The sequence below is a fragment of the Aedoeadaptatus urinae genome, from assembly GCF_900155585.1.
Taxonomy (GTDB): Bacteria; Bacillota; Clostridia; order Tissierellales; family Peptoniphilaceae; genus Aedoeadaptatus; species Aedoeadaptatus urinae.
Window position 1 is genome coordinate 228,051 of sequence record NZ_LT707418.1, and the last position, 56,433, is coordinate 284,483.

Sequence of the window (56,433 nt, forward strand, 5' to 3'; positions counted from 1 at the left end):
CGGAGAATATAGCCTAAAATGCCGTTAACAAAGCGCGCACTGTCGGAGGAGCTGTACATTTTTGCCAAATCCACGGCCTCGTTAATGGAAACCGCAGGCGCAATATCGTCGTGATAGATGATTTCGGCCACGGCCACGCGCAAAATCGACAGATCCACTGTGGCAATGCGATGAATGGAGCCGTCTTTTAGGTGATCGGCAATAATTTTGTCGATGGCCTCTTTGTTGTCGACAATGATTTCCACGCTCTTCGTAATATATTCCTTCTCACCGGCGGTGAAGGGAATATTCGATTCGTCTTTTACGCGATCGGCTAAAATCTTTTCGTTAAAGACGTGGCGATACATCGTCTCGACCTCGTCCTTTTCCCAGACGCTTTCGAAATACGACTCCGCCACATCCATGGTAAATTCGCCTCTATGTTCCATGGCAAATAAAATTTGCATGGTTGCAATTCTAGACAGTTTTCTGCTCAAAGAAATTCCTTCCCTGTTACATGGATTGTTGTTCGTGGGCGCGCACGCCGTTAATATGAACGTTGACGGCGGAAATGTCCAGGTCGGTCATATTGCCCAGGCTTTCCTTAACGGCATCTTGCACTTCCTCCGCCACTTCGACGATGTTTCGTCCGTATTCCACGACGATGGAAATGTCCACGACGCTCGTTGTTTCGTCGGCCGTCACTTTCGTCTTGGACGGGGTTCGACCGGCAAGGAAATCGCCGATTTCTCTTTTCGTGGTATAGCTGTTATATACGCCGTCGACACGCAGCGCCGCTTCCTGAGCGATTCGCGTAATGACGTCGTCGGCTATTTTTACATTGGAATTCCCCGAAGGGTCAACAAAATATTTTTCAACCATTTCTGCCTCCTATTTTCCCCATTATACCATAAACAAGGGGCCCGAAAAAACTGCCGCCGAAGAGTTTGCCTGCTCTATGGCTTTAGAATCTTCCCGAGAAAGCTCCTCCGGTGCCCCGGCGTCGGACCCAGTGCGAGAATGGCCTCCCGATGCTGTTTCGTGCCGTAGCCCTTGTGCTTTTCGATGCCGTAGCCGGGATAGACCTCGGCCCACTCGATGCAGAGGCGGTCCCTGAATTCCTTCGCCAAAATAGATGCACAGGCGATGGTATAGGACAGGTCGTCTCCGTGAATAATCGGCTCTTGAATACAGTCCAGGTCCACGGTTTCCGCATCGATTAAAAACAAAATCTTCTTGTCGGGAAATTTATTGAGTGCCTCCTGTGCCGCCTCCTTCATGGCAAGGCGCGTGGCCTGCTTAATATTTACGGCATCGATAACCTCGGGGCTCTTTCTTGCAAAGGAATAAAAAATTGCACGCTCCTTAATGCTCACTTCCAAGACGGCTCTTTTTCTAGGAGATAATTTTTTCGAATCCGTGACGCCGGCGATGGTCTCATCCAAGGGCATCATAACGCAGGCGGCCACCACGTCGCCGAAGAGACAGCCGCGGCCCACCTCGTCGATGCCGGCGATGTAATCGTAGCCCTCTTTCAGCTTTTCCGAATCAAAACGAAGATCGGTCATGAACATCTTCCAAGCTGATTCGTCCCCATTTGCCGCCGCGAAACTCGTCTAAAATCAAGTGAGAGACCTTGGTATAGTCGATTTCGCCGCCGCGAATCAAGCATCCCCGCCGCTTGCCAATGGCATCCATCACCGCCACCGGATCGTCGAAGGTGTCGGTGAGATCGTAGCGCTTCGCCATGGCATCCATAAATTTTTCCATGGCTTCTTTTACCAATTCGTAAGCCAAGGTCTCCACGTCCATAATCTCATCTTTAATGGAGCCCGTAAAAGCCAAGTGGCGGCCCCGAATAGGCGGATCCAGCTTAGGCCAGAGAACGCCCGGCGTGTCTAAGAGATCAAAGGCCTTGTGATGGCGAATCCATTGATTTGTCTTTGTAATGCCCGGTCGATTGCCGATGGCGGCGGATTTTCTGCCCGCCACCTGATTGATGAAGGTGGACTTGCCCACATTGGGAATCCCCGCCACCATGACCCGGAGCTTCCGCTTCTCCATGCCCTTTTGCGCCTCTTTTTCCCGAAGACCCGTCACGGAATCCTCCAAGGCCTCCGTCAAACGCTTCTCGTTGATCTTCGACGTGGCGGACCAGGCAATGGCCGAGGTGTCGTCTTGCCCGTTAAAGTAGTCGATCCAACGCTCCGTCTCCTTCGGATCGGCCAAATCCGATTTATTTAATAGCATGAGCACGGGAATGGATGTGAGCACCTCGTCCAAGAGCGGATTGTAACTGCTGATGGGAATGCGGGCGTCCAGCAAAACCACCGCCACATCGCACTGCGCCTTCATGCTCTTCAAAGACTCGATGGTCTTTTTCATATGCCCCGGGTACCAGTTAATGTTCATCGTCCACCTCTTTTCTTATCATGGCATCGACTAATTTAAACGCGCCGTATTCCTCCGGCGGTTCGTCGCAAATTATATCCGCCGACGCCTTCACGTCCTCCGGCGCCGACGCCATGGCGATGCCGATGCCCGCGTGGGCGATCATGGCCTCGTCGTTTCGGTCGTCGCCGACAACGATCATCTCCTCGGGCACAATGTTTTTCAGCTCTCCGTAGGTGCGAAGGCCGCGCCACTTATTGCTGCCCTTGCCGATGATTTCAAAAAGAGATAGCTTGGGATCACGGCTCTTTAATAAGTGGGCCGTGAGCCCTTCCTCTTTGATCACGGGCTCGCGAATTAAATCCTCAAAGACCTCCGGCGTGGCATAGCCTGCCACGGCGAGGACGTCTTCTTTTAAAAGCTCGTCCAAGGTCATTTTTTTATACATGTTTTCGTAAAAGACCACGTAAGACGATTCTCGCTCCGTCTGCTCGAAAAGTGTGACCAAATCATAGCCCTTGTCGTAGCTGTCCACGTGAAAAATCGGGTGAAGGCCACGGGCTTCAATGGCCTGGGTTAATGGCCGGATCACCCCTCGGTCGAAGGCGTGTTTGTTCAGGGTCTCTTCGGAATTTTTATAGCGAATTAAATTCCCGTTATTTGAAATCAGTGCGAGCTCGTCATTATAGGGGGCCATTTCGCTTTTCAAGGAGCGATAGGGCCGTCCGCTGGCGATCACCGTTTCGATACCCAAATCCTTCCACCGACGAATAAAATTCACCATGGTTTTGTCCACGGGTTGTTTTCTCGCGGCAATGGTCCCGTCGTAGTCCAATGCAATCAATCGAATCATAATCCTCCAGGAATAAAAGAGCGACTCATTGAGCCGCTCCCGTAGTTATTAAAATTTTAATTCTTTGCCTTTGTAAATAATACAGCCGATGCCCCAGAACAGAAGGCCGAGGACAATGTTGGCGATCATGCCGATCCACTGAAAATCGCCGCCGCCCATGCTTAACGGGTTCAATGCCGTGAAGGGGAAGAACGCGGCAATGGCTTGCGTCGCACTTCCCATCAAGACCAGAGCCGCCCAGATGATGACGAAAAGGATAAACAGAAGCAAGCTTCCTCCTTCCGCATGAGATGAGCGGGACGAGATGGACGAGTAGAAAAAGCCGATGCACAAAAATTCAAAGCCCAATAAGAGCAGGCAGATGAAAATTTGCAGCATGACCAAGGCTAAATTTCGAATGTCGTGTACGCCGAAGGCATAGGCCGAAACAAAAGCCACGACGAGGACAAAGAGCAATACGAGGCCGTAGTGCACCATATCGGCACTGAACTTGCCGCTGTAAATTTCCGTCCGCGTAATGGGATTGGCGTAAAGGTACTCGATGGTTCCGGCGCTTTGTTCGCGAGACAAACTTTTGGCGCCCAATTGAATGGCGAAAATCGCAAAGAGAACGCCCAAATATTGGAAAATAAAGGGAATGTAATCCGTGAACTTGTCAAAGGCGACTTCGCGACCGAAGCCTAAAACCGGCTGCATGTTTTCGGAAAAACCGTCGCGAAAACCGTTGGCCAGAGACAAGAGATTGTTGTCTTGTAAAAGCGGAAAGAAAGCCATTAACAAGCCGGTTAAAATCCCGAGAACCACAAACCATCCAAAGGCCTTGCCCCGGTTATTTTTCATTTCGAGATTAAAAACCATCACTCTTCCCCCTTTTCCGGATTAAAGTTGTATTTTTCCTCGACAAATTCGTCGGCATCCACCGGCTCGATGGGCTGCGTCTTGCGACTGTCTAAAATCAGCTCGTCGGAAACAATGACGTTCCCTTCTTCAGAGGATGCATCGTCTTTGGGCTCTTGAGGGGCATAAGCTTCGATAGGTTCTTCCGCAGCGCCAGCCCCTTCCGCTACGGGCTCGTTTAAAACAACGGTCGCATCATCATCGACGGCCGCAGCTTCGTCGGAGGCCGCCGTATCGTCGTCGACCTTTTCATTTATTTCGTCCGCATGGTAGGCTAGAATCGTATCTTCCCCGGCGGAGTCGTCGGCTTCGTCCTCAGCGGGGCCTGCCGATCGGTTGGCGTTTAAATCCTTACCGGATTTGAAAATTTCAACCTTGTCTTCCAGCTCGGCATCTTCCAAAACATAATTTTTAACCTTTTGTTGATGTAAAACCGTGGTCAGGGTCGGCAAATAGCCATCGTAGAAAAATTCCACATCGCCGGATTCATCTTTTAATAAGCTTGCCCCTACCTCTTCAAAGGCATTGACATTGATCAGCTCGTCGAAAATCCGAAGAATCTTGTCGTTGTTTTTCTTGTCCTTCAAATACTCGATGCCCGTCAAGCGGCCGCCGGCCAAATAGGCGCCGCGATCGCCGTAACGTTGCCCAATGGACATGTCGTCGGTGAGGAGCAAAACAGTTAAGCCTTCCGAGCTTTGAAGGCGCTTAATATGCGTAAACAATTTATCCAGCATGGCATGAGACAAATTCTTGGACGGATTGTCCAAAACCAGTAGCTTCGGTTTCGTGATCAATGCATTGATGATTGCCACACGTTTGCGTTCCGAATCCGTTAAATCGGAAAACTTATGCCGATTATCCAATTCGAAATATTCCATTAACGATTGAATGTCGTCCGTATTTTTTAAACCATGGAATGCCAATGTATTTTTAAAAATAGCCATGGGCTTCAAATTATCGTAAATCCAAACATCTTCAGGTACATAGCCGGTAAATTCCTTGACAGATTTGGATTCCTTTTGCCCGTCCATATCGAAAATACGAACGTTGCCCCTATTCGGCTTCAAAAAATGGAATAAGATGCGAGCTAGGGTCGTCTTGCCCGAGCCTTCCATTCCCATGATCGAAAAAATTTCTCCGTCGAACACTTCCAAATTAAAATCGTTGAAAACTAAATCCCGACGAAATTTTTTGGTTAGTCCGCTTACAACTATAGCACTCATGTGTCACCTCGCTTTTCCTTAACATTATACATGAACGGCTCATAAAATGAAATCGAATCCCATAAAATAGCGGTAAAAACTATGATATAATGAGCAGGATTAGGATTAGGGGGAAGATAATATGAAATTAGGAATTATCGGACTGCCAAACGTGGGCAAGTCCACTTTATTTAACGCCATTACCCAAGCAGGCGCCGAAGCGGCCAACTATCCCTTTGCCACCATCGAGCCCAATGTGGGCATGGTGGAAGTGAAAGACCGCCGACTCGACGTGTTGAGCGAAATGAGCCATTCGAAGCAAATTGTTTACGCCACCATCGAATTCGCCGACATCGCCGGCTTGGTAAAGGGCGCCAGCAAAGGCGAGGGCTTGGGCAATCAATTTTTGTCCCACATCCGCGAGGTCGACGCCTTGGTTCACGTGGTCCGCTGCTTCGACGACGGCAACATCATTCACGTTGAAGGCAGCGTCGATCCCGTAAGAGACATCGACACCATCAATCTGGAGCTGATCTTTTCCGACCTGGAGCTCCTCGAAAAGCGCCTGGATCGGGTGAAGAAACAAATGAAAGGCGACAAAAGCCTGCAGCCGGAAAAAGAATTGATCGAAAAAATTATCGCCGCCCTGGAAGCGGAAAAGCCGGCGCGGTCCCTGGAGTACACGGAAGAGGACTTGAAGCTCCTCTCCTCCTTCAGCCTTTTGACCATGAAGCCTGTCATCTACGCCGCCAATGTCAGCGAAGACGATGTGGTCACGGGAAATGATTACGTGGACAAGGTAAAGGCCTTTGCCGATCAAAGCGGCGACCAAACCATCATTATCTCTGCCGCCATCGAAGAAGAAATTTCTTCCCTCGACGACGAAAGCAAAGCGGAGTTTCTCGACGCCATGGGCCTTTCCGATTCCGGCTTGGATCGACTGGTCAAGGCTTCCTACACCCTTTTGGGCTTAATCAGCTTCCTCACCACCGGCGAAATGGAATCCCGTGCCTGGACCGTGAAAAAAGGTGCCAAGGCACCGGAAGCCGCCGGCAAAATTCATACCGACATCGAACGCGGTTTTATTAAAGCCGACACCATCGCCTACGATAAATTAGTGGAAGCCGGCTCCTTAGCAGCGGCCCGGGAAAAGGGCTGGATACGAAGCGAAGGCAAGGAATATGTCATGGAAGACGGCGATGTCGTCAACTTTAAATTTAACGTGTAAATCAAAAGGCTTAATCATGTCAAACCATGGTCAAGCCTTTTTGCATTAGAAAACCCCCGGTTAGACCGGGGGTTCCGTTTAGCTTTAGCGATAATTACCCGTTATTTCCAGCGTGATATGATGAGAGAGGTCTGCCAACCAATCACAATCAGAAGGAAATAATGACATCACTAAATCACACCCATAGTTTATCATACACAAAATGGAATTGTAAGTATCACGTAGTGTTTGCTCCGAAATATAGGCGAAAAGTATTTTATGGATCGAAGCGCTTAGAAATAGGCGCGATTTTACGCGAGTTATGTAGCTGGAAAGGCGTAAACATAATCGAGGCGGAAGTATGTCCGGATCACGTTCATATGTTACTAGAGATCCCACCCAAACTATCTGTATCTTCATTTATGGGCTTTCTAAAAGGGAAGAGCAGTATCATGATCTATGAACGATGGGGAGACATGAAATTTAAATATAGGGGAAGGCAGTTTTGGTGCCGAGGCTATTACGTTGATACAGCGGGAAAAAACGCTAAAAAGATTCAAGAGTATATACAGAACCAGTTGAACGAGGATCAAATAAGCGAGCAACTTACCTTCGACACGACAAACCCCTTCAAGGGGTAGCCGAGTAACGTCAGCACGGGCAGACCACCGACGCCCTTCAGACGCAGCTAGTAATACAGGCCCTTTGGGCCGAAAAAGAAAACCCCCGGCTATGCCGGAGGATGTTTATTCATGCTAAAGCGCACAAAAAAGACGAGGTGAGTATTTGTCCCACCCCATCTTTTGGCATAGCCTATTTTGCTTTTTACCAACCATTTGAACTTTCATCACCACCATAACAACAAGACCTATAGCCACAAGTTGATGATTGTTCAGCTCCCATACTTATAGGTTCTACATTAAGTTCTATTTCTTCAATCCTAGGTTCTACGTAATTAATCTTGTTTTCCATTTTATCACCTCCTTTCATTATTCTCAGCATAGCTATCTTTAGAAAATTCTTCAAATTTCCTTTTAGCTAAATCGCACCTGATTTTTCCAGGTTGGTCGATATTGCCTGTTTCTAGAATATTTTGAGCTGTACATGGATTGCATATAGGCAAATACTTGCATTCAACGCATTTATAGCCTTTCTTAGCTTTTATGAACTTTATATTCTGTATATCAGACCAGGCAGATGAAAAAGTTTGTTTTTTTAGGTTGTATTTCTCCAACCTATACCTACTACAAGGATTCAAAAACCCCCTATCATCAATTAAAAACCCCGTTGTACATATATCGCACATAAATAATGGAGGTGACTTTTGTTTACTATACTTGTTCTCTAATTTCGTAACATGATGTAATGTTCTAGTAAGATCCTTATTGTATTTAGCTAAATCTACAATTTCCTCATTCGTTATCCTGTAATTATAAACACACCTATCTCCAGTCAATGTAGGAAATAACTCTGCACTATACCTCATATCTAAACCAAAATCTTCACATAAACTAATAAAATCTTCAAATTGATGCATATTCTGCTTTAAAACAATAAATTTCAATTCAAGATTGATTCCTAATTCTTTAATTCGTTTACAATTTTTCATGAATTTATCGAAATTACCCCTTGTTTGAGTTACTTTGTCATATACCAAGGAACTTGTCCCATATACGGACGTGCTAAAGATTTGGGGTGGATATTTTTCAAACACATTGAACATGGTTTCCGGTATTATAGTCGCATTTGACAACAAAGAAATGATAAACCCTTTTCTTTTTGCGTATATATAAATTTCTGTAAAATCAAGTCTAGTAAAAATTTCACCTCCTGTAAAATAAATAAATAACACACTTGCTTCTGCTAATTGATCCAATATTTGTTTTATGTCATTAGTAGATAAATTGGGCTTTCTTTCAATGTCTTGTTGGTAACAATGTAAACAATTCATATTACAAAAGGAAGTTAACTCTATCCCACCATGTAACGGTATTCCTCGATCCCCTAGGCTTATATTCCATTCTTCCCAATCAAAGCTAGCCTTATTGAGTGTTCCTTCTTGCTTTAAACCATAGTCATCACTATTTAAAGTCTCTCCAACTCTAGCTTCATCTAATAAAATATAACCTAATTTCTTAAATTTATGTATAAATTTATTAATATCTTTTCTAATAGTTTCTTTTGAGTATGTTTCTGGAATCTGGAAATTCTCATATACAAAATCCTCTATATCCTGGAAATCAACAACTTTTTCCTCCTGTATGTATTTGAAAATATAATATGAGCTAATGTTCATTGATATAATGTTTTCTTTATATGCATAATCTTTATTATATAAGTCAATAATAAAGAACTTATCATCAATTTTTCTCAAAACTAAATCTTCTCTAGCCTTTAATCTCATATTTCCTGCCTCCTCAAGAAATATAAATTCAAATCTTTACCTGATTTTTTATTGACAATACCAATCCCTTCTAATAATAGATTTGAAAACTCTAACTCCTCTAAAATCTCATTAAAAGAATCTTCCTGAATCTTTGTTAGCCGAGTTATGCAGCTTAAAAAATTATCCCAACTGTTTCCCTCAACATAGAGTTTATAAATTGCATCTGTATTCTTGTAAAAATCAATTCCTAGTAACCTTAACCTAACAGATTCATTAGACAATGTGGGTTCTAACTCTCCCAATGTTTCATTGATTGATTGAATTTTTAAGCCATATAAAGCATCAGAAAAATATTTATTATCATATATATAATTTCCATTACTACAAAAAGAATGTTTTCTTAATTTAAAATGAAAAGTAGTTTTAATTATGCCGCCATTATTAAGTGTAATAGCTGCCGAAGACAGAGCAGATCGTTCATAATCTCTATTATTACTTATTCGAATTTTAGAAACTGCCTCAATATTCTTTATTTCTTCACTTTTTAATTCCCCAATCTTAGCTATTGATTCAATAAACATTTTTATATTTCCATTAGAGTAATTATGTGGTACTACTGTTAATTTCTCATATTTGCATGTTTTAGTGTATTCAACGTTTGGTGAAACAACCCCATAATCAAGTGATTTCAAATAATTCTTACACAAATCAGAAAGACTTTTTCTCTCTAAAAGCTCAACTACTGTTAATTGTTCATATACTTTCGATACATCAATTCCTTGGGGCGTGATATTTATTCCTAAATAAGTATTAGGTGAAACCCTTACATTTTCTAGTTTTTCAAGCATAAAATCATCCCTTCTGTCTTCATTATATATATATATATATATCGTCAATAAGAGGGATGCAAAAAAACCATGTGCACTAACTCCCAAAGGTTGGATTATTGCTTCAACTTTATGGGGTCACTCTAGTTTCTTTTCATGGTTAAGTCTTTTTTCGCCTATTTTTTTAAAATCGAATCGATCAGTTCTTTATTTTTTAACCCTTCGATCCAAGCGCCGGGAATGCTGTCGTAGCCGTAGACGATGCCTGCCAGGCCGCCGACCACGGCTGCGGTGGTATCCGTATCCTCGCCGAGATTCACTGCCGTAAGCACCGCTGCTTCATAGGAGCTCGTATTCATCAAACACCAAATAGCGGCTTCCAGGGTATGCAAGACGAAGCCGGAAGATTTAATTTCATCCATGCTTTTATTTTTTATCTCGTCGCGGTTAATCGTCTGTCCGTCAATTAGCATCCGCGCCAAATGCACGTATTCGACGCAGGCATCCGTGGAAATTTTATGAGCGTGGGTGATGGCCGACACCGCTCTGATTTCATCGTCCGTGGCATCGGTAAATGCCAGGGGCAATATGCGCATCAGCGATCCGTTTCCGTTGGAATAATAGTCGTCCAAGCCACTGCCTCGCTCCAAGGCCAGCCGCGTCGTCGTCCCCACATCAAAGGCGTCGCCGTCTGCCGTATACATTCCACGGTACAGCCAATCGCAAAAGTGCTTCGTCATATCGACAGAGTCGATACATTTCTTCTCTTTTATGGAATCCACTGTGGCAAGGGTCATGCTCGTATCGTCGGACCAGGTTCCCGGCGCCCGGTTCCACGTGCCGTAGCCCGTCATGCCCTCGCAACGAAAGGTCCCCCGCTCCCTGAATTCGAAGGGCACGCCCAACGCGTCGCCGACGGCCAGTCCATAGATGGCTGATTTTAGTTTACTCATGGTATAGATCTCCTATATTCTCACGATGATTATGTCATGCACCAATTGATTTTTGCAGCACAAAAAAACCGCCCATCGGCGGTTTTTTTAATTATTCAACGTCGTCTGCTTCTTCTTCAACATCCTCGAAGCCTTCGTCGTTGGCTTCATGATATTCGTCAAAGAAATCATAATCGTCCAGATCGAAGTCATCGTAATCGTCGAAATCATCTTCTTCGTAGACGTAGTCTTCCAATTCGGCCAGGTCTTCTTCTACGACATCGACGTAGCTTTCCAAATCTTCAAATTTTTCGTCGACGACTTCAGCCAATTCCGCTACGACATCGACGAGTTCCAATAAAATTTGGCCCTCTTTTGATGTGTCTTCAAGTCCTAATCCATCTGCTAACCCTTGGACATAGGCGATTCGTTGCAAAATGTTTTTCATAGTTGCCTCCTTGGCTACACTCTGGACATGTATTCGCCGGAACGCGTGTCAATGCGAATAATATCTCCCCGATCGACAAACAAGGGTACAAGTAAAGTGAAACCTGTCTCAACCGTTGCCGCCTTCGTCGCGCCGGAAGTGGTGTCGCCCTTGACGCCGGGTTCCGTTTCCGTGACCTCTAATTCGACAAAGTTTTCAGGTGTGACGTTAAAAGGCTTGTTTTGATAGATTTGGATGGTCGCCATGTCGTTTTCGCGCATAAAGTTCAGCGCATCTTCAACGAAATCTTTTTCGATGGGCATTTGTTCGTAGGTGTCATTGTCCATAAAGTAATAAAGCTCGCCGTCGGAATACAAATATTGCATTTGCTTCGTTTCTATAACGGCATTTTCAAACTTTTCCGAGGGGTTGAAGGTGGTTTCCTTCGCACCGCCGTTTAGAACCGAACGAATTTTTGCGCGCACAAAGGCCGCGCCTTTACCCGGTTTAACGTGTTGAAAATCCACGACTTGGTAGACGTCTCCGTCCATAACAAAAGTTACACCTTTTCTAAAATCACCAGCTGAGATCATAATTTCCTCCTTAATTGTACTGCGTGTTTATTATATCAAATTGAAAAATAACCCACAAGATGCGTAGCATCTGTTAGTAAAGCTTTTTTAAGCGAAAGCTGTTCGATTGGATGAAGTCGTCGAAAAAGCAAAAGACCTCTTCTACATTGCGAGGCTGGAAGTTGACGTGGATGGCATCGTCTTTTTCCCCGATCAACAGACCGTCGACGATCATTTGTCCCTCCACCGACGCCCCTTCTTCCCGTATGACGACGCCGCGCACGTGAATATCGCCTTTTATGCTCGCGCCTTTTTTCAGCCACAGGACGCCCTTAATGTCCATGGGCACGTCGAGGACCACGGGAGAGGCCACTTCCCAACGCAACTGAAGGGCGACGGGCGCAAGAGTCGCCCGGGACCCGTCTTCCAATACTTGGATAAAGTTATTGCCTTCCTTCTTCAGAGTCGACGGCTTGTCCGTCTTCCACCGGCTTGCCCAGTTTTTCGTTTCTTTTAAAAAGCTGTCGGCCAATGTTTTTTGCCACGTATCGTAGACGCCCCGCTCTTTCATTTCTTTCGTGCTGATGACGCCGTCCGGCTGCTCGAAAATCGGATTCACACCTTTAAACCGAAGGATGGCCTTACTGGGGATGCTCTTGTAGCTTGACTGCACTTCCAGCTGCACCCGGGTATAGCTCCCCTTTTCGACAAAGGGAGACATTTCCGCTTTTTTCACCGTGCTGGAGTTAAAGGCCGGGGCGGGTAGATCCAATTTCACCCGATGTTCCACCACATTTACAATCTGTTCTTTTTTTAGTTCTTCCTTGGCTAAGTAGACCAATGACTCGGAGTTGTAGGAGGATTGCTTTTCGTCCAATTCCGTGCGGAGCAAGAGAAAATTGTCTTCCAGTCGGGAAAAAATGACCAGCGCCAAGAGGCTTATAATAGCAAAAATAAATATCGCCAATAGGGCGATGGAACCGCGGCGCTTAGTCATATCTGCCTCGCAAGGCGACGACTCGTTCGCTTTCTTTTCCCCGTTTCATGTAAATGCGCAAGCACTCGCCCTCCCGTGTGAATTTTAAATCGTCGACGCCTTCAAGGATGACGGTGCGCGTGCCTTTGGTTAATATCACTCTTCCCTTATCGTATTTAAGATGATCGTGATCGGCGTATCGTGACAAGGTGCCGTCTTTAAGCAGATAGGATACGATTTTGTGACCGTCTTCTCCCTTTTCACGCACATAAAATTGCACGGCCCGATCTTGAATTTGATAGATCTCGTCGGCCGCCAACAGCTCGTCGATCATGGAGTTCATAGCAAATGTAACGTCGTTGTCCCTATTGATTCGCTTGCCGAATGTACTCGCGCCATAAAGACCGCTTAAAAGGATTTGGCTTAAGAGAACGACGATAATAGAACCGATGGCCATGGCCAAGAGCAGCTCAAGGAGTGTAAAGGCTCTTTTTCGGCCTGAGCGCCACAAGTATCTGCTTCCCGCTTTCGGCATCGAACACCTCCACTTTTTCCAGACGGGCGTCGTAGTCGCTAATCCGCACGTCCATTCCCTCTTTCGTGCGATCCTCATAAGCCATGTAGGATTCCATGGTATCGCTCGCCCGATCCAATTTGTTTCTCTTTCCCTCCTGGGCGCTGAGCTGCTTAGAGCTTCCACCCAAAAAAGCGCTCAGCATGACGGTGATCAGTCCGACGATGGCCACGGCCACCATCACCTCCAATAAGGTGAAGCTACTCTTTTTCATTGGCTTTCTCCATTCGAATGCGACCGTTAACGGGCGCCACGATGACATAATAGACCGTCTTTCCCACCTGAAAAGTCACGGTGCCGCTGTTGGACGGCCGCCCGGAGGGACTGAAGGTAAAGCTCGGCAATTTATTTGCCGTCGAATACTTTACAAGTTTTAACTCCTCTTCGTAGGGCACGGTTTTCGTCTTTTCTCCGTTTTCCAAGGCATAGGCCTCTGCGGAAAAAGTCATGGTCGTCTCTTTTCGTTGGGCCATGGCTCGGTGCCTCAGATCGCTCAACTCACCGGTCATGGTATGAATTTGGCGTTCAGCTTTAAATCGCCGAACGCCATTCAGACCCAAGACCCCGATGGCGATAAGCACCGCCACGATTGCGACGACGCATATCAGTTCCACGAGGGTCATGGCATTGCATTTATTTTTCATGGGAAAGGATTTGAACGTTTTTCAGGTTAATCGATTCCTGAACCGCTCCCCCGTCCATAAAGGTGTAGCGTATTTGATTGGCTCGGATGGTTCCGTCCATACCGTTTAAGGGGAAGAACAGTCGGCTGTAGCCGTCGTTTAAATCAATTTTTCTCGAAGCCAAAACTTCTTTGCTGTTGCCCGCAAGATCGGCCAAGATCAAGCTGAAGTTGCCGGCGGTTTTAGTCGTAGTCGGTATATCGATGCTGAATTCATAGCCGTTTTTCGGCAAGTAGATTCCGCCCGTGTCCAAATTAATGACGCGTTTCAGCCCTTCGGCCCCTTGATCACGTTGCGGAGTTTCGAATTTTACGGCGAGCACTTGATCTTTCTTTTCCACAGGCTTATCCGTATTTGTATTCCCTTGCGGCTCGCAGGTCACGGGCAGTCCGTCGACTGTCGATGCGGATATGACGGTATCCAAGATGGAATAGGTGCTTACGGCCGGAGCCAAGTAAACTCTTTCAGGCATCCTCGGCGGCGTTTCCGATTGAGGCTTGACCTGAGGCTTTGCCTGTGGCTGCGCTTGCGGCTTTGGTGCAGGCGTCTTTGCCGCAGGTGTCGCGGGCTTCGACGGCGTCGCAGGCGTCGTCGAAGCAGAAGGATATCTCGGCGTCCAGCTCGACGACGAGCTGCCGGAGGAATAGTAGCCGCTTCCGGATGATGTGGACGGCGTGGAGGGCGCGGTGCTTCCCGTACCCGGCGTGGCCGTTGTATCCGGCGCCGTAGGTTGTGCCGCTTCCGGAGCTTGAGTGTCAAAGGTTTTCGATGCCAGACTGTTGTCCACGATTTCGTAGGGAACCGACAAGCGTATGGATGAGGATTCCACGTCGGAAGGATCTCGATTGTAGCTGATGGAATCGATGTTCAGCTTGTAGGACACGCCTTGAAGGGTTTCAAGGTATTGGCTCAGGGTATCGGTAGAGCCGTAGTGATCAACCACTAAGTTCATGAGACCCGAATTTTCGCCGTCCGGTACCACTTCTTCACTGGTAATTTCCACATTGGGATCCGATGCAATATCGTTGGCAATGGCTTGTTCCACTTCCGTCTCTTTCAACGTGGTTTTTTCGTCGGCATAAGCACCGCCCGGGCCTTCCTGAGCGTGTGCCACGGAAGGTGTGGCCTTTAATGCCGCCTTCAGCGCTTCCTGTTGTGCCAAGGGCGCGTGAATAAAGGCGCCGTAGCCCGTGCCCGATGCCGCGAGAATTAATACGGCAGCTAAGGCCGCCTGTTCTTTTTTCGAAAAATTACCTTGTTTTATTCGACTGAGTGTATCCTTTAAAAATGGTTTCATTTCGCTGTTACGTTCGGGAATGTCCCCCTTGCGAGAAGTTAAAAAATCTAATTTCACACCATCACCTCTTCCGATTATTGTATCAAAGGGCATCTGCCCTGTCGATGGAATTTCCGTGAAATTAGAACAAAAAAGAGCCTGCGGTGCAAGCTCTTCTTTTAAAAAATATTTTCCTCCATGCCGTACTCGTACACGGCATGGGCAATCAGCCCGTGACCTTCAGGCGTCAAGTGGATGCCGTCGATATAAAGGGTCGGGTCTTTTGGGATCACGGGATCCAAATGCAGACCCTCCGCTTTTTCGTTAAGCTCCTTTAGCTTTTCCTGAAGAGAGTGGATCATATTGAGCCCGACAAAGAGCTCCTCCTCCACGATGACCGGCGTCGGCGGCAAAATAATCAGACAGCGTGCGCCGGCTTTTTTTGCGTAGGCCTTTAGGCTCTCGTAAGACGCCATGACCTGCGCCACGGTGCCTTCGCCTATAAAGTCGTTGGCGCCGCCTAAGACCAGAAGCACGTCCCCCGACTCGAGAGTCGGCGGGTACTCGGAAAGCTCCGTAATCCATGCGCCGTTCATGCCTAAATTGGCAATGGGACGGTTCAGAAGCTTTTCCAGTCGACTGACCCAGCACTGATCGTAGTCCACGCCATAGCCTGCCACATAGGAATCGCCGAGGGCAAAGATTTTAGTCAATTTTTTTGCTTTCGATTTCGGCCTTCAATTCACCTAAGAAGTCCTTGAGGTCCACGTCGCTGCGTTCTTCGCCGTTGCGGTTACGAACGGAGATCTTTCCGCTTTCCACTTCTTTTTCGCCGACGATAACCATGTAGTTGACCCGTTCCATTTGTGCATCGCGGATCTTCTTGCCGATCTTTTCGTTGCGTTCGTCGTATTCGGCGCGAATGCCGGCATCGGATAATTCTTTGGTTACCTTTAAAGCGTAGTCTTCGAACTTTTCGCTGATGGGAAGCACTTTAACTTGTACCGGTGCGAGCCACAAGGGGAATTTACCGGCGAAGTGTTCGACTAAGATACCGAAGAACCGTTCCATGGAGCCCATGAGGGCGCGGTGGCTCATAACCGGTTGTTTCTTTTCGCCGTTCTCGTCGATATAGGTCAGCTCGAAGCTTTGGGGCATTTGGAAATCCAATTGAATGGTGCCGCATTGCCAGGTACGACCGATGGCATCGCGAAGGTGGAAGTCGATTTTCGGTCCGTAGAACGCGCCGTCGCCTTCGTTGATTTCGTAGTCCATGCCCTTGCTGTCCAAGGCCTTTTTCAGTGCGTCGATGGCCATATCCCATTGCTCGTCAGTGCCCATGCTGTCTTCCGGACGGGTGGACAGTTCCACCGAATAGTCGAAGCCGAAGGTGTTGTATAATTCGTCGGCCAAGTCGATGAGCTTAATTACTTCTTCTTGAATTTGGCTGGGAAGCATGAACACATGGGCATCGTCTTGAGTGAAGGTACGAACTCTGAACAGGCCGTGGAGAGCACCGGAAAGCTCGTGCCGGTGCACTTGACCGAATTCCATGAGCTTAATGGGGAAGTCTCTGTAAGAGTGCATGGATTGTTCGTAAACCAAAATGGATCCCGGACAGTTCATGGGCTTAATGGCGTAGTCTTCGCCATCGATTTTGGTGAAGTACATATTGTCGCGGTAGTGATCCCAGTGACCGGAACGGTGCCACAGGTCTTCGTTTAAGATCATCGGCGTTTTGATTTCGCCGTAGCCTCGCTCGATTTGCAGCTTGCGCCAGAAGGTTTCAAGCTCGTTGCGTACGAGCATGCCCTTCGGGTGGAAGAAGGGGAAGCCCGGGCCTTCGTCGCGGAAGCTGAACAGATCCAGCTCGCGACCGATCTTTCTGTGGTCGCGGCGTTTCGCTTCTTCCAGGCGTTCCAGATATTCGTCTAATTCTTTTTTCTTCGGGAAGGAAATGCCGTAAATCCGTTGCAGCATTTTATTCTTTTCGTCGCCGCGCCAGTAAGCGCCGGCAATGGAGGTCAGCTTCACGGCCTTAATGTCCTTCACATTTTCCAAATGGGGTCCGCGACACAGATCCACATAGTCGCCTAATGTGTAGATGGAAATTTCTTCATCGGCGGGCAGATCTTCGATGAGCTCGATTTTGTAGGGCTCGTCTTTAAAAAGCTCTTCCGCTTCAGCTTTTGAAAGGACTTTTCTTTCGAAAACCGGGCCTTCTTTCACGATGGCCTTCATTTCGTGTTCGATTTTTTCCAGATCGTCGGTGTTTAATTGCTCTTCCAAATCGATGTCGTAATAAAAACCGTTTTCGATGGACGGACCGATGGCAAATTTCGTATTGGGCCACAGGCGCTTGATGGCATAGGCCATTAAGTGAGCCGTGGAGTGCCAGAAAATTTGCTTCCCTTCGTCGTCGTCGAATTTAACGACCTTCAAGGTGCCGTCTTCGTCGACAAAATCGTGTTTTCCTAAAATAACGCCGTTGTAAACACAGCCGACGCTGGCCCGTTCCAAGCCTTCCGAAATATCGGCGATTAATTCTTTTACAGACTTCTTCGATTCGTATTCTTTTACACTTCCGTCAGGGTACGTAACTTTGAACATCATTCACCTCATTAAAAAAACCGACCGTCCCCAAAAGGACGATCGGTACCGTGGTTCCACCTTCATTGCTTCTCAAAACATGTAACACCTGTTAAGCGCTGCCGATTAAGGCAGACGTCGGGGTTGGTTTTCCACAAAGTAAGAGCTTTCACCGTCCTCTTTCGCTAAGGGTTTGTGTACTCGTCCCTTCATTCATGCTAAGAAGTATAGCAGATTCCTGTTTCTTTTGCAAGACGATTTGCCTGTTAGGCATTTTTCTTTAAAACATCGATCATTTCATCCACGGTCATGGCTTTCTCTTCCCCGGTTTTCATATCGCGAAGCTTCGGCATGTGACTCTCCACCTCCGATTGACCGAGGACGATGGCATAGGCCACATTTAAGTGGTCGGCGTATTTAAATTTCTTGCCGATTTTCCCCGACTCGCCGTAGAAAATACAGCGGACGCCTGCATCTCTCAAGGTCTTTAAGAGGCGTAGCCCTTCTTCTTTCGTTTCATCGAAGGGAATGATCAAGCAATCCGACGCCTTGTCGTCGTAATTCTTTAAAAGACCCGCTTCGTTCAGCTGATAGTACAGGCGGGACAAACCGATAGAAATGCCGACGCCGGGCAGCTGTTGATTGGTGTAGTGGCCGGCGAGATTGTCGTAGCGACCGCCGCTGCAGACGGAGCCTATGGAGGGGTAGTCGTCTAAAATGGTTTCATACACCGTACCCGTGTAGTAGTCCAGACCCCGGGCAATTTTCATGTCGGGGATCATATTCTTGTCCGACACGCCGAGGGTGCGGGCGATGGCGAAGACTTCTTTCAATTCACTGACGCCGGTCTTAAATTCCTCATCCTCCACGTCCATGGCATCCAATGCGGTGAAGACCTCGTCGGTGGTGCCGGTAATGTCGATAAATGCCGCGATTTTTTCTACGGCATCGTCCGCCAGACCGATTTTAAAAAGCTCTTCCTTCACCGAATCCACGCCGATTTTATCCACCTTGTCCACGATGCGAAGCACTTCTTGGGAATCATCGATGCCAAGAGCGCGGTAGAAGCCGTTTAATATGCGGCGGTTGTTCATGTGAATGGTAAAGGCCTCGAAGCCCAAGTCTTGGAAGGTTTTGGCAATGATCGAAGGAATTTCGCCGTCGTTAAAGAGGGACAGCTTGCCGTTTCCGATGATGTCGATATCGCATTGATAGAATTCGCGGAATCGACCCTTTTGCGCCCGCTCGCCTCGATACACCTTGCCGATGTGGTAACGACGGAAGGGAAAGCTTAAACCGCTGTAGTGCTGAGCGACGTAGCGTGCCAAGGGCACGGTAAGGTCGAAACGCATGGCGATGTCCGTGGATCCCTTTTTAAAGGCGTAGACTTGTTTCTCCGTTTCGCCGCCGCCCTTTGCCAGGAGGACTTCCTGTTTTTCCAAGACCGGCGTGTCGATGGGCAAAAAGCCTTTCTCTTCGTAATTTTTGCGAATGATATCTTTCATGCGATTAAAGACCAATTGGTCTTTCGGTAACAATTCCATAAAGCCCGGCAATGTGGACGGTTGTACGATCTGTGTCATTGTCCTCCTCCTTCTATCACAAACATGGCGATGGATGCGGCCACGTTGGCATTAAGCGAATCGACGGTCTCTTTCATGGGAATGCGAAGGCGCACGTCCACCACTTTTAACAGACTTTCCCGAATGCCTCTCGCTTCATTGCCCACCAGCAAGACCATGTTTTTTCTATCTCCTTCGAGCCTCATCCCCTCGCCTCGAATATCCAGGGCGACGAAGCGGCAGCTTTCTTTCAGTTTAAAAAGGGCCTCGTCGCCGATAGTGGCGATAGGCAGGCGAAAGGCCGATGCCATGGAGGCGCGAATGCACTTGTCGTTAGTGGGGTCGACGGTCCCGGGACCGATGAGGACGCCGTCGAAATGAAAAGCCTCGGCGGATCGAATCATGCCGCCTAAATTGCCCGGATCCTGCACGCCGTCGGCATAGAGAAAGCGGCCGACCTTGGGAAGCGCCTCTTCATCCATTAAAAAGCTGCGGCACAGGGCCATCATGCCCTGATTGGTTTCCGTGGCCGCCAATTGCTTAAAGAGAGTTGCTTCAAGGGCCGTCACAGGCACGTTTGCCTTATGGAGCCGGTCGCCAAAGCATTCCAGCTTGTCTTTGTCCACGATCAGCTCTTCAACATAGCCTTCGGCCATGACCTCATCGATAACCACGACGCCCTCTACTAAGAGGCGACCCGATTCCTTTCGCTGTTTCTTATCTTTTAATTTTTTCCAGAATTTAAAGCGGCTGTTGTCCTTGGAATCAATGATCTTCATCGACACGCTCGTTCTGAATTCCCTTTAAGTCGTCGTCGCTTCCGAAGAAAATGACGATATCCTTTTTCTGCAAAATTTCTTCCGCAAAGTGACGCACCAACAAATCCGTCCCCCGTCGAATGGCGATGACATTGACGTGAAAGTCCCGACCGAGCTGCAGGTCGCGAATATTTTTTCCTACCCACTCCTCCGGAACCTCGTATTCGACGATGCCGTAATCGTCGGACAATTCGAAGTAATCGGTGATTCCGTTGTCGGTCAATTGCTTCGCCAGGCGAACCCCCATGTCAATTTCCGGATAAATAATGGAGTGTGCGCCCAGTCGCTTTAAAATATGGCCGTAGCGCTTTGTCGGCGCCTTGGCGACGATAAGGGGGATGCCCGCTTCCACACAGGCGATGGTGGCCATAATGGCCGAATCCAAGCTGCTGCCGATGGCGATGACGGCGCAGTCGAAATTGCTCAGGCCCAAATCCTCAAAGAGATCCTCGTCCATTAGATCCGCCTGAATGGCCGTGGTGACATTTTCTGACACTGCCTTCACGCGCTCGGGATTTAAATCCACTGCCAAAACGTCGTTATGCATATTAAATAGGGTCTTTGCCACCGTCGAACCTAATCGACCGAGTCCAAAGACGATAAAACTTTTAACCATGGCTCTCTCCTATCCCACGATAAATTTTCCTTCCGCATAGCGGAATTTACGTTTGTGCTCCCGATGAAACAGCCCCATGGCGAAGGTCGTCGGGCCGACGCGTCCCAAGTACATGGTAAATGACAGAATCAGCTTCGAAGGATCCGTCAGCATTTCGGTAATGCCGCGGGTAACCCCCACGGTGCCGAAGGCGGAAAATGTTTCATAGAGTACGTCTAAAAACTTTAACCTGCCGCCCTCAAACATAACTACGACGGCGGAAACGGTAAAAACCAAGGACACCCCGATGACGAACAGGGAGTAGGCCTTTCTCACCGTGTCTTTCCCTACGCGGCGGTGGAACAGATCCGTGTCATCGCTGCCTCGAAGGCTTGCCCAGGTGGCTGCCAGAACGATGGCGAAGGTGGTGGTCTTCAACCCCCCTGCCGTAGAGCCCGGCGAACCGCCGATAAACATATACAGCAAGCTTCCGAAGGCCGAAGGATCGGTTATGTCGCCCATATTCAGGGAATTAAAGCCCGCCGTTCGCAGAGTGGTGGATTGAAAAAATGCCGCTAGAATTTTTTCTGACATGGGCAAGGGCTTTAAGGTCAAGGCGTTGTTGAACTCAAAGACATAAAACATAATTGTTCCGGAAATCAACAGGGCGACGGTGGTGACGAACACCAATTTCGTGTGCGGGCTCAGGCGCTTATGCCGCCTGAAGCGCCACAGATCGGCATAGACGACGAAGCCCAGGCCGCCTAAGATAATCAGGACGGCGATGGTTAAGGTGACCAGAAAATCCCCCTGAAAGGATACGAGGGAATCGCCGAATAAATCGAAGCCCGCATTACAAAAGGCGCTGATGGCGTGGAAAAGCGAATAGGCGATTCCCGTTTTGACGCCGTAGACGGGCACCAGATGGCTCGCCAATAAAAGGGCCCCCGCGCCTTCTACCGCCAGGGTCAAAAGCGTGGCGAATTTTATGAGCCGCACCAGACCCGTCAAGCTGTCGGCATTTAATTGCTCGCGTATATACAGCCGACTGGTGAGGGAAATACGCTGACCCGTAAAAATAGAGATCCACATGATCATGGTCATGGTTCCCAAGCCGCCGATTTGTATGAGGCCGATGATGACGCATTTGCCGAATGCGGACCAGCCCGTGGCGGTGTTTCGTACGATCAAACCCGTGACGCAGGATGCCGATGTGGATGTAAATAAGGCATCCACGAAACCGGCGGAGTGATGATCCGCCGATGCCTGGGGCAACATGAGCAGCATCGTCCCCACGGCGATTAAAACCAAAAATGAAATACCCAGCACGAAGGGCGGGTTATGGGAAATTTTTTTATGAAGACGATTGGGTAGTCTCACGATTTTCTCCTGTCAATAAAAACACCCTATAGGGAGTGTCCCTATAGGGTGTAGCGCTTATTCTCCCTTAGCTACTTGAACGAGTTGTGCAAATGCTTCCGGGTCGTGAATAGCCAATTCGGAAAGAACCTTGCGGTTAATGTCCACGTTGGCTTTTTTCAATCCACTGATAAAGCGGCTGTAGCTCATGCCGTTTAAGCGAGCGGCAGCGTTGATTCTCGTAATCCAAAGCTTACGGAAATCTCTTTTTCTTTGCTTTCTGCCGGCAAAGGAGTAGCTCATGGAGCGCATAACCGCTTGGTTAGCTACACGGAATAATTTCGATTTTGCTCCGAAATAACCCTTTGCTTGTTTTAAAACTTTTTTATGACGACGCTTTGCGTTGATACCTCTTTTTACTCTAGCCATGTCTTACCTCCCCGATTACGGAATCATGGTGTCGATGCGACGTACATCGGCCTTGGAAACCAGCGATCCCTGGCGCAAGTTGCGCGTTCTCTTTGCCGTTTTCTTACCCGTTAAGTGACCCTTATAGGCTTTGAATCTTCTTAATTTGCCGGTTCCCGTTCTCGTGAAACGCTTTGCGGAACCTCTATGCGTTTTCATTTTACCCATTGTATTCCTCCTACTTGTTCTCAGACTTCGAGCGGAAAAACATGACCATGCTTCTGCCTTCCATCTTCGGTTTCTTGTCTACTTCCCCGTATTCCGAGACGAGTTCCGTAAATTCATCCAAGACTTCGCGACCGATTTCTGTGTGACCCATTTCTCTGCCGCGGAAACGAACGGAAACCTTTAAACGGTTGCCGTCTTTTAAGAAATCATTGGCTTTATTGGCCTTGGTGTTTAAATCGTGGGTCTCGATTTTCGGCGTCAGGCGCAATTCCTTTACCGTGATGGTCTTTTGTTTCTTCTTCGATTCCTTTTCCTTCTTCATCATATCGTAACGATATTTTCCGTAGTCGAGGACGCGACAGACCGGCGGCTTTGCGTTTGGCGAAATATTGACGAGATCCAATTTAAATTCGTCAGCAATAGCTCTTGCTTTTTCAATGGATACAATACCTAACTGTTCTCCTTGCGGATCGATTAAGCGCACCTCTTTTGCGCGGATTTCTCCATTGATTTGAATTTCCTTAATGACTAAACACCTCCATAGGCAACAAAAAAGCGGGTACACAAAGACCCGCCCATAAAACTGGAACATAACCTTAAAACATTGTCGTAAGGTGAGAAGCGGACTTCTTCTTCATGCTCGATTAGTATATCAAAGGCAATCGGCTCTGTCAAGCTATTTCTCCATGCCTGCCAGAATATGATTCAGCTTTGTTTGAATTAAATCCACCGCCACCTTGTTGTGGCCGCCTTCGGGAACGATAATATCGGCATAGCGCTTCGACGGCTCCACAAATTGAAGATGGGCCGGGCGCACCGTAGCCATGTATTGATCGATGACCGAATCCAAACTGCGGGCACGCTCCTTCATGTCTCGCTTGATGCGGCGCAAAATACGCACGTCGCTGTCCGTGTCCACAAAAATTTTCATGTCCAACAGATCCAAAACCCTCGGCTCGGAGAATAGGAGAATCCCTTCGATTAAAACAATTTCCTTCGGCTCCAGGTGAATCGTTGCTTTTTTGCGATTGTGCACGGAGAAATCGTACTCGGGCATGTCCACGCTCTTGCCCGCCTTCAGTTCCTTTAAGTGCTCGATGAACAGATCGTTGTCGAAGGCGAAGGGGTGGTCGTAATTGGTCTTAATTCGCTCCTCAAAGGACAAATGGCTTTGGTCCTTGTAGTAATTGTCCTGCCGAATCACGGTGCAGCGCGCATCGCCGGTGTTTATTAAAAGCTGTTCGGTGACGGTACTCTTGCCGCTTCCGGAGCCGCCGCAAATGCCGATTAGAATAGGTGTCATCCCTCTACCTTCTTTCGAATCATGTCCTTCGCCTTCACCGGACGAGGTACGGGAGCCGTAAAGATCTGCCGCGCCTTGTTGGCGACGTCGATGGACCGGCCGTCTTCGTCGATCATTTCTTCGATGGTCCAATTGAAAAAGTCTTTTCCCGGGCCGAACACCTCCACCTCGTCGCCGACGAAGAGGCGGTTTCGCTGCTCGATGGTCGCACGCTTCGACTCGGGATCGTAATCCAGCACCACACCGACGAAGTCGTAATCCTTAATGTACGTGACGGAATCGCTGATGCCTTCCGGCCCTTTGGCCTCGGAATAATAAAAGCCCGTGGTGAAATCCCGGTGGGATACTTTTTTTATTTCCTCCAGCCAACGGGGATCGTAGACGAAGTGCTCGGGATCGTCGTAGTAGGCGTCGATGGCCATGCGATAGGCTCGAATCACCGTCGCCAGATAATAGGCGCTCTTGACCCGCCCTTCGATTTTCAAGGAGCGAATGCCGGCGCCGATTAAATCGTCCATGTGCTCGATCATACACAGGTCCTTGGAGTTTAAAATAAAGCTGCCTTCCTCCGTGGAATCGATGGGAAAGTATTCCCCGGGCCGGTGCTCTTCCACCAGATGGTATTTGTAGCGACAGGGCTGGGCGCAGTCCCCTTGATTGGCATCTCTGCCCGTCATGTAGTTGCTCATGAGGCAGCGGCCGCTGTAGCTCATGCACATGGCGCCGTGGACGAAGGTTTCGATTTCGATATCGTCCACCTCTTCTCGAATGCTCCGTATTTCATCCAAGGTAAGCTCCCGTGCGAGCACCACGCGCTCGGCACCGAGATCGCGCCAGAAGCGCACCGTGTCGCTGTTGGTCAGACTACCCTGGGTGCTCATGTGAATGGGTATAGACGATGCCTTCTTCACCCGCATAAACATGCCGGGATCGGCGACGATGACCGCATCTACCCCTGCATCCTCCAGCACCCGGACGTACTCCTCCAGGCCGCCGAAGTCCTTGTCGTGGGGAATAATATTTAAGGTCACGTGGACCTTTTTCCCTCGTTCGTGGGCGTAGGCCACGCCTTCTTTTATTTTTTCTAAAGAAAAGTTTTTCGACGCCTTTCTCAGGCCAAAGGCTTCTCCGCCTAAGTACACGGCATCGGCGCCGTAGTCGATGGCGGTTTTTAATTTTTCCAAATCGCCGGCCGGTGCCAAAAGTTCTACTCTATCCATCCAATCTCCTTACTAGCAAAAGCCCGTCGCCTATGGGCAGTACCGTGGCCGATAAATTGTCCGCCCGAAGCACCTTATGCAGCATGTGCTTCAGCCGCTTCACAATCGTAATTTTTCGACGCTTAAATAATTGTTTCGACGCCAACATGCCGTGAAAGAGCACATTGTCCATGACGATGACGCCGCCGGGTGCTAATCGGCAGAGACATTCCTTGAGAAAAATTTCGTACTGCCCCTTGGCCGCGTCGATAAAAATAAAATCGTAAAAGCCCTCGTCCCTTTGGATAAAATCTCGTCCGTCGCCGACGATAAGGTGAATCCTCTCTTCCAAATGCTGGTTTTGAAAGTGGGTCCGGGCGTTAATGGCCCGGTCGGGATCCAACTCCACCGTGGTGATTTCCGCATCGTCTACGGCCCTTGCCATAAGGGATGCGGAATAGCCGACGGCCGTTCCCAGCTCCAGGATTTTCTTCGGCGCCAAAAGGGGCAGGAAAAATTGCAAAAAGTTTTCCACCTGCCGATCGACGATGGGAATGCCTTCGTCTTCGGCAAAGGCGCGCAGCTCCCCAAGATAGCCAACCTGCTCCGGGAAAAGCCGGGCCAAATAGTCTTCGATAAAAGGTTCCGTAATATGCATGAGAAAAAAGCCGGCTAAACCGGCTATTAAATATCCATAATGATCGGAAGGATCATGGGATTTCTTCTCGTCTTCTTAAAGATGAAGTTTCTTAAATCGTCGCGAATTTGTGATTTAATCGAAGACCAGTCCTTGATGTTTTGTTTTTTGCAGCTTTCAACGGCTTTCAATACCACATCGCGCACCTCGTTCATGAGATCCGTGGATTCGCGGACGTAAACAAAGCCTCTGGAAATAATATCCGGACCGGAAACCATTTGGCCGGTCTTTTTGTTCATGGCGATAATGGCAATGATCATGCCATCTTCTGAAAGATGCTTTCTGTCGCGAAGCACGATGTTACCCACATCGCCGATGCCCAAGCCGTCGATTAAAACCTGGCCCGCTTCCACATCCTTCACGCGATGGGCTTCCGTCTTGGTCATTTCCAAGCAGGCGCCGTTTTCCATCAGGAAGATGTTGTTCTTCGGCACGCCCATTTTTTGTGCCACTTCCGCATGCTTAAGCAAGTGCTTGACTTCCCCGTGGACAGGAATAAAGAATTTCGGCTTCAAAAGACTCAAAAGCATTTTGTGCTCTTCCTGATAGGCGTGACCGGAGACGTGAATTTCCGACAGGGATTCGTAAACCACTCGAACGCCTTTTTCCAAGAGATGGTTGATAACGGTGTTGACGGCGCTTTCATTTCCCGGAATCGGGTGGGCCGACAGGATAATGACGTCGTCTTTCGTCAGCTGAATGCGCTTGTGCTCTCCGGTGGAGATACGAGTCATGGCGCTCATGGGCTCCCCTTGGCTGCCTGTGGTAATCAGGACCAGTTGCTTGGGATTGTACTTGTCCATGTCCTTAATATCCACGATGGTGTTGGGACGGACCTTTAAATAGCCCAGGTTTTCCGCAATGCCCATGACGTTCAGCATGCTGCGTCCGCTTAAAACGACTTTACGATTGTATCGCTCCGCCGCCGTAATGATCTGTTGAATACGATAGACATTGGAGGCAAAGGTGGCGATAATGATGCGGTTGTTGCGCATGAGGGCGAAGAGTCGATCGAAGGTGGCGCCGACTTTCCGCTCGCTCATGGAAAAGCCCTCGCGAAGGACGTTGGTCGATTCGCTGAACAGGGCCAGGACGCCGCGATTGCCGATTTCAGCCAAGCGATTTAAGTCGATGGGATCGCCTGAGATCGGCGTGAAGTCGACCTTAAAGTCGCCGGAGTGGACCAACACGCCCAGGGGCGTGGTAATGGCCAAAGCCGCCGCATCGGGTATGGAGTGATTGACTTGCACCCATTCCACCTCAAAGAACTTGCCGATTTTTACCGGCTGCTTGTAGCTGACAGTGATCATCTTGGTCGAGCGCAAGAGGCGGTGTTCTTTTAATTTGTTTTCCAACAGAGCCAAGGTCAACTTCGTTCCGTAGACGGGCACGTTGATTTGCTTCAACACATAGGGCACGGCGCCGATATGGTCTTCGTGACCGTGGGTAATGACGATGCCTTTGATCTTATGCTTGTTCTGAATCAAATATTGGATGTCGGGAATGACGATGTCGATTCCCGACATGTCGTCTTCGGGAAAGGTCATGCCGCAATCGACGACGATGAGCTCGTCCTTGTATTCGATAACGGTCATATTCTTCCCGACTTCGCGCAGTCCCCCGAGGGGAATAATGCGAAGCTTTTGTTTACTTTTCATTCGCTTCTCCTTCTAATTTCCGGCTGCACTTTTCACATATGCCGTAGAACTTTAAATTATGATCGGTGATGTGAAAGTGCACGCTTCGTTCTATTTCATCTTCTAAATCATCTAATAAATCCATGTTGACTTCCGTAATTTCGTGGCAAACATTACAGACCAGGTGATGGTGTTTGTGCTTTTCATCCTCGATACGTCGTTCGTAACGGGTCGTGCCATCTTCAAAGGTCAGGGCCGTTAAAAAGCCGATGGAATCCAACAGGCTGACGGCGCGATACACCGTCGCAATCCCGATTTCGGGCATTTTTTTTGCAGCGTAATGAAAGACCTCTTCCGTGGTCATGTGTTCGCCCTCGCGTTCGGCAAAAACCTCCATCACCACTTGACGTTGTCTCGTAAACTTATAACCTTTGCTTTGTAAAAATTCTTTGAATGTATTGTCCATGGAGCACCACCTATATTCATCCATATCGTCCGTTTGCTACAAAAGGGCCGAAAGAAACAGCGACTAAAGCGACATTTGATCCAAATACATTTGCAGGATTAAAGTCGCGGCCAGCTTATCCACATGCTTTTTTCTGTTTTCCCTACGAACGCCACCTTCGATCAGTACGGCTTCGGCACCGGCTGTGGTCAGTCTTTCATCCACATACACAATTTCCATGTTCAACGCCTCTTTTAAGTAATCGGCGTAATTCATGGTTCGCTTTGCCTGAAAGCCCAAGGTATTATTCATGTTTTTCGGTAAACCGACGATCAGTTTTTCCACGTCGTACTTGTCGATCAGCGCCTTGAGCGCCTCGACATCTTCCACCTTCGATGCCCGCTTAATCGTCGTCACGCCTTGAGCCGTAATGCCCAAGGGATCGGAGACGCTGACACCGATGGTTTTGTTTCCAATGTCCAGTCCTAATAATCGCTTCATTTAAATCACTTTAATGCAAAATTCCGGGCATACTGTCGCACAGTAGCCGCACAAAATACAGTCATCGTTTACGACGGCACGGCCGTCTTCCACGTGAATCGCATCTTGCTTGCAGCGCGCTTGGCAGCTGCCGCAGCCGATACAGTAATCGCCGATGATCAGCTTGCGTTTCTTCTTCGATACGTCTTCCAAAGCCCGCTCGTTCTCTTTTCCTCTTAAAAAAAGATCCGTATTGTAGTCGATCTCTTCTTTCGATTGCATGCCGATTGCGGTCGAGTCGATGCAATCGACGGAAGAAATCCATTTTAGAGCGTCGCGGTTTTCTGCAATTAAATGGCCGCCACCCAGAGCTTTCATTGAATAAATCCCGATGCCCTGATTGTGTCGATGTTCAATGGCGTTTAACATTTCCTGAGGCGTGCCGTCTTGAATCCCTACTCCGCGCCGATTAATGATCGGGTGGATCACCTCGATCTCCGGAAAAAGCGCCGTCGCATTGACGCAGCCGATAAAGTGGGTGGAAATGCCGATGGCACGGATGTAACCCGCCTCTTTTAATTCGGCCAGTCGCTTTAACGCAGCCTTATGGCCCTTTAAGGTCAAGAGAGATTCCTGCTCGTGCAACATAAAAATATCAATGTAGTCCGTGTCCAACTCCTCCAGCGCCTTTTTTACGCTGGCATCGGCCGTCTTTTCGTCGTAGCAATAGGCTTTCGAGGTGATCACCCATTCACTGCGACCGACTTCTTTAATGGCTCCTTTAATAAAAGCGTAATTATCGTAAATTTCTGCCGTATCAATAAAGTTGATACCCTTTTCGTGGGCGTAAACTAATAATTCCGTCCCTTTATTTAAAGGTAAATTTGCCTGAAATCTTGAAAAGGTCAACGAGCCGTAGCAAAGAGGCGACACGTGGATCCCAGTTTTCCCTAACACAGCCATAGTTTGCTCCTAAAATAAATAGAGATGAGCGCAAAGCCCATCTCTAATCTTCCTTTAAATAGAATGTCAGCAGCTCTGACAGAAGTTCGTCACGTTCAATGGATTGAATGATACTTCGCGCGTCTAAGTGGCTTGTTATATAGGTGGGGTCTCCGGATAATATATAGCCAATAATTTGATCGATGGGATCGTATCCCTTATCCTCTAACGCATGAAATACAGTGGTAATCCCGTCACGGATTTTCTCGCTGTCGCCATTGGTTTTCTCGAATATATGCGTCTCAAACTGATTATTGTCCATATAATCTCCTCCATAGGAGCATTATATCATAAATTTCATTGACATACATTACTTTCCAATGGCATTTACAATATCTTTTACCCTATCCATGGCCTCTTGGACTTTGCTGACGTCCTTGGCACCGGCCGTGGCCATGTCGGGGCGACCGCCACCGCCGCCGCCGGCGATTTTTGCCACCTCGCGGACGATGTCTCCTGCCTTAAAGCCTTTTTCGATTAAAGACTTAGGCGATGCACAAACGAAATTGACCTTGTCGCCTGAGACAGTAGACAGGATGATCAAAGCACCTTCTTTGTCCCGCAAGCTTTCAGCCATGTTCCTGAGATCTTCCACACTGACGTCGGTAAAGTGGCCCCGGATCACGTCGATGCCGGCGATGGCTTCTTTATCTCCCACTTCTTCCGCCATTTTGCTCTTGGCCATGTCGGCGTGAAGCTTCGTCAGTTCCTTTTCCAGACCTTTTTCCTTATCCAAATGTTGAACGAGCTTATCGACGATCACGTCGTCGGTGGCCTTTAAGAGGCCTGCGATTTTTTTATTCATTCCCATGGAGCGGTTGAGCAGTTCGTAAACGGCGGGGCCGGTGACGGTTTCCATACGGCGAACGCCTGCGGAAATGCCGCTTTCCGACAGGATCTTAAACAGACCGATTTGCGCCGTGTTGTCTACGTGAGTTCCCCCGCAAAGCTCCATGGAGTAATCGCCCATGGATACGACGCGCACGTTGTCGCCGTATTTGTCTTCGAAAAGGCCCACGGCTCCCTTTTCCTTGGCCTCTTCGTAAGAGAGAACCTCCGTCTTAACGGGAAGGGATTGGAAAATCGCTTCATTTACCGCCTTTTCAACGGCGCGCAGGTCTTCATGGGATACGGCTTCGTAATGGGTGAAGTCGAAACGCATAAAGTTCGGACCGACGTAGGAGCCCGCTTGATTGACGTGATCCCCTAATTGATCCTTCAGCGCCTTGTGAAGCAAGTGGGTGACGGAGTGGTTGCGGCGAATCTTTTCTCGGCGTCGTTTGTCCACAGAAGCATCTACTGCTCCCGTCGACACAATGCCCTCTGCCACGGTGCCTATAGAGTAGGTGTGGCCGCTCTTCGTCTTTTGCGTGTCCTCCACTTGGATCGTAAAGCCGTCCCCGGTGATCGTTCCGGTATCGCCGATTTGGCCGCCGCTTTCGCCGTAAAAGGGCGTAGGGGTGATATAGAAGACGCCCTTTTCGCCGGCACCTAATTGATCCACCTCTTCGCCGCCGGCAATAATGTGCAGAAGCTTCGCACCCTTTACCTCGGTGGTATCGTAGCCGACGAATTCGATGGTTTCGTCTACATCGTTGAGCTCGTAGGAAGACATGCTGGACCAGCCGATATTGTCGGAGTCGTCCCGCGCTTCTCTCGCCCGCTCTTTTTGCGCTTCCATTTCTTTTTCAAAGCCCGCTTCGTCCAAAGCGAGTCCGGCATCGGAGAGGATTTCTTCGGTGAGATCCTCGGGGAAGCCGTAGGTGTCGTAGAGCTTAAAAGCTTCCGCACCAGCCAGCTCGTTTTCTCCGGCGGCTTTTAATTTTTCGATTTCCTCGTCCAGAAGACTCATGCCGGTTTCCAGGGTCTTTAAGAAGCGCTCTTCTTCACGAAGAATGACTCTGGCGATGACTTCCCGATTGTCGTCCAGCTCTTTGTATTGGACCTTCCAGGAATCGATGACGCTTTCGCAAAGCTTGTATAAAAACGCCCCTTCGATGCCCAAATTTCGTCCGTGCTTGGCGGCGCGGCGGGTGAGGCGCCGTTCCACATAGCCTCGTCCTTCGTTGGAGGGCACGATGGAGTCGGAAATCATAAAGGTAATGGCGCGAATGTGGTCCGTAATAACCCGCACCGATTCGTCTTTTTTCTTGTCGGTCCCGTATTCGTAATTCGCCATGCGGCAAATATCTTGCAGGATGGCGTTAATGGCGTCGATTTCAAAAATATTGTTCGCATCTTGAAGCACGGATGCAATACGCTCAAGTCCCATACCCGTATCGATGTTGGGATTGGCCAGAGGGTGGTACTCCCCTTCTTCGTCCTTGTCAAATTGGGTGAATACCAAATTCCACACTTCGATGTAGCGGTCGCAATCGCAGCCGGGCTTGCAGTCGGGATCGCCACAGCCGTGTTCTTCGCCTCGGTCGAAATAAATCTCGGAGCAGGGACCGGAGGGTCCGACAGCAAGCTCCCAGAAGTTGTCGTCCTTGCCCAGGCGCACGATCCGCTCTTTCGGCAGGCCGATCTCTTCGTTCCAAATGGTGAAGGCTTCGTCGTCATCTAAATAGACCGTGGCCCAAAGGCGATTCGGATCAATTTCCAAGACGCCGGTTAAAAATTCCCAAGCCCAATGAATGGCTTCGTGTTTAAAGTAATCGCCGAAGGAAAAGTTCCCCAGCATTTCAAAAAAGGTGGCGTGACGGTCGGTCTTGCCCACGTTTTCGATATCGCCGGTGCGAATGCACTTTTGCGACGTGCAGACCCGGTGAGCGGGAGGTTCCGCTTCGCCTGTAAAGAATTTCTTCATCGGCGCCATGCCTGCACCGATTAAAAGCAGGGACTTGTCCCCCTTCGGTACCAAAGAAAAGCTGGGCAAAGCCAAGTGTTCGTTATGTTCAAAATAATCCAAGAACGCGGAGCGTATCTCGTGTAATCCCAATGGTTTCATAATGCCTCCCGATATTTGTATAGTCTCTGATTAAAATTATAAAGTTGGCCGCATGGAAAGTCAATTTTCTACCGTCGCCACGGCCTTTGAACAAATAAAATAAGTGACGGAGTCCGTCACTTATTGCACTTGTCTTAATTCTTCTTTTTTTCGTCTGCCGTCGCGCAGCTTCATAAGGATAAAGTTTTTGATGATGACCAAAATGGAGAAAACGGGCACGGATAAAATCATACCCATAACGCCGAAAGTGCCGCCGCCGATAAAGATACACATGAGGACGATGGCCGGATGTAGCCCGGTGCGCTTGCCCAAAATTTTCGGCGCAAACAAATTGTTTTCCGCCCATTGCAGGAAGAAGAACATGACCGCCACCCACACGGCCTTGGTCCAGGAATCCATAAAGGAAAAGAAGAAGGCCGGTATAAAGGCGAGGAAAGGTCCGATGTATGGAATAATGTCGGCGATGATGGTAATCAGCCCGATGGCCACGGCGAAATTGACGCCTAAGATGAAGAGCATGAACATGGTCATGAGACCGACGATGACGGCGAGAAGCAATTTCCCTTTGACAAATTCCATCATGGCCGCGTTAATTTCAGAACCCAGGTTCAAAATATCCGATCGGAAACCGGAAGGAATGGCCTTGTAGACTTTTACTTTGATACGATTTTTATCCACCGTAAAGTAATAGGTAAGGATCAAGACCAATACAAAGCTGACCATGCGGCCGATGGCGGCATACATGCCGCTGGCCATGGAGCGGACCTTGTCCAGAAAGCTGTTCTCCAACGTATTTAAATAGGCTTCCACCTGTTTCTGTCCGCTGGACATAATCCGCGTCATGTCGAGGTTCGTCATCTTTTCAATTTTGTCCGACATCTCTAAGATGCGTACGTTCCATTCGTTCAGCCACTGGGGCAGAGCGATAAACAAATTTCTCAGCTCTTCGATGGTCTTCGGCAGGACCACGACAAACAAAAGCACCAGGGCGAGAATAAAGCCCACGTAAACGATGAGTACGCCGAATCGCCTGGGGATGCGCTTCGTCTCCAGATAATTGACCAGCGGGTTAATGATATAGGCCAAGATCACGGAGATAAAGAAGGCAGTCAATGCCGTTCGCAAAACGGGAAATCTTGCAAACACATAGCGAAGGGCGATGAGGGCCAGTATCCCTAACAGAATCATCCCGACCAATCTCAGGTCCAAATGAATACGCCTGCTCTTGTCGATGTATTGATTGCCGATGTTGATCAGGTAGTAGACGCTTAAAGCGATGAGCAAAATGAGCAAGATGCCCCGGATGACGACGAGAAAATTCGGCGTCACCACGTCGAAAAAGGAATCGAATTGATGCATAGACTACCTCATATCCGCAAGAGACATGGATTTTAATACACCGTCTACTTCTTGCTGGATGCGATCCAAAATCGACTTCGCCGAGCAAGCTTCTCCCCGATCACAGGAAATGCTCTCGTCGCCGCTACAACAGGAAAAAGCCATTTCTCCTTCCAGTGCGGCAATAACATCGGCGATGGCGATCTCTTCCGGCGGCGATGCCAAGACGTAGCCGCCTTGGGCGCCTCGGATACTTTCTACCAGCTTGCGTTTTTTTAAGCGTGAAAACAATTGTTCAAGATAGGCCACGCTCAGGCCTTCGGCCTCGGCAATGTAATTGACCGATAAAGGTCCCTTGCCGTAATTTTCCGCCAAATGATACATGGCCATGAGTCCGTAACGACCTCTCGTCGATAACTTCATGTCTTCACCTCCTTAATCCCTAGTCATTTTCTATGAATAAGATACCTCATTCACCGAAAGCTGTCAAACTACTTGACAACGACATTCAAAATCTTGCCGGGGACGTAGATTTCTTTGACGACATTCTTGCCTTCCGTTTGCTTGACGAAGCTTTCATCGCCGTGCAAAACGCCCAGGGCCTCTTCTTGGGAAGCTTCCCGAGGCAGTGTGATTTTAAAGCGCACCTTGCCGTTAAATTGAACGGGCACTTCCACCACATCTTCCACGGTCTTGTCTTCGTCGTAGCTCGGCCAGGATTGTTCGCAAAGATGGCCGCCGAAGTTACATGCCTCCCACAATTCTTCCGTAATGTGGGGAGCCACGGGATTTAAGAGGATCAGGAAGGTCTTGAATTCCGCTTCATTGATGCCTTCTTTTTGGAAAATATTGACGGCAGTCATCAGCTGAGCGATGGCCGTGTTGGCCTTTAAATGTTCGTAGTCGTAGCTGACTTTTTTAATGGTTTGGTGCATCAAGACTTCTGTCTCTTTTCTGTAGGCGCTGCCCGGTTGAACAGCTTCCGCCAAGCTCCACACCCTTTCCAGGAAACGACGGCAGCCTCTGACGCTGTTGTCGGACCAGGGTACGGATTTTTCGAAGTCGCCGATAAACATTTCGTAGGTTCTCAGAGTGTCTGCACCGTACTGATTGACAATGTCGTCGGGATTGATGACATTGCCGCGGCTCTTGCTCATTTTGCCGCCGTCTTCCCCTAAGATCATGCCGTGGCTCGTGCGTTTTTGATAGGGCTCTTCCGTATTGACGACGCCGATGTCGTAGAGGAATTTATGCCAGAAGCGAGAGTACAGCAGGTGCAAGGTGGTGTGCTCCATGCCGCCGTTGTACCAATCCACGGGCATAAAGTATTCCAAAGCCTCCTTGCTTGCCAAGGCTTCGTCGTTGTGAGGATCGGTGTAGCGCAGATAGTACCAGCTGCTGCCCGCCCATTGAGGCATGGTATCCGTTTCGCGCATGGCGGGCTTGCCGCATTTCGGACAGGTGGTGTGTACCCATTCATCCACTTCAGATAAGGGCGATTGGCCGTTATCCGTGGGCTCGTAATTTTCTACTTCGGGAAGCTCTAAGGGCAACTGATCTTCGGGCACGGGTACCCAACCGCAGTCGTCGCAGTGAATGAGGGGGATCGGTTCGCCCCAGTACCGTTGTCTGGAGAAGACCCAGTCCCGCAATTTATAATTGGTTTGGCGCTTGCCAAGTCCTTTTTCCGTAATCCACTCGATCATTTTGTGAATGGCATCTTCCACTTCCATGCCGTCGAGGAAGCCGGAATTGATCATGTGGCCGGAGTGAACGTCTACATAGGCCTCTTCTTCCACATTGCCGCCGTCGATGACGGGGACGATGGGCAGACCGAATTTCTTCGCAAATTCCCAGTCGCGTTGGTCGTGGGCCGGCACGGACATAATGGCGCCGGTGCCGTAGCTCATTAAGACGTAGTCGGAAATCCAAATGGGAATATCTTTTCCGGTAGCCAGGTTAATGCCGTAGAGGCCCTCTAAGGCGACACCGGTTTTTTCTTTGGAAAGTTCCGTGCGCTCGAAGTCCGACTTCTTTTCCACTTCGGCAATATAATCATCCACGGCATCGATGTTTTTAATCATGTCGCGGTGATCCTTCACCAAGGGATGCTCCGGTGCCACGACCATATAGGTGGCGCCGAAGAGGGTGTCCGGACGGGTGGTAAAGACGTTGAGCACCGTGTCCGTGCCCTTCACTTTAAAGAGAATTTCCGCACCGACGCTCTTGCCGATCCAGTTCCGTTGTTGAATCTTAACCGGCTCGATAAAGTCCACGTGATCCAAGCCTTCCAAGAGGCGATCGGCGTAGGCGGTGATCTTTAACATCCATTGGCTGCGACGCTTGTGCTTCACTTCCGTGCCGCAGCGCTCGCATTTGCCGCCGACGACTTCTTCGTTGGCGAGACCCACCTTACAGGAAGGGCACCAGTTGACGGGCATCTCTTCCTTATAGGCCAGGCCGTGCTTGAACATTTGCAGGAAGATCCATTGGGTCCAGCGATAGTATTTGGGGTCGGTGGTGTTGATTTCTCTCGACCAGTCGAAGCTGAAGCCCAGGCTCTTTAATTGCTTTTTAAAGTTGGCCACGTTTTTTTCCGTCACGATGCGAGGGTGAATTTTATTTTTAATGGCGTAGTTTTCCGTAGGCAGGCCGAATGCGTCCCAGCCCATGGTGAAAATAACATTTTCGCCTTCGTAGCGACGCTTTCTCGCCACGATATCCAGTGCCGTATAGGGGCGCGGGTGACCGACGTGGAGCCCTTGTCCCGAAGGATAGGGGAATTCGACTAAGGGGTAGAACTTTTTCTTTCCGGGTTCGATGACGGCCTTATAGGTCTCGTGTTCGTCCCAAAAATCTTGCCATTTCTTCTCGATGACTTTAGGATCGTAATTTTTCATCGTAAATGCCTTTCTAAAACTCTGCGTTGCCGACGGTCCGCGGGAAGGGAATCACGTCGCGGATGTTTTTCATGCCGGTAATATACATGACAGCTCGTTCAAAGCCCAAGCCGTAGCCCGAGTGCACGACGCTACCGTAGCGGCGAAGGTCCATGTACCAGCTGTAGCTTTCTTGATCGAGTCCGAATTCGTCCAGCTTGGCCAAGAGAACGTCCGGTCGTTCTTCCCTTTGGCTTCCGCCGATAATTTCGCCGATACCCGGCACCAAGAGGTCCATGGCGGCGACGGTTTTCTTATCTTCGTTTTCGCGCATATAAAAGGCTTTGATTTCCTTGGGATAGTCCACGATAAAGACGGGTTTTTTGTAAACTTCTTCCGTGATGTAGCGTTCGTGCTCCGTTTGCAGGTCGATGCCCCAGCTGACCGGGAACTTAAATTCGTGGCCGCTCTTTTCCAAAATATCGATTGCTTCCGTGTAGGTAATCCGCACGAATTCCGATTCGACGACGTTTTTCAAGCGGTCGATGAGACCTTTGTCGATAAAGGAATTAAAGAATTCCATTTCGTGAGGCGCGTGTTCGAAGACATAGTTAATAATGTACTTGAGCATGTCTTCCGCCACATTCATATTGTCTTCCAAATCGGCGAAGGCCATTTCCGGCTCGATCATCCAAAATTCCGCCGCATGGCGTTGGGTATTGGAGTTTTCAGCGCGGAAGGTGGGCCCGAAGGTGTAGATATTTCTGAAGGCCGTGGCGAATGCTTCCCCTTGTAATTGGCCGCTCACCGTTAAATTCGTGTGCTTGCCGAAGAAGTCTTGGCTGAAATCCACTTTTCCCTCGTCATTTTTCGGCGGATTGTTTAAATCCAACGTAGTGACCTGGAACATTTCTCCGGCACCTTCGGCGTCGCTGGCCGTAATAATCGGCGTGTGAACGTAGACGAAGCGGCGTTGTTGGAAAAATTCGTGAACTGCAAAGGCGATGAGGCTGCGCACGCGGAACACCGCTTGGAAGGTGTTGGTGCGGGGACGAAGGTGAGCCTTGGTCCTTAGGTATTCGAAGGTGTGACGCTTCTTTTGCAGCGGATAATCGCTTTCGGCTAAGTGCTCGGCCGTAATCTTTTTTGCGTGGACCTCGACGGGTTGCTTTGCTCCGGGGCTTTCCACCAGCTCCCCTTCCACGCGAATGGAGCTGTAAATCGGGTACTTGGCGATTTCTTTAAAGTTTTCAAGCTCTGCCTCATAGACGACTTGAATTCCGTCGAAGCCGCTGCCGTCGGACAGTTGGATAAAGCCGAAATTTTTCGAATCTCTGGAGGTTTTAATCCATCCTTCCAGGACCAAATCATGTCCTAAGTAATCCTTATAATTTTCTAATACTTCACGAATTTCCACTGGTGTCCTCCTGTTTTATCTTATCTAAATACGCGGCGAGCTTTTCTTCATAGCCTCGATCCGTCGGTCGGTAATATGTTTTTTCTTCCATGTCCAAGGGTAGGTAGCGCTGCGGCACATAGCCCCCCGAATAATCGTGAGGGTAGCGATAGCCCTCGTGAGCGTCCATGGGCTGGTGCTGATCCCTTAAATAGGGCGGTATCACGGAGCCCACGCCCTTTTTTACGTCGCTCAGTGCCTCTCCAATAGCGAGGTAGCTTCGATTGCTCTTCGGTGCCGAGGCCAAATAGGCCGCCGTCTGCGCCAGGGGGATGCGCCCCTCGGGCATGCCGATAATACGAAGGGCTTCAAAGCACGCCACGGCTAAATTCAGCGCGTGGGGATCCGCATTGGATATATCTTCCGAGGCGGAAATAATCATGCGGCGGGCGATGTACTCCGGCTCTTCGCCGGAATCCAGCATTTTTGCCAGGTAATAAATGGCCGCATCGGGATCCGACCCTCGAATGGATTTTATAAAGGCTGAAATCGTATCGTAGTGATTGTTTCCGTCCCGGTCGTAGCGCTGATTGTTCTTTAAAGACGAATCGGCCAGATCCTGTTTCGTAATATAAATGCTTCCGTCCGCTCCGGGCGGCGTGCTTAAGACCACGATCTCCAATAAATTTAAGGCGTATCTGCCGTCGCCGTGGCTCATGGCTATTAAGCTTTCAAGCGCGCCGTCTTCGAAGACGATGACATCTTTGCCGTAGCCCTTCTTCTCGTCCTTTAAGGCCCGCATCAAGAGCTTCTTCACGGCCTCATCGTCTAAGGGATAAAGCTGCACCACCTGAAGCCTGGAAAGCAGGGCGCCGTTGACGTAAAAATAGGGATTTTCCGTGGTGGCCCCCATTAGAATGATCTTCCCCTTTTCCACATAAGGGAGCAACACGTCTTGTTGCGACTTATTGAAGCGGTGGATTTCATCTAAAAATAAAATCGTCTCCAGGCCCTGTCCGCCCAAGCGGTCCTCGGCCTCCTCAAGCACCTTCCTGAGCTCTTTTACATTACTCGTCACGGCGCTTAAGGGCACGAAGGCCCGGTTGGATACATTGGCCATCATCTCGGCCAAGGTGGTCTTTCCGATGCCCGGTGGCCCGTAAAAAAGAAGAGAGGGCATAAAGCCCGAGCGTATAAGCCGGTCGATGTACTTGCCCTTGCCCACAACGTGGTCCTGACCGACGTACTCATCCAAGGTCTTGGGCCGCATGCGCTGGGCCAGGGGGGCACTTTTTTCCAAATGATTTTCCGCTTGAAATGAAAATAAATCCATAGCCTCAATCCGTTTTCTTTTTGCGTAGCTCTTCCAGCTCCGCCATAAAGCTGTCGATGTCCTGGAAGCGCCGGTAAACGGAGGCGAAGCGGACGTAGGCCACTTCATCTAAGTCCTTGAGACGCTCTAAAATCATTTCACCGATTTCCTCCGACGAAATTTGCTTCACCATTTTCGCTTCCAAGGTCATTTCGATATCGTCCACCACTTTTTCCATGGCCTCCAAGGAGACGGGACGCTTTTCACAGGATTTTATCAGCCCTTTAAGGATCTTGTTTCGGTCGAAGACCTCGATCCCGCCGCTTTTTTTCTTGACGGTCATGGGCACTACTTCTACCTGCTCGTAGGTCGTGAATCGTCTGCCGCAGGACATGCATTGCCGTCTGCGCCGTATAGAGGCGCCTTCCTCCGTTGGCCGGGAGTCGACGACTTTCGATTCTAAATGTTGACAGTAGGGACAGCGCATGATTCACCTCCTAAAAAAGAAAAGACGTATCCCAAAGGATACGTCAAAAATCTCTTATCTCATTCTGCGAAGAAAATCCGGGATATTTAACTCGTCATCCTTATTTCTTTTGGCGGATCCGGTTTTCTCTTCTTTTTTATCGTCGCCCGATCCGACAAAGCTCTTCCCTGCTTTTTTCGGTTGATTGTCTTCGTCGTCGCCGAATTCCGTGGCGATGACCGTAATCTTCACTTGATCTTTCAAGGACTCGTCGATACCGGCACCGAAGATGATGTTGGCTTCTTCGTCGACGGTGGAGCGAATTAAATCGGCCGCTTCGTTCATTTCAAACATACCTAAGTCGTTGCCTGCCGTAATATTTAAGAGAACCGACTTGGCGCCTTCGATGGATGTTTCCAATAAGGGGCTTTCCACGGCGTTTCTGGCTGCTTCCGTAGCGCGATCGTCGCCGGATGCATAGCCGATGCCCATGTGAGCGATGCCCTTGTCGTGCATAACGGTCTTCACATCGGCAAAGTCCAGGTTAATGACATTGGGAACGCTGATTAATTCGGAGATCCCTTGAATACCTTGTTTTAGTACCTCATCGGCCATTTGGAAGGCTTGAGAGAAGGTGGTCTTCTTATCGGAAATGCTGAACAGGCGATCGTTGGGAATAATAACCAGTGTGTCGACCTTGCCCTTTAATTCGTCGATGCCTTTAATCGCTTGTTTCATGCGACGAGCACCTTCAAAAGCGAAGGGACGGGTAACCACACCGACGGTCAGGGCGTTTAATTCCTTGGCGACATCGGCGATAATCGGCGCTGCACCGGTTCCGGTACCGCCGCCCATGCCGGCCGTAATGAATACCATGTCCGCACCTTGCAGTGCTTCTCTGATTTCATCCAGGCTTTCTTCGGCGGATTGTTCGCCGATTGCAGGATCGGCGCCGGCGCCTAAGCCTTTGGTAACTTTTTCGCCGATTTGAATTTTCGTTTCAGCCAGGGAATTTTTTAAGGCTTGACGATCCGTGTTGACGGCAATAAATTCGACACCCTTAACGCCTGCACTGATCATGCGGTTGACGGCGTTGTTTCCGCCGCCGCCGATACCGGCTACTTTTATTTTTGCAAATTCTTCGTGATCCATATCAAAATCCAACATATAACTCCTCCTACTCGCGCACGATGGCCCTTTAAGATCATATCAATTTATTCTATTTTATAGACAAACCGCGTACAAGTCAAGACAACTTGACTCCTCTACCTATCTTATTCAGCGGTATTGGCGGAATTTGTATCCGCCTTTTTACCCTCATCAGCATTCGATGCATTCTTCGATGCTTTTTTCTTCTTTGTCTTCTTGTCTTTTTTGTCCGCGGCGGAATCTTTTTCCTTCTCATGCATGTCTGTGCTCTCATCGCCTTCGGTCTCTTCATCCTCTAAGGACGAGGGCTTCACCGCCACGGGATGATCGCCTTGGTCTAAGTAGATTTCCCGATAATCTTCGTTTTTCGCCTTCATTTCTTTGCGGATTTCTTCCAGCTGTTTGGTCTTGTATTCCGCATCGTCGAAGCTGAGAATGTGAACCATGGTTCCGTCGGAAAAAGCGATGCGCATGCCCCGATCTAAAATGGAAACCGTGTGAATGTCCTTTTTCATCGGCGATGCAAACAGGGTCTTGATCATGTGAATCTTTTTCCCGTTCCCCGTGCTTTTAAAGGCCGCCTGCCCCAATCGAACGCCTTCGGTGACAAGACCTGTGATCTTCGGCATGTTTGGATTGTAGGAACGGGTTTTTTCCAAGGCCTTAAAATCGTCGTTGACGAGAATATAGCCCTCGCCGCTGTAAAGCTGCGCGAAGGGTTTTTCCTCGTCGATTTTTATGGTCAGGGTATGAGGAAAGTTTAAACCGATGGTCGCCTCTTTCACATAGGGCATTTGCTCCAGGCGATTTTTCAAACGACCCTTGTTCAAGCGAAAATAGCTTTTCCCTCTGGATTCCTCGGCGATTTTCACGACGGCATTTTTCGACACGGCCTTCGTCCCCGTGACGCGCACATCGGTTAAGGCCGTCATGGAGGAAAAGGCGAAGAGGCCGCTGCCGATGATGGCAAGCAAGACGACTACCAAGGCGATGCGGCGATTTCTGTATTTTCGCCTCAGCCTTTGTTTGCGAGATGTTTTTCTTCTTTGCTTCGTCGGTTTCATGATCTGACAAGTCCTATGATACCCTCGGCGATGGCGTCGGTGCCCTTGGTGTTGACCATGTGCAAGGCATTGGCGCCCATTTCCCGCCGCATTTCTTCGTTGTCTAAAAGATTTTCAATGGCTTGCAAAAGAACGTGGCCGTTTAATTCATCTTCTTCGATGACCACTGCCGCCTCGGATTTTTTATAGCTCATGGCGTTGTGATACTGGTGATTGCCCGCCGTGTAGGCCTTGGGAATCAAAATGGAAGGCAAGTGCATGGCGCTGATTTCCGCCAAGGTCATGGCCGATGAAGATGCCACTACCAGATCGGCGACGGCCAGGTACTCGGGAATTTGATGGGAGTAATCCAGCACCGTGTAGGACTCGTCGTCTACTTGGCTCATTCGTTTGATGAAGTCGTCGTAATGCTCCTTCCCCGTAATGTGGACTAAGTGGAAGCTCAGGCTCGGATGCTTTTTCATAATTTCAAGCACCGCTTCATTCGTCGATTCCTGACCGCCGCTTCCGCCGAAGGAAAGCACCAACGGCTTATCCAAATTGTAGCCCACTGCTTCTCTTCCTGCCTCTTCGTCGATTTTTTCGAAGGTCGATCGAATGGGATTGCCGGTGTAAAGCTTTTTCGTATGCTCCGGAAAGTACTTTTCCGCTTCCTTGAAGCTGTAGGCAATGAGATCCACCCTTTTTGCCAAGAGGCGATTGGTCTTGCCGGGGTAGGCATTTTGCTCTTGGATCACCGTTTTAATGCCTCTGCCCTGTGCCTTTAAGACGATGGGCGCGCAAACATAACCGCCGGTACCGACGACGACGTCAGGCCGAAAGTCCTTTAAGATCCTCCCCGCATCGTGCAGACCGTGGATCAATTCCACCATGGTAAGGACGGAATCTTTATTGATCTTCTTTCTGGGAAAGCCTTTAATGTGCACCGGAGCAAAGGGGATGTGGTAGGCTGCCGCCAATTCCTCTTCCATACTGTCTTTTTTCCCCACGTACAGAAATTCGATGGCGTCTACCTTTTTTTCCAAAGCTTCTTTTATGGCGAGGGCCGGATAAATATGACCGCCGGTGCCGCCGCCGGACAATATAACTCTCAATGTGATTCTCCTTTCCTCGATAATCTGAGCAATATGCCGCTCATGGCCATGACGAAAACGAGGGCCGTTCCCCCGAAGGATATATAGGGCAAGGTCAAACCGGTGACGGGCAGAATTCCCGCGGCCACGCCCATATTGAAAAAGGCTTGAAAGCCGATGGAGAGAAAAATCCCCGTGGCGATCAGTTTTTCATAGAGGCCCTTTTGTTTCAGCGCCGTTAAAAAGCCGCGTTGAACGAACAGAGCAAAGAGACCGATGACGATGGTGGTTCCGATAAAGCCGAACTCTTCGCCGATCACGGCAAAGATAAAGTCGTTGTAGGCCTCGGGCAGGCGGTTAAAGACTTCGTGGGAGCGGAAGTAGCCGATTCCCTTCACCGATCCCGTGCCCATGGCGTAGAGGGAGTTGGCCAGCTGCCAGTCGGTATTGCCGATGTCGTCAAAGGGATGCAAAAAGGACGTGAGCCGCTTCATGCGATAAGGCACGCGGAAGACGAAAAAGTACATCACCGCGAGGCCCATAGAAAGGATGCTGACGAGCTCGGCAAAATTCATGCCGGAGATGAAAAACATTCCCAAAAGACTGATGGCGATAACCATGGCGGATGAGAAGTCTTCCTTCATAACGATGACGACGGACAGGCCGATCACCGTGACGATGGGAAGAAAGCCTCCCTTTCGCCTATTCCCCCTGTGGAGCACCAGCAAATTCGCCGTGTAAAAAATAGAGGCGTACTTTAAAATGTCCGAAGGCATAAACTGGATGTGTGTCCCCGGGATTAAAAGCCAGCGGGTGGCACCGTTGACGTTGACGCCCAGGGATGTGTATAGGGCGGCACAAAGGACCATGCCCAAAGCCCAGGCGGGAAAGGCAAAGCGCTGAAAGGCTTTTAGTGGCACCACATAACAAACGCCGCCGGCAGCGAGTCCTACGACGAGAAAAATAAGATGCCGTTTAAAAAAATAGGTGCCGTCGCCGTATTTCGTCAGGCCGGTTGTAAACGAACTGGACGCCACCATAAAGACGCCGATAACGAGAAGTAATGCAATGGCGATGAACAGGGGCGGATCAGCATATTTTCGGATTCGTTCCATGATTTAATCAGCTCCGTCTCTCCCTTACGATTTCTTTAAATTCATCGCCGCGCACTCTGTAATTGGGGAATTGATCCCATGAGGCACAGGCCGGAGAAAGCAACACCGCTTCTCCCTCCACGGCTCGATCCATGGCCGCTTCCGTGGCCTCTTTCATGGTTTCGTATTCCGATACATTCTTTATACCGGCATCCTTTGCCTCTTCCTTGATGACGGCTTTCGTCGCGCCGAAAACATAGAGGCCGGTAATGGCGGCGGCGTGCTTTTCAAAAAGGGCTTTAAAGTCGCTGCCCTTGTCGAAGCCCCCTGCCAAAAGGTGAATGGGCTTCGTCAAACTGGCCAAGGCCACGTCGGTGGAATCGGGATTGGTTCCCTTGGAGTCGTTATAGTAATCGACGCCGTCAATGGTGTCCACGTATTCCATGCGGTGGCTGACGCCGCGGTAGTTCATGAGCGTATTTTTAATGGACGCCACATCCACGCCGAGAACGTAGGCGCAAAGGGCGGCTTCCAAGGCATTGCGCACATTGTGATCGCCGACTAAAAGCATGTCGGAGCGCTTCATCAAGGGAATGTGCTCGCCATCGTGAGACAAATAAAGCAGGTCCTGATCCTTGTAGGCGCCGTCCTGTTGGATAGGCGTCGTGCTGACAACCAAGGCGCGATCCAGCTCCTCGCCGATCATAGACAGGTAGGGATCGTCGATATTTAAAATAAGTACGTCGGAAGAATCTTGATTGGCAAAGACTTTTTCTTTGCTCATGCGGTAAGCTTCCACGGATTTATGATGATCCAGATGGTCTTCCGTAATATTGGTTAAGATAGCCACCTTCGGTTTGAAATCCAAGGTGGTTTCCAATTGAAAGCTGGAGCATTCGATGACTAAGTAATCGTCTTTCTTCGCCCGCTTCGCCAGAGGCAGTACGCCGACGCCGATATTGCCGCCCACATAGGCGACCTTTCCGCCGTCGATGAGCAGGTGGTAAAGAAGATCCGTCGTCGTGGTCTTTCCGTTGGTTCCCGTAATGGCGATAAAGTTTTCGCATTCGGAGATGCGGTAAGCCAATTCGATATCGGAAATAACGGGGACTTTTCTTTCCTCAAGCTCCGGCAGCAAGCCGCTATCCAGAGGGATGCCCGGGCTCTTCACGACAAAATCCACGGCCTGGCCGTCGTAAAAGGGAAACTCTTCTTCCAGCAGATCCACGCGGGCCTTATCGTCGTCGTAAACGTAAAGCTCATTCTCGTCCTTTAAGGCGTCGATGGCACTCATGCCCGTAGTTCCTAATCCGTATATTAAAATTTTCTTATTTTTCATCATGCGCTCCTAAAAAACCAAGAAATAACTTATGATGCAAAGGATCAGCTCCACCGCGCCGAACATGGCGACGATTTGAACTTCCTTCATCCCCTTTTGTTCAAAGTGGTGATGAATGGGGCTCATAAGAAATATTCGCTTTCCCCTCGTTTTAAAGGAGATCACTTGCAAAATAACGGACAGGGTTTCGATAAAGTAAATGCCGCCGCAAATGGGAAGCAACAAAGGCAGATTGAGCAGAATGGCGATGGCTACCACGGCGCCGCCCAGCGCCAAGGAACCGGTGTCTCCCATAAACACTTTGGCGGGGTATTTGTTGTAAAACAAAAATCCCAACAGGCCGCCGGCGAGGACGAGGCAGAACAGGGCGACGGAGGTCCGTCCCATTTTTGCACTGATTAAGGCAAAAAACAGCATGAGTATAGTGGTGACCGTAGAGGACAAACCGTCCAAACCGTCGGTTAGATTCACGGAATTCACCGTGCCTACGACGACGAAAATAATAAAGGGAATGAAGAACATGCCGAAGTCTACCGGCCGCATGGTCCCCGGCAGGTGGACGGCAGTGGTCAGGTGTTCGGAATTGACGATGAGAAAATAGAGCAGAACGGCGATAAATATCTGCGCCAGCAGCTTTTGCAGCGCCGTAAAGCCCAGATTTCTCTTGTTGACGACTTTGATATAGTCGTCGATAAAGCCCACGAGACCGAAACCGAAGGTGGAGATGAAAAGAACCGCCACCTCGTAAGTCATATTGCCGGTAAGAATCGTCCCGAGAAGGGCTGCCGTCAGAAAGATCACGCCGCCGATGGTCGGCGTGCCTGCCTTCGACAAATGGCTCTGAGGCCCGTCTTCACGTATTTCCTGTCCTGCGTGCAGTTTTCTTAACATGGGAATGAAAATCCTACCACCGATCATGGCGAGAATCCACCCAATGGCCAGACTCATTAGTCCTGTGCCTATGCTCATACTTGCCTACTCCTTCTTATCGTTACGCGCTTTGCGCGTCTTTTTTGTCTTTTCTTTCGTCGTTTTCGAATGGTCCCCATTGGAATCTGTCGAATTTTTATCCGTCTGATCGTCGTTCACATCAGCTTCGAAACGAATCACGATCTTACTCCCCTTCGGCAGAACTTGTCCCGCCAAGGGCTCTTGACTGACCACAGTGCCCTCCCCTTCCAGAACGTAATCCAGTTGGGAGTCTTCCAAAATCTTTTCAACTTCCTTCTTCGTCTTGCCTCTGAAATTGGGGACACTCCGCTCTTTTCCGTCATTGGGGTCGATCTTTAAGTCGACGATGGTATTTTCGTCCACTTCCGTTCCCGCTTCAGGAGCCTGTTGAATGACCATGCCGAAGTCGCCGACATTTTCCGAAGCCATATTGAATTTAAGGCCCGCGTCGGTTAAAACTTTTCCCGCATCTTCCAAGAGCATGTGCTTCACGTCGGGCACGATGACCTTTTTAATCTTTTGCGATTGATCGCTGCCGGTGGGCGCTACATTTCCCTCTTGTAGAGCCGCAGCCATGATCTCCGATGCGATAGGCGCGGCCACGGTGCCTCCGAAGTAATCGCCTTCGGGCTCTTCCACCACGACCAGCACCGTGTATTTCGGATCATCGATAGGCGCCACCGAAACGAAGGAGCTGATGTATTTGTCCTTTTCATAGCCGCCGGTTTCCGAAACCTTACCTGCCGTGCCGGTCTTTCCGCCGACGTGGTAGCGGTTCACCGCCCCCATGGTGCCGGTGCCGTGATCAACCACGTGCATTAAAAGGGTGCGCATGGTTTCGCTGGTGGATTCGGAAATCACCTGGCGACGCACGGTCCGTTCGTTTTTCACAAGAATATGGCCGCTGACGTCTTGAACTTCATCGACGACATAGGGCTTTAGGAGATAGCCGCCATTCGCCACGGCGGATACCGCCGTCACCATTTGTATCGGCGTCACGGCAATGCCGTGGCCGTAGCTCATGGTGGCGAGGCGCGCTTCGTTAATGTCTTTTACATCCGTAGGCACGATTCCCTTTTGTTCCGCCGGCAAATCGATGCCCGTCACCTCGCCGAAGCCGAAGGCCTGAATGTATTTCAATAGACCTTCCTTGGAAAGTTCTCGGGCAATATTGACGAAGGTCACATTGCAGGACTCGGAAAAGGCCTTGTCCATGGTAATGTCCCCGTGGGGATTAGGAAGGGATGTACAGGTAATGGTTACGCCGGGTATGTCCCTGACGTAGCCCGTGCAGTAGTAGTGCTTTTTCGGATTCGTCGTATCCTCTTCCAAGGCGGCGGCCGCCGTCACGGTTTTAAAGGTGGAACCCGGCTCATAGGTGTCGCTGACGGAAAAGTTTCGCCAGTTGTTGTATAAGAGCTTCGATTTTTGTTCGCTCTTTAAGTCCTTCCACACGGCCTTTTGCTCTTTCGTCGCGGGAATGTAGGGATGATTCAAATCGTAATCGTCCGTGGATGCCATGGCGCGAATGGCGCCGGTCTGTGTCTCCTGAACGATGGCCGTGATTCGATGGGCGTGATTTTTCTCCCAATGGTAATCCAGTATATCCTCGGTCTTTCGCTGCAAAGATTCGGATATGGTGAGTTTTAAATTGGCGCCGGCCTGAATGGCAACGGCATTGTCTCTTTTTTTGCCGAAGGAAGGGGCGAGACGCAGATCGTCGTCGTAATACTTTTCGATGCCGTAGCGGCCGTCCCCTTCTTTTCCCGTAAAGCCGAGAACCAAAGACGCCAAGTCGTTGTTGGGATAGGTGCGGGCTTCGAAATCCTCCACGACCACACCGGGAATGTCCGAGTCCTTCAGCTTTAGCGCGACGGAGCGGTCCACATTGCCCTTCAGGAGCACGTGGCCGCTTTTTTTCATTCGGGAATCGTATTGGGCTTCGGTCATTTCCAAATTTTTTAAGGCGAAGCTCCTCAGCTTGCTTCTCTGTTTTTCGCTGTCCTTCGCCTTGGCCAATACCGCCGTATCCAAATAAATATCGGATTTGCTGATATTGCTCACTAGCTTTTTGCCCTCGGCATCAAAAATTAAGCCGCGTTCGGGCTCTCTGTGCCCTTCCGTATTGAGTGCCAGGGCTTGACGAGTTAAATTGTCGGCATCGACGATTTGTAAATACGCCACGCGCCCCCACAAAATAAAAAAGAGCAAGAAGAGAAAAACGTATAGAAAGGCCACTTTTTTATCCATCCGTCTCAGATGGGATAAAAGAAATCGGCGATCTCTTTTTCTCTTTCTCACTCTTTTCGTCTGTTTTATTTTCTGCTCTCCCACAAGAGCCTCCTACTTTTTATTGAAAATATGCAGAACAGAGATGACCGGGTTCAGGTAGACGTTTTCGTTAACGTCGTTTTCTTCATTGCGAAGGCGGACGTCGATGTATTTTACCTGGTCGTTTTCGGGATAGACCATGCCCAGTTGAAATTTCGCTTTTTTCATAATCTCGTCTGAATTTTTAATTTCATCTAAGTCGGCATTCATGTCCCTGTAGGTTTTGTCCATCTCTTCCAAAGCCCTGTTTTGGCTTTCGATGGCCGCATTAAGTAAAGCGATATGGGTGTGCGCCCGCAGCTGCAAAAAGGCTGTAATACTGAGCATGCACAGGATGACGGCGAGAAGTCCGGAACGGGAAACCCATCTTCTGTTACGACGACGGACAGGCCGCCGGCGGGGACGTTTGTTTTCGACTTGTCTCATTATATCACTCCCCCTCAACTTTTTCAGCAATGCGTAGCTTTGCCGAATGGGCTCGATGGTTTTCTTCCAGCTCTTTATTCGATGCCGTTATGGGCTTCCTGGTTATAATTTCGATCTCTCGCTTCTTGCTGCAGGTACAAATCGGCTGCCTCGGCGGGCAGATACAGTCTTTGTATAAATATTGGAAGCTGTTTTTTACGATCCGGTCCTCCAGGGAATGGAAGGTGATAATTGCAAGTCGGCCTCCCGGCTTTAGCATTCGAACCATGTTCGGTATGGAGGATTCCAGCACGTCCAGCTCGCGGTTGACGGCGATGCGAAGGGCTTGGAAGGTTTTCTTCGCCGGATGACCGCCGTCCTGACGCACTTTTTTCGGAATGGCCTTTTTTATCACATCCACCAGCTCGAAGGTGGTGGTAATCGGTGCTTCTTGCCTTTGACGCACGATAAACGCGGCGATGCGATCGCCCCACCGTTCTTCGCCGTAGGTCTTGATGATTTTTGCCAGGGCTTTTTCGCTGTAGGAGTTGACGATGTCGTAAACCCTTACCGACGCGTCCTTGTCCATCCGCATGTCCAAGGGTCCGTCGAAGCGGTAGCTGAATCCCCGCTCCGCCGTGTCGAATTGATGGGAGCTGACGCCGATATCCAGAAGGATACCGTCGACCTGCTCAATATGTAATGTCTTTAAAATGGCAGGCATATCGACGAAATTTCCCTTCACCAGTTGAAAGTTGTCGCCGATGGTTTCCAGATGCTTTCTCGCCGCCGAAAGGGCCGCGTCGTCTTGGTCGATGCCGACGAGCAGGCCGCCGTCCAGGCGTTTTAAAATTTCGCCGCTGTGGCCGCCACCGCCTAAGGTGCCGTCGACGTAGATGCCGTCGGCTTTAACCTTTAATCCTTCGATTACCTCGTCACATAGGACGGGTACGTGTTTGAAATCCATAGCCCCTCCTAAATGCCCAGGTCTGAAAGCTGTTGTGCGATTCGATCGTAGGACAGGGCATCGTCTTCCGAATAAGCATCCCACAGGTCTTCGGACCAAATTTCCATGCGCGTTCCCACGCCGATAATCACCGTGGTGGCATCGAGTCCCGCATAGTCCATTAGGTTTTGAGGAATGCGCACCCGCCCCTGCTTGTCCAACTCGCCGTCGCAGGCGCCGGAAAAGAAGTAGCGAACGAAGGCGCGGGCATCCTTGTGGGTTAATGGCAAGCTCTTGAGCTTTTCTTCCATGCGACGCCATTCGTCCATAGGGAACAAAAAGATGCACTGATCCAAGCCCTTGGTCATGACGTAACCGTCTTGAATGCCATCGCGAAATTTCGCCGGCAAGACCAGGCGCCCCTTGGCATCGATATTATGTTTGACTTCACCGAAAAACATAATGCCCCCCATTAAACCCTTTTCTACCACTTTGTCCCACTTATCTATATTTTACACTATTTAATTGGGTAATCAAGCGCAAAATAAAAAAACCACCTGAAAAAAGGTGGTTTTTCCGATTTTTTTTAATTTTTCTTCGAAACAGGCTCGGTCAATGCATATTCCCCTATTTTTGTGCGCTTCGGTTGAATGAATAAAATGAGAATTCCGAGCAATATGACGATGAGGCTCATCACTTGTGCCGTACGCAAGGGGCCGATGTAGAGGCTGTCCGTGCGAAGGCCTTCGATAAAGAAGCGGCCGATGCTGTATAGGATTAAATAGATGCCTGCCAGCTCGCCGGGAAAGCGGCGCCTCTTCGATACGTAGAAATAGAGTATGAGAAAGATGCTCACATCTAAAATGGATTCGTATAAAAATGTAGGGTGAACCATTTGCCCGCCCACATTAATAGCCCAAGGCACATTGGTGACGCCGCCGTGGGCTTCGCCGTTCATAAAATTTCCCCAGCGGCCGATGCCCTGTGCCAGGACCACGCCCGGCGCAAGCATGTCCAAGAGCTCGATGAAGCTGATTTTTTTCACACGGCAGTAAATGAAAACCGCCAGTGTTCCTCCCAGCAGGCCGCCGTGAATGGCGAGGCCGCCGTTTCGTATGGCGAATATTTCGGACAGATGAGCACTGTAGTAGTCCCACTCAAAAAGCACGTAGTAGGTACGGGCACCGACGATGCCCAAGGGCAGGGCGAAGATGCTGGCATCCACCACCGCATCCTTCGGCAACCGCGAATTTCGCTCGATCAGCTTCTCTCCGAAGAATATGGCGAGGAGCGCGCCGCAGGCGATGAAGATGCCGTACCAGCGGACCTCCAATCCGAAAAGCGTAAATGCGATCGGATTCATTTTACTCTCCTATAATGGCGATGGATTTCGATGCGCCGATGCGACTGGCACCGGCGGCGATCATGGCTTCAGCGGTTTTTGTGTCGCGAATGCCGCCGCTTGCCTTGACGCCCATGCTGTCGCCTACCGCTTCCCGCATCAGCTTCACATCTTCCACCGTGGCGCCTGCCGTGGAAAAGCCCGTGGAGGTCTTGACGAAATCCAACCCCGCTTCCTTGGCCAGGGCGCAGGCTTTTTTCTTTTCCTCATCGGTTAAAAGGCAGGTTTCCAGAATTACCTTCACCACGGCATTTTTCGCCGCTTCTCTCACGGCCTTCATGTCCTCGAGGACCAGAACGTCGTCGCCGCTTTTCAGCGCGCCGATATTTAAGACCATGTCCACTTCATCGGCGCCGTTTTCCACCGCTTCCTTCGCCTCGAAGGCCTTTACCGTCTTCGTATTGGCTCCCAAGGGAAAGCCGATGACGGTACATACCTTCACAGAGGAATCCTTCAGCCGCTCGGCGGCGAGAGAGACCCAGCAGGGCTCGAGGCAAACCGAGGCGAATTCGTATTTCTTCGCTTCGTCGATGACCTTGATCACCGCATCCTTCGTCGCATCGGCATTGAGAATGGTGTGATCGATGGTTTTATTCAGTTTCATTTTTATTTCCTTTCAAAAAAGCAAGAGACGCCAAAATTAAAAGCCCCGCGGCCATAATCAGGCCGATTTGCTTGACCATGCCGAAGAAAAAAGGCTCCGGCAGCATTTGAATCATCAGATCCTTTTCCGGATCCATGAGCCACAGCTTATTGGAAAAAAACAAGGTGTGGAAGGTGTACCACGCTTTTGAAAAATTCATGGCGATCACCAGTGACAACGCTGAAAAGATGGCGATCAAGAAGGCGGTGGCCTTGCCCACACTTTTTAAGCCTTCCTTCATGCCCGCTTTTTTCGTCAGTGAAAAAAAGAAAATGGCGGCAAGTGCGGCGGCGGCGAGAGTCAGCTTGCGCATCAAGTGAAACAAGGCGTAGACATCCACCATGTGATCCACTTCGCTTTTTGAAAAATAAGGCGTCAGAGCTCTTTCATCGCCCCGCTTTAAATAATCCCGAAGGCCGTCGGAGATTTCATCCAATTCATTCAGCGACTTACCCGTGACACGGGGAATATCGTTTTGAATCATCTGCCGCCGGTAATAGGCCCCGTTGTCGCTCACCCATTGGGTGGCGAGGCTGAACAGGAGAAAGATCAAACAGAGTGCCGTCATCATGGCGAAGAGACGCTTCATTCGTCGTCTTCGTCGTCGTTTTCCCAATTGTGAATGACTTCTTGCACGTCGTCGCTTTCTTCCAACTGGTCGATGAGCTTATTCATTTTCTTTCGATCCTCCGGATCGTCTAAGACCGTGGTGGTTTGGGGCAGGTAGGTGATCTCAGAAATCACAAATTCGTAGCCCGCCTCTTCCAAATTTTTTCTGACGCTTTGGTAATCCTCCGGTGCCGTAATAATTTCGATGCCGCCGTCTTCCGTGCGAATGTCTTCGGCTCCCGCTTCGATGGCGTCCATTTCCACGACCTCCGGATCCACGCCCTCTTTTAATTCGATGCCTAATTGGCCTTTGCGGTCAAAGAGGAAGGAGACGGAGCCGTCGGTACCTAAATTGCCGCCGTTTTTATCGAAGGCGTGACGCACATCCGGCGCCGTACGGTTGCGATTGTCCGTCAAGCATTGCACCATGACCGCAATACCCGAGGGGCCGTAGCCTTCATAGGTGACGGATTCGAAATTGTCGCTGTCCCCTTCGCCGGCGGCTTTTTTGATGGCCCGCTCGATATTGTCGTTGGGCATGTTTTCCGCCTTGGCGCTGTCGATAGCCGCCTTCAATGCGGGATTGTAATCGGGATCGTCGCCCCCTTCTTTCACTGCAACGGCAATTTTTCTCGCCATTTTCGTAAAGATCTTGCCGCGCTTGGCATCGGCCTTTCCTTTTTTATTTTTTATGTTGTGCCATTTCGAGTGTCCTGACATCATAACCTCCTTTATTTATAACGATTTATTATAGCATGTAAGGCGCTTATCTTTCAAATTTCGGCGGCAAGGCGCGCTTGTGGGCACTGGCCATGTGGCGCCGCTCGATGAGGTCCTTGTGTTCGCCGTCGTTTTGTCCTCTGACGGCGGCGTCTAACTCGCAGTAGGTAAAGCCCATCTCGTCCTCGTCGGTTTGGCCGGTATATAAACCCGCCGTGGGTTTTTTCTCGATGATTTCCTTGGGAAGCCCCAACGCCTTGGCGAGCTCCACCACTTCCCCCTTGACGAAATCCACAATGGGCATGAGGTCGCAGGCGGAGTCGCCGTATTTCGTGAAGTAGCCGATGTAGTATTCGCTGGCATTGGAACAGCCGCAGACCAGATAATTTCTGTCCTGAGCGTAATAGTACAAGGTCGTGGTGCGCAGGCGGGGCTTGATGTTTGCCTCGGCCATGGCCACGTCGCTTTCAAAGGATGCGTCGATCAGTGCCTCGTAGGTCTTCGTCAGATCCACCTTTTCAACATTTAAGCTCAAGCTTTCGACGACGAGACGGGCGTCCTTTTCGTCTTGAGGATTGGAATCGATGGGCATGATAATGCCCAGGGCATCGTCACCGAAGGCCCTCTTGGCCAAGCCCGCCACCACGGCGGAATCGATGCCCCCGCTTAAGCCGAAGACGACGCCGTCGGCGTGGGCGTCCTTCACCGTCTCTCTCATCCATTGAACCACTGCTTCAATTTGTTCCTTCATCGTTACCTCCCTAGAGTTCTTGTTCATAGGCCACGTCGTCTACGAGCATTTTCCCCTCGTACACCGGCCGTTCCGTTTCTTTTTCTTCAATAATGTAAACCTCGCCGGATGTGGCGTCTTGTAAATAAGATAAAAAGGCCTCTTTCCCCATTTCATAGACGGTGGTCGTCACTTGCACCTGATCGCTGAAGGCCGAAGCCAATACGGGGTAGCCTCGCTCCCGCATATAGTTTTCTATGGCCCCGTGGGCGGTGTAGCCGTAGCGAAAGCTAATGTCCACGGCCCGATGCATCTCCACGATTTTCGCATCGTCTAAGGCCTCCGACGCAGAGGTGGAATAGGCGCGAATCAAGCCCCCCGCTCCTAAAAGGGTGCCGCCGAAGTAGCGGGTGGAGACGCAAACCACGTTCCTGAGATCGTTGCGTTTCAGCACCTCCAGAATGGGAGGCCCCGCCGTCTTTTGGGGCTCGCCGTCGTCATCGTATTTTTGTATGGCCCCTTCTTCCCCGATAATGTAGGCAGAGCAGTTGTGGGTAGCGGCTTTTTCCTTCTCCTTTATTTCAAGAATAAAGGCCTCCGCCGCTTCCTTCGTCTTGGCAAAGGCCACGCGGCCGATAAATTCGGATTTTTTCTCGATGAGTCGGCTCTCCCCTCTTCGATAGACGGTTTTATACATAGCGCCTCCTTACATAGGGTTCCAAGCGGTGCCAGGACCGCTTCGGCAAGGTCGCCGTCATGGTTACGCCATCGGCTTCGTAATTTAAGCTTTCCACCGGATAGTGATTTTTTATGGCTTCGACCTGGTCCATGTCGTTAAAGGAAAATTTCAAGTCCACCTTCACGTAAAGATCCTCGATTTTTCTCTGCACGGCCTCGTAAAAGTAATCGAAGGCTTCGTCGTATTTACAGGAGCCGTAGATTACCGTATCCTCCGACGGAGCAAAGGGCAGCTTCTTGCCCTCCATGCGATCTTTCTTGTTGACAAACAAGAGGCCGGGCACGTGGCCTGCGCCTAAATCGTTTAAAAGCTTACGCGTCGTGTCGTAGCGCAGGACGCCGTCTTCGGCGGAGCCGTCGATGACGTGGATAATGAGATCCGAATCCTTCAGCTCTTCAAGGGTGGTGTGAAAGGCCTCCACCAGGGTGGTGGGCAGATTGGAAATAAAGCCTACGGTGTCCGTGACGTAAACCACCAAGCCGTCGGGCAGGCGAATGCGGCGGGTGTCCGGGTCCAGAGAGGCGAAGGGCATGTCTTCCACATAGACCTCACGGCCCTTGGCGTTGGATTCCTTCAGCAGACGGTTCATCACCGAGGATTTCCCCGCATTGGTATAGCCCACTAAGGCGATGGCGGGCACTTGGGAGTTGACGCGATTTTTTCTACCGGTATCACGAATCTTTCGGGCCTGCTTCAATTTCTTCTTCACCCGCTGAATGTCTTCGGCAATGCGCCGGCGGTCGATTTCAAGCTTTTGCTCCCCGGGGCCACGGGTGCCGATGCCGCCGCCCAGTCGGGAGTAATTTTTCTTTCCGATTAAGTGGCTCTTGCCGTATTCCAGCTGAGCCAAATAAACCTGGAGCTTGCCCACATCGGTCTTCGCCCGTGAGGCAAAAATATCTAAGATCAAAGCCGTGCGGTCCAACACGTCGACCTGCAGCGTCTTTTCGATTTCCCGCATTTGAATGCCGGAAAGGGCTTGGTCGAAGATCACCAGGTCGATGTCTTCGGCGAGGACAAAATCCTTCAGCTCGTCGAGCTTACCCTTTCCCATAAGCGTCGCCGGATTGTAGGCGCGAACCTTTTGTTCGATGGAAGCGATCACGTCGCCGCCCGCCACCTCCACCAGGGCGTTCAGTTCTTTTAAGCTTTCCTCGTAATAGCTTTGGGACTCGTCGTAAACCGACGCCGTCACCACTCGTTCTCTTTTTTCCATGTCGCCTCCTGCCTAAGCTTCTTTTTAAATATACACAACCTTGCTCTTCTACGCAACAATGGCCCATGATATAATGACGAAAAGGGGGTTTCCATGCGGTTCAAACACGTCTTTCGCCACAAAAAAACGTGGCAATTAATTTTCGCCGGCCTGCTACTGATTTTCGTCCTGCTC

At 49.7% G+C, this 56,433-nt stretch carries 62 protein-coding genes (2 of these 62 running past the window's edge); 3 read left to right on the forward strand and 59 right to left on the reverse strand.

The window, feature by feature from the left end; translation table 11 throughout:
• The 7 genes from nusB to BQ7397_RS06315 all read right to left on the reverse strand — a co-directional run.
• On the reverse strand, positions 1-476 hold the 5' portion of the coding sequence (nusB, locus tag BQ7397_RS06285; protein WP_144019981.1) for a transcription antitermination factor NusB. The gene continues 25 nt to the left of window position 1, outside the view; the window shows 476 of its 501 coding nt (coding positions 1-476); the start codon lies at positions 474-476; its stop codon lies off the left edge, out of view.
• A 16-nt stretch (positions 477-492) separates the two neighbouring features.
• Positions 493-861, reverse strand: a complete 369-nt coding sequence (locus BQ7397_RS06290) for an Asp23/Gls24 family envelope stress response protein (RefSeq protein ID WP_077075265.1) — start codon at positions 859-861, stop codon at positions 493-495.
• Positions 862-935: 74 nt separating this feature from the next.
• Positions 936-1,547: a ribonuclease HII gene (locus BQ7397_RS06295; protein WP_077075266.1), complete on the reverse strand. Its 612-nt coding sequence runs from the start codon at positions 1,545-1,547 to the stop codon at positions 936-938.
• Entirely contained in the window at positions 1,528-2,391 is an 864-nt protein-coding gene (ylqF, locus tag BQ7397_RS06300; RefSeq protein WP_077075267.1) for a ribosome biogenesis GTPase YlqF, read from the reverse strand. Before ylqF ends, BQ7397_RS06295 begins: the two co-directional genes overlap by 20 nt.
• The gene (locus tag BQ7397_RS06305; RefSeq protein WP_077075268.1) at positions 2,381-3,223 is read right to left on the reverse strand and encodes an HAD-IIB family hydrolase; all 843 of its coding nucleotides are present in this window, start codon (positions 3,221-3,223) and stop codon (positions 2,381-2,383) included. Before BQ7397_RS06305 ends, ylqF begins: the two co-directional genes overlap by 11 nt.
• Before the next feature lie 48 nt (positions 3,224-3,271).
• Positions 3,272-4,081 (reverse strand): ABC transporter permease subunit, encoded by an 810-nt coding sequence (locus BQ7397_RS06310; protein ID WP_077075269.1) that lies wholly within the window; start codon positions 4,079-4,081, stop codon positions 3,272-3,274.
• Positions 4,081-5,346 carry an ATP-binding cassette domain-containing protein gene (locus BQ7397_RS06315; protein WP_077075270.1) on the reverse strand — a complete coding sequence of 422 codons (1,266 nt, stop codon included), beginning with the start codon at positions 5,344-5,346 and terminating at the stop codon, positions 4,081-4,083. Before BQ7397_RS06315 ends, BQ7397_RS06310 begins: the two co-directional genes overlap by 1 nt.
• Before the next feature lie 121 nt (positions 5,347-5,467).
• On the opposite strand from BQ7397_RS06315, the gene ychF reads away from it, so the two are divergent.
• Together ychF and tnpA are read left to right on the forward strand one after the other, a co-directional pair.
• The gene (ychF, locus tag BQ7397_RS06320) at positions 5,468-6,553 is read left to right on the forward strand and encodes a redox-regulated ATPase YchF (RefSeq protein ID WP_077075271.1); all 1,086 of its coding nucleotides are present in this window, start codon (positions 5,468-5,470) and stop codon (positions 6,551-6,553) included.
• Positions 6,554-6,714: 161 nt separating this feature from the next.
• A complete protein-coding gene (gene tnpA / locus BQ7397_RS06325; RefSeq protein ID WP_077075272.1) occupies positions 6,715-7,173 on the forward strand; it encodes an IS200/IS605 family transposase in 459 nt (152 codons plus the stop codon).
• Between the two features lie 184 nt (positions 7,174-7,357).
• On the opposite strand, the gene BQ7397_RS09190 is transcribed toward tnpA, so the two are convergent.
• The 52 genes from BQ7397_RS09190 to hflX form a co-directional block, all read right to left on the reverse strand.
• A complete protein-coding gene (locus tag BQ7397_RS09190; protein ID WP_159435163.1) occupies positions 7,358-7,504 on the reverse strand; it encodes a hypothetical protein in 147 nt (48 codons plus the stop codon).
• Positions 7,505-7,508: 4 nt separating this feature from the next.
• Entirely contained in the window at positions 7,509-8,936 is a 1,428-nt protein-coding gene (locus BQ7397_RS06330; protein ID WP_077075273.1) for a radical SAM/SPASM domain-containing protein, read from the reverse strand.
• Complete coding sequence (locus BQ7397_RS06335; RefSeq protein ID WP_077075274.1) at positions 8,933-9,766, reverse strand: hypothetical protein; 834 nt, start codon at positions 9,764-9,766, stop codon at positions 8,933-8,935. Before BQ7397_RS06335 ends, BQ7397_RS06330 begins: the two co-directional genes overlap by 4 nt.
• Positions 9,767-9,921: 155 nt before the next feature.
• Positions 9,922-10,698 (reverse strand): ADP-ribosylglycohydrolase family protein, encoded by a 777-nt coding sequence (locus BQ7397_RS06340; RefSeq protein ID WP_077075275.1) that lies wholly within the window; start codon positions 10,696-10,698, stop codon positions 9,922-9,924.
• A 91-nt stretch (positions 10,699-10,789) separates the two neighbouring features.
• A complete protein-coding gene (locus BQ7397_RS06345; RefSeq protein ID WP_077075276.1) occupies positions 10,790-11,125 on the reverse strand; it encodes a CD1247 N-terminal domain-containing protein in 336 nt (111 codons plus the stop codon).
• Positions 11,126-11,139: 14 nt separating this feature from the next.
• Positions 11,140-11,697, reverse strand: a complete 558-nt coding sequence (gene efp, locus BQ7397_RS06350; RefSeq protein ID WP_068457821.1) for an elongation factor P — start codon at positions 11,695-11,697, stop codon at positions 11,140-11,142.
• Positions 11,698-11,770: 73 nt separating this feature from the next.
• Positions 11,771-12,673 carry a polymer-forming cytoskeletal protein gene (locus BQ7397_RS06355; protein WP_077075277.1) on the reverse strand — a complete coding sequence of 301 codons (903 nt, stop codon included), beginning with the start codon at positions 12,671-12,673 and terminating at the stop codon, positions 11,771-11,773.
• Positions 12,666-13,187, reverse strand: a complete 522-nt coding sequence (locus BQ7397_RS06360; protein WP_159435164.1) for a PulJ/GspJ family protein — start codon at positions 13,185-13,187, stop codon at positions 12,666-12,668. Before BQ7397_RS06360 ends, BQ7397_RS06355 begins: the two co-directional genes overlap by 8 nt.
• Positions 13,123-13,440, reverse strand: coding sequence for a type II secretion system protein (locus BQ7397_RS06365; RefSeq protein ID WP_077075279.1), 318 nt, complete (start codon positions 13,438-13,440; stop codon positions 13,123-13,125). Before BQ7397_RS06365 ends, BQ7397_RS06360 begins: the two co-directional genes overlap by 65 nt.
• Positions 13,427-13,870 (reverse strand): type II secretion system protein, encoded by a 444-nt coding sequence (locus BQ7397_RS06370; RefSeq protein WP_077075280.1) that lies wholly within the window; start codon positions 13,868-13,870, stop codon positions 13,427-13,429. The genes BQ7397_RS06365 and BQ7397_RS06370 overlap by 14 nt, the downstream gene beginning before the upstream one ends.
• Positions 13,860-15,263 (reverse strand): hypothetical protein, encoded by a 1,404-nt coding sequence (locus BQ7397_RS06375; RefSeq protein ID WP_077075281.1) that lies wholly within the window; start codon positions 15,261-15,263, stop codon positions 13,860-13,862. The genes BQ7397_RS06370 and BQ7397_RS06375 overlap by 11 nt, the downstream gene beginning before the upstream one ends.
• Before the next feature lie 101 nt (positions 15,264-15,364).
• The gene (locus BQ7397_RS06380) at positions 15,365-15,898 is read right to left on the reverse strand and encodes an SGNH/GDSL hydrolase family protein (protein ID WP_077075282.1); all 534 of its coding nucleotides are present in this window, start codon (positions 15,896-15,898) and stop codon (positions 15,365-15,367) included.
• Entirely contained in the window at positions 15,891-17,795 is a 1,905-nt protein-coding gene (gene thrS / locus BQ7397_RS06385; RefSeq protein WP_077075283.1) for a threonine--tRNA ligase, read from the reverse strand. The genes BQ7397_RS06380 and thrS overlap by 8 nt, the downstream gene beginning before the upstream one ends.
• A gap of 245 nt (positions 17,796-18,040) precedes the next feature.
• Positions 18,041-19,357, reverse strand: a complete 1,317-nt coding sequence (hisS, locus tag BQ7397_RS06390) for a histidine--tRNA ligase (RefSeq protein WP_077075284.1) — start codon at positions 19,355-19,357, stop codon at positions 18,041-18,043.
• Positions 19,354-20,115 carry a TrmH family RNA methyltransferase gene (locus BQ7397_RS06395; RefSeq protein ID WP_077075285.1) on the reverse strand — a complete coding sequence of 254 codons (762 nt, stop codon included), beginning with the start codon at positions 20,113-20,115 and terminating at the stop codon, positions 19,354-19,356. Before BQ7397_RS06395 ends, hisS begins: the two co-directional genes overlap by 4 nt.
• Complete coding sequence (locus BQ7397_RS06400; RefSeq protein ID WP_077075286.1) at positions 20,102-20,770, reverse strand: potassium channel family protein; 669 nt, start codon at positions 20,768-20,770, stop codon at positions 20,102-20,104. The genes BQ7397_RS06395 and BQ7397_RS06400 overlap by 14 nt, the downstream gene beginning before the upstream one ends.
• Before the next feature lie 9 nt (positions 20,771-20,779).
• Positions 20,780-22,129: a TrkH family potassium uptake protein gene (locus BQ7397_RS06405; RefSeq protein WP_077075287.1), complete on the reverse strand. Its 1,350-nt coding sequence runs from the start codon at positions 22,127-22,129 to the stop codon at positions 20,780-20,782.
• Between the two features lie 57 nt (positions 22,130-22,186).
• Positions 22,187-22,537, reverse strand: coding sequence for a 50S ribosomal protein L20 (rplT, locus tag BQ7397_RS06410; RefSeq protein ID WP_077075288.1), 351 nt, complete (start codon positions 22,535-22,537; stop codon positions 22,187-22,189).
• 15 nt (positions 22,538-22,552) lie between these two features.
• Entirely contained in the window at positions 22,553-22,744 is a 192-nt protein-coding gene (gene rpmI / locus BQ7397_RS06415; RefSeq protein WP_077075289.1) for a 50S ribosomal protein L35, read from the reverse strand.
• Positions 22,745-22,754: 10 nt separating this feature from the next.
• A complete protein-coding gene (gene infC, locus BQ7397_RS06420) occupies positions 22,755-23,309 on the reverse strand; it encodes a translation initiation factor IF-3 (protein WP_234970589.1) in 555 nt (184 codons plus the stop codon).
• A gap of 111 nt (positions 23,310-23,420) precedes the next feature.
• Positions 23,421-24,047 (reverse strand): uridine kinase, encoded by a 627-nt coding sequence (gene udk, locus BQ7397_RS06425; protein WP_077075291.1) that lies wholly within the window; start codon positions 24,045-24,047, stop codon positions 23,421-23,423.
• Positions 24,044-25,267 (reverse strand): peptidase U32 family protein, encoded by a 1,224-nt coding sequence (locus tag BQ7397_RS06430; protein ID WP_077075292.1) that lies wholly within the window; start codon positions 25,265-25,267, stop codon positions 24,044-24,046. Before BQ7397_RS06430 ends, udk begins: the two co-directional genes overlap by 4 nt.
• The gene (locus BQ7397_RS06435) at positions 25,260-25,904 is read right to left on the reverse strand and encodes an O-methyltransferase (RefSeq protein ID WP_077075293.1); all 645 of its coding nucleotides are present in this window, start codon (positions 25,902-25,904) and stop codon (positions 25,260-25,262) included. Before BQ7397_RS06435 ends, BQ7397_RS06430 begins: the two co-directional genes overlap by 8 nt.
• A 26-nt stretch (positions 25,905-25,930) precedes the next feature.
• Complete coding sequence (locus tag BQ7397_RS06440) at positions 25,931-27,601, reverse strand: ribonuclease J (protein ID WP_077075294.1); 1,671 nt, start codon at positions 27,599-27,601, stop codon at positions 25,931-25,933.
• On the reverse strand, positions 27,591-28,046 hold the full coding sequence (locus tag BQ7397_RS06445) for a Fur family transcriptional regulator (RefSeq protein WP_083703446.1): 456 nt from the start codon (positions 28,044-28,046) through the stop codon (positions 27,591-27,593). Before BQ7397_RS06445 ends, BQ7397_RS06440 begins: the two co-directional genes overlap by 11 nt.
• Positions 28,047-28,109: 63 nt before the next feature.
• Positions 28,110-28,526 carry a Holliday junction resolvase RuvX gene (gene ruvX / locus BQ7397_RS09250; RefSeq protein ID WP_077075296.1) on the reverse strand — a complete coding sequence of 139 codons (417 nt, stop codon included), beginning with the start codon at positions 28,524-28,526 and terminating at the stop codon, positions 28,110-28,112.
• Complete coding sequence (locus BQ7397_RS06455) at positions 28,527-29,468, reverse strand: aldo/keto reductase (RefSeq protein ID WP_077075297.1); 942 nt, start codon at positions 29,466-29,468, stop codon at positions 28,527-28,529. It abuts the gene before it with no gap.
• A 43-nt stretch (positions 29,469-29,511) separates the two neighbouring features.
• A complete protein-coding gene (locus BQ7397_RS06460; protein WP_068457777.1) occupies positions 29,512-29,769 on the reverse strand; it encodes an IreB family regulatory phosphoprotein in 258 nt (85 codons plus the stop codon).
• Between the two features lie 48 nt (positions 29,770-29,817).
• Positions 29,818-32,457 carry an alanine--tRNA ligase gene (gene alaS / locus BQ7397_RS06465; protein ID WP_077075298.1) on the reverse strand — a complete coding sequence of 880 codons (2,640 nt, stop codon included), beginning with the start codon at positions 32,455-32,457 and terminating at the stop codon, positions 29,818-29,820.
• A 120-nt stretch (positions 32,458-32,577) separates the two neighbouring features.
• Complete coding sequence (locus tag BQ7397_RS06470) at positions 32,578-33,816, reverse strand: AI-2E family transporter (RefSeq protein WP_077075299.1); 1,239 nt, start codon at positions 33,814-33,816, stop codon at positions 32,578-32,580.
• 3 nt (positions 33,817-33,819) lie between these two features.
• A complete protein-coding gene (locus BQ7397_RS06475; protein WP_077075300.1) occupies positions 33,820-34,218 on the reverse strand; it encodes an RrF2 family transcriptional regulator in 399 nt (132 codons plus the stop codon).
• A gap of 68 nt (positions 34,219-34,286) precedes the next feature.
• Entirely contained in the window at positions 34,287-36,695 is a 2,409-nt protein-coding gene (gene leuS / locus BQ7397_RS06480; RefSeq protein ID WP_077075301.1) for a leucine--tRNA ligase, read from the reverse strand.
• 13 nt (positions 36,696-36,708) lie between these two features.
• Positions 36,709-38,091: an asparagine--tRNA ligase gene (gene asnS, locus BQ7397_RS06485; RefSeq protein ID WP_077075302.1), complete on the reverse strand. Its 1,383-nt coding sequence runs from the start codon at positions 38,089-38,091 to the stop codon at positions 36,709-36,711.
• Positions 38,078-39,403, reverse strand: a complete 1,326-nt coding sequence (locus BQ7397_RS06490; protein WP_077075303.1) for a replication-associated recombination protein A — start codon at positions 39,401-39,403, stop codon at positions 38,078-38,080. Before BQ7397_RS06490 ends, asnS begins: the two co-directional genes overlap by 14 nt.
• A gap of 4 nt (positions 39,404-39,407) precedes the next feature.
• A complete protein-coding gene (gene nrdR / locus BQ7397_RS06495) occupies positions 39,408-39,869 on the reverse strand; it encodes a transcriptional regulator NrdR (RefSeq protein ID WP_077075304.1) in 462 nt (153 codons plus the stop codon).
• Between the two features lie 54 nt (positions 39,870-39,923).
• Positions 39,924-41,015: a cell division protein FtsZ gene (gene ftsZ, locus BQ7397_RS06500; RefSeq protein WP_077075305.1), complete on the reverse strand. Its 1,092-nt coding sequence runs from the start codon at positions 41,013-41,015 to the stop codon at positions 39,924-39,926.
• 107 nt (positions 41,016-41,122) lie between these two features.
• Positions 41,123-42,061 carry a cell division protein FtsQ/DivIB gene (locus tag BQ7397_RS06505; protein ID WP_077075306.1) on the reverse strand — a complete coding sequence of 313 codons (939 nt, stop codon included), beginning with the start codon at positions 42,059-42,061 and terminating at the stop codon, positions 41,123-41,125.
• Complete coding sequence (murG, locus tag BQ7397_RS06510; RefSeq protein WP_077075307.1) at positions 42,058-43,155, reverse strand: undecaprenyldiphospho-muramoylpentapeptide beta-N-acetylglucosaminyltransferase; 1,098 nt, start codon at positions 43,153-43,155, stop codon at positions 42,058-42,060. Before murG ends, BQ7397_RS06505 begins: the two co-directional genes overlap by 4 nt.
• On the reverse strand, positions 43,152-44,249 hold the full coding sequence (locus BQ7397_RS06515) for an FtsW/RodA/SpoVE family cell cycle protein (RefSeq protein WP_077075308.1): 1,098 nt from the start codon (positions 44,247-44,249) through the stop codon (positions 43,152-43,154). The genes murG and BQ7397_RS06515 overlap by 4 nt, the downstream gene beginning before the upstream one ends.
• Positions 44,250-44,256: 7 nt before the next feature.
• Entirely contained in the window at positions 44,257-45,567 is a 1,311-nt protein-coding gene (murD, locus tag BQ7397_RS06520; protein WP_159435165.1) for a UDP-N-acetylmuramoyl-L-alanine--D-glutamate ligase, read from the reverse strand.
• A 9-nt stretch (positions 45,568-45,576) separates the two neighbouring features.
• Positions 45,577-46,536 carry a phospho-N-acetylmuramoyl-pentapeptide-transferase gene (gene mraY, locus BQ7397_RS06525; protein WP_077075310.1) on the reverse strand — a complete coding sequence of 320 codons (960 nt, stop codon included), beginning with the start codon at positions 46,534-46,536 and terminating at the stop codon, positions 45,577-45,579.
• Positions 46,537-46,542: 6 nt separating this feature from the next.
• On the reverse strand, positions 46,543-48,852 hold the full coding sequence (locus BQ7397_RS06530) for a penicillin-binding transpeptidase domain-containing protein (protein ID WP_083703447.1): 2,310 nt from the start codon (positions 48,850-48,852) through the stop codon (positions 46,543-46,545).
• A 9-nt stretch (positions 48,853-48,861) separates the two neighbouring features.
• Entirely contained in the window at positions 48,862-49,275 is a 414-nt protein-coding gene (locus tag BQ7397_RS06535; RefSeq protein WP_077075311.1) for a hypothetical protein, read from the reverse strand.
• Positions 49,276-49,279: 4 nt separating this feature from the next.
• Positions 49,280-50,221 (reverse strand): 16S rRNA (cytosine(1402)-N(4))-methyltransferase RsmH, encoded by a 942-nt coding sequence (gene rsmH, locus BQ7397_RS06540; protein ID WP_077075312.1) that lies wholly within the window; start codon positions 50,219-50,221, stop codon positions 49,280-49,282.
• 8 nt (positions 50,222-50,229) lie between these two features.
• The gene (gene mraZ / locus BQ7397_RS06545) at positions 50,230-50,661 is read right to left on the reverse strand and encodes a division/cell wall cluster transcriptional repressor MraZ (RefSeq protein WP_077075719.1); all 432 of its coding nucleotides are present in this window, start codon (positions 50,659-50,661) and stop codon (positions 50,230-50,232) included.
• 125 nt (positions 50,662-50,786) lie between these two features.
• Positions 50,787-51,563 (reverse strand): prolipoprotein diacylglyceryl transferase, encoded by a 777-nt coding sequence (gene lgt, locus BQ7397_RS06550; protein ID WP_077075313.1) that lies wholly within the window; start codon positions 51,561-51,563, stop codon positions 50,787-50,789.
• A 1-nt stretch (position 51,564) separates the two neighbouring features.
• Positions 51,565-52,206 carry a deoxyribose-phosphate aldolase gene (gene deoC / locus BQ7397_RS06555; protein WP_077075314.1) on the reverse strand — a complete coding sequence of 214 codons (642 nt, stop codon included), beginning with the start codon at positions 52,204-52,206 and terminating at the stop codon, positions 51,565-51,567.
• Positions 52,193-52,834: a TIGR01906 family membrane protein gene (locus BQ7397_RS06560; protein WP_077075315.1), complete on the reverse strand. Its 642-nt coding sequence runs from the start codon at positions 52,832-52,834 to the stop codon at positions 52,193-52,195. Before BQ7397_RS06560 ends, deoC begins: the two co-directional genes overlap by 14 nt.
• Positions 52,831-53,574: a YebC/PmpR family DNA-binding transcriptional regulator gene (locus BQ7397_RS06565; protein WP_077075316.1), complete on the reverse strand. Its 744-nt coding sequence runs from the start codon at positions 53,572-53,574 to the stop codon at positions 52,831-52,833. The genes BQ7397_RS06560 and BQ7397_RS06565 overlap by 4 nt, the downstream gene beginning before the upstream one ends.
• Before the next feature lie 46 nt (positions 53,575-53,620).
• Positions 53,621-54,325: an NAD(+) synthase gene (gene nadE, locus BQ7397_RS06570; protein WP_077075317.1), complete on the reverse strand. Its 705-nt coding sequence runs from the start codon at positions 54,323-54,325 to the stop codon at positions 53,621-53,623.
• 10 nt (positions 54,326-54,335) lie between these two features.
• On the reverse strand, positions 54,336-55,001 hold the full coding sequence (locus BQ7397_RS06575) for a YigZ family protein (protein ID WP_077075318.1): 666 nt from the start codon (positions 54,999-55,001) through the stop codon (positions 54,336-54,338).
• On the reverse strand, positions 54,994-56,259 hold the full coding sequence (gene hflX, locus BQ7397_RS06580) for a GTPase HflX (RefSeq protein ID WP_077075319.1): 1,266 nt from the start codon (positions 56,257-56,259) through the stop codon (positions 54,994-54,996). The genes BQ7397_RS06575 and hflX overlap by 8 nt, the downstream gene beginning before the upstream one ends.
• 93 nt (positions 56,260-56,352) lie before the next feature.
• Here hflX and BQ7397_RS06585 point away from each other — a divergent pair, with 93 nt between their 5' ends.
• On the forward strand, positions 56,353-56,433 hold the 5' portion of the coding sequence (locus BQ7397_RS06585; protein ID WP_077075320.1) for a transglycosylase domain-containing protein. The gene runs 2,763 nt beyond the window's last position; only the first 81 of its 2,844 coding nucleotides appear in the window; it begins with the start codon at positions 56,353-56,355; its stop codon lies beyond the right edge, outside the window.

Excerpts from the sequence above, each read along its gene's own strand:
- BQ7397_RS06490 (WP_077075303.1), bottom strand. The coding sequence starts at position 39,403 with ATGGATTTATTTTCATTTCAAGCGGAAAATCATTTGGAAAAAAGTGCC.
- BQ7397_RS06290 (WP_077075265.1), bottom strand. The coding sequence starts at position 861 with ATGGTTGAAAAATATTTTGTTGACCCTTCGGGGAATTCCAATGTAAAA.
- BQ7397_RS06515 (WP_077075308.1), bottom strand. The coding sequence starts at position 44,249 with ATGGAACGAATCCGAAAATATGCTGATCCGCCCCTGTTCATCGCCATT.
- hisS (WP_077075284.1), bottom strand. The coding sequence starts at position 19,357 with ATGACACAGATCGTACAACCGTCCACATTGCCGGGCTTTATGGAATTG.
- BQ7397_RS06305 (WP_077075268.1), bottom strand. The coding sequence starts at position 3,223 with ATGATTCGATTGATTGCATTGGACTACGACGGGACCATTGCCGCGAGA.
- BQ7397_RS06295 (WP_077075266.1), bottom strand. The coding sequence starts at position 1,547 with ATGACCGATCTTCGTTTTGATTCGGAAAAGCTGAAAGAGGGCTACGAT.
- BQ7397_RS06440 (WP_077075294.1), bottom strand. The coding sequence starts at position 27,601 with ATGAAAAGTAAACAAAAGCTTCGCATTATTCCCCTCGGGGGACTGCGC.
- nrdR (WP_077075304.1), bottom strand. The coding sequence starts at position 39,869 with ATGCGCTGTCCCTACTGTCAACATTTAGAATCGAAAGTCGTCGACTCC.
- leuS (WP_077075301.1), bottom strand. The coding sequence starts at position 36,695 with ATGAAAAATTACGATCCTAAAGTCATCGAGAAGAAATGGCAAGATTTT.
- BQ7397_RS06445 (WP_083703446.1), bottom strand. The coding sequence starts at position 28,046 with ATGGACAATACATTCAAAGAATTTTTACAAAGCAAAGGTTATAAGTTT.
- BQ7397_RS06330 (WP_077075273.1), bottom strand. The coding sequence starts at position 8,936 with ATGAGATTAAAGGCTAGAGAAGATTTAGTTTTGAGAAAAATTGATGAT.
- deoC (WP_077075314.1), bottom strand. The coding sequence starts at position 52,206 with ATGAAACTGAATAAAACCATCGATCACACCATTCTCAATGCCGATGCG.
- BQ7397_RS06395 (WP_077075285.1), bottom strand. The coding sequence starts at position 20,115 with ATGAAGATCATTGATTCCAAGGACAACAGCCGCTTTAAATTCTGGAAA.
- BQ7397_RS06560 (WP_077075315.1), bottom strand. The coding sequence starts at position 52,834 with ATGAAGCGTCTCTTCGCCATGATGACGGCACTCTGTTTGATCTTTCTC.
- BQ7397_RS09190 (WP_159435163.1), bottom strand. The coding sequence starts at position 7,504 with ATGGAAAACAAGATTAATTACGTAGAACCTAGGATTGAAGAAATAGAA.
- BQ7397_RS06505 (WP_077075306.1), bottom strand. The coding sequence starts at position 42,061 with ATGAAACCGACGAAGCAAAGAAGAAAAACATCTCGCAAACAAAGGCTG.
- ruvX (WP_077075296.1), bottom strand. The coding sequence starts at position 28,526 with ATGAAGCGATTATTAGGACTGGACATTGGAAACAAAACCATCGGTGTC.
- BQ7397_RS06565 (WP_077075316.1), bottom strand. The coding sequence starts at position 53,574 with ATGTCAGGACACTCGAAATGGCACAACATAAAAAATAAAAAAGGAAAG.
- tnpA (WP_077075272.1), top strand. The coding sequence starts at position 6,715 with ATGACATCACTAAATCACACCCATAGTTTATCATACACAAAATGGAAT.
- BQ7397_RS06400 (WP_077075286.1), bottom strand. The coding sequence starts at position 20,770 with ATGGTTAAAAGTTTTATCGTCTTTGGACTCGGTCGATTAGGTTCGACG.
- BQ7397_RS06345 (WP_077075276.1), bottom strand. The coding sequence starts at position 11,125 with ATGAAAAACATTTTGCAACGAATCGCCTATGTCCAAGGGTTAGCAGAT.
- BQ7397_RS06340 (WP_077075275.1), bottom strand. The coding sequence starts at position 10,698 with ATGAGTAAACTAAAATCAGCCATCTATGGACTGGCCGTCGGCGACGCG.
- BQ7397_RS06475 (WP_077075300.1), bottom strand. The coding sequence starts at position 34,218 with ATGAAGTTATCGACGAGAGGTCGTTACGGACTCATGGCCATGTATCAT.
- BQ7397_RS06575 (WP_077075318.1), bottom strand. The coding sequence starts at position 55,001 with ATGTATAAAACCGTCTATCGAAGAGGGGAGAGCCGACTCATCGAGAAA.
- BQ7397_RS06460 (WP_068457777.1), bottom strand. The coding sequence starts at position 29,769 with ATGGACAATAATCAGTTTGAGACGCATATATTCGAGAAAACCAATGGC.
- BQ7397_RS06455 (WP_077075297.1), bottom strand. The coding sequence starts at position 29,468 with ATGGCTGTGTTAGGGAAAACTGGGATCCACGTGTCGCCTCTTTGCTAC.
- efp (WP_068457821.1), bottom strand. The coding sequence starts at position 11,697 with ATGATCTCAGCTGGTGATTTTAGAAAAGGTGTAACTTTTGTTATGGAC.
- udk (WP_077075291.1), bottom strand. The coding sequence starts at position 24,047 with ATGACACCTATTCTAATCGGCATTTGCGGCGGCTCCGGAAGCGGCAAG.
- thrS (WP_077075283.1), bottom strand. The coding sequence starts at position 17,795 with ATGTTCAAAGTTACGTACCCTGACGGAAGTGTAAAAGAATACGAATCG.
- rsmH (WP_077075312.1), bottom strand. The coding sequence starts at position 50,221 with ATGGATTTCAAACACGTACCCGTCCTATGTGACGAGGTAATCGAAGGA.
- BQ7397_RS06365 (WP_077075279.1), bottom strand. The coding sequence starts at position 13,440 with ATGAAAAAGAGTAGCTTCACCTTATTGGAGGTGATGGTGGCCGTGGCC.
- mraZ (WP_077075719.1), bottom strand. The coding sequence starts at position 50,661 with ATGTTTTTCGGTGAAGTCAAACATAATATCGATGCCAAGGGGCGCCTG.
- BQ7397_RS06310 (WP_077075269.1), bottom strand. The coding sequence starts at position 4,081 with ATGGTTTTTAATCTCGAAATGAAAAATAACCGGGGCAAGGCCTTTGGA.
- alaS (WP_077075298.1), bottom strand. The coding sequence starts at position 32,457 with ATGAAACCATTGGGATTACACGAGATACGCTCCGCGTTCTTGGATTAT.
- ychF (WP_077075271.1), top strand. The coding sequence starts at position 5,468 with ATGAAATTAGGAATTATCGGACTGCCAAACGTGGGCAAGTCCACTTTA.
- murD (WP_159435165.1), bottom strand. The coding sequence starts at position 45,567 with ATGAAAAATAAGAAAATTTTAATATACGGATTAGGAACTACGGGCATG.
- BQ7397_RS06435 (WP_077075293.1), bottom strand. The coding sequence starts at position 25,904 with ATGCATATTACGGAACCTTTTATCGAAGACTATTTGGCCCGGCTTTTC.
- hflX (WP_077075319.1), bottom strand. The coding sequence starts at position 56,259 with ATGGAAAAAAGAGAACGAGTGGTGACGGCGTCGGTTTACGACGAGTCC.
- mraY (WP_077075310.1), bottom strand. The coding sequence starts at position 46,536 with ATGAGCATAGGCACAGGACTAATGAGTCTGGCCATTGGGTGGATTCTC.
- BQ7397_RS06355 (WP_077075277.1), bottom strand. The coding sequence starts at position 12,673 with ATGACTAAGCGCCGCGGTTCCATCGCCCTATTGGCGATATTTATTTTT.
- BQ7397_RS06315 (WP_077075270.1), bottom strand. The coding sequence starts at position 5,346 with ATGAGTGCTATAGTTGTAAGCGGACTAACCAAAAAATTTCGTCGGGAT.
- ylqF (WP_077075267.1), bottom strand. The coding sequence starts at position 2,391 with ATGAACATTAACTGGTACCCGGGGCATATGAAAAAGACCATCGAGTCT.
- BQ7397_RS06535 (WP_077075311.1), bottom strand. The coding sequence starts at position 49,275 with ATGAGACAAGTCGAAAACAAACGTCCCCGCCGGCGGCCTGTCCGTCGT.
- rpmI (WP_077075289.1), bottom strand. The coding sequence starts at position 22,744 with ATGGGTAAAATGAAAACGCATAGAGGTTCCGCAAAGCGTTTCACGAGA.
- ftsZ (WP_077075305.1), bottom strand. The coding sequence starts at position 41,015 with ATGTTGGATTTTGATATGGATCACGAAGAATTTGCAAAAATAAAAGTA.
- BQ7397_RS06370 (WP_077075280.1), bottom strand. The coding sequence starts at position 13,870 with ATGAAAAATAAATGCAATGCCATGACCCTCGTGGAACTGATATGCGTC.
- nadE (WP_077075317.1), bottom strand. The coding sequence starts at position 54,325 with ATGAAGGAACAAATTGAAGCAGTGGTTCAATGGATGAGAGAGACGGTG.
- rplT (WP_077075288.1), bottom strand. The coding sequence starts at position 22,537 with ATGGCTAGAGTAAAAAGAGGTATCAACGCAAAGCGTCGTCATAAAAAA.
- BQ7397_RS06360 (WP_159435164.1), bottom strand. The coding sequence starts at position 13,187 with ATGCCGAAAGCGGGAAGCAGATACTTGTGGCGCTCAGGCCGAAAAAGA.
- BQ7397_RS06335 (WP_077075274.1), bottom strand. The coding sequence starts at position 9,766 with ATGCTTGAAAAACTAGAAAATGTAAGGGTTTCACCTAATACTTATTTA.
- BQ7397_RS06470 (WP_077075299.1), bottom strand. The coding sequence starts at position 33,816 with ATGCATCAATTCGATTCCTTTTTCGACGTGGTGACGCCGAATTTTCTC.
- BQ7397_RS06430 (WP_077075292.1), bottom strand. The coding sequence starts at position 25,267 with ATGGATAGAGTAGAACTTTTGGCACCGGCCGGCGATTTGGAAAAATTA.
- lgt (WP_077075313.1), bottom strand. The coding sequence starts at position 51,563 with ATGAATCCGATCGCATTTACGCTTTTCGGATTGGAGGTCCGCTGGTAC.